This window comes from Tardiphaga sp., assembly GCF_044336785.1.
GTDB lineage: Bacteria > Pseudomonadota > Alphaproteobacteria > Rhizobiales > Xanthobacteraceae > Tardiphaga.
The window spans coordinates 1-53,790 of sequence record NZ_JBIIOT010000013.1 but is presented as its reverse complement, the minus strand read 5'-3'; the positions used below and the strand labels follow the sequence as shown (position 1 = coordinate 53,790).

61 protein-coding genes and 1 pseudogene (1 of these 62 only partly in view) are annotated in these 53,790 nt (G+C 62.4%); 28 read left to right on the top strand and 34 right to left on the bottom strand.

Features of this window, described 5'->3' with window-relative positions; translation table 11 throughout:
• From mutL to ACIQ2A_RS06305, 11 genes are all read right to left on the bottom strand, one after another.
• On the bottom strand, positions 1-65 hold the beginning of the coding sequence (mutL, locus tag ACIQ2A_RS06355) for a DNA mismatch repair endonuclease MutL (protein ID WP_398476960.1). Its footprint begins 1,756 nt before the window's first position; 65 of the gene's 1,821 nt are visible here — the first part of the coding sequence; it begins with the start codon at positions 63-65; the stop codon falls past the left edge of the window.
• A 216-nt stretch (positions 66-281) separates the two neighbouring features.
• Positions 282-677 carry a VOC family protein gene (locus tag ACIQ2A_RS06350; RefSeq protein WP_398476958.1) on the bottom strand — a complete coding sequence of 132 codons (396 nt, stop codon included), beginning with the start codon at positions 675-677 and terminating at the stop codon, positions 282-284.
• Between the two features lie 34 nt (positions 678-711).
• A complete protein-coding gene (gene arfB / locus ACIQ2A_RS06345; protein ID WP_398477015.1) occupies positions 712-1,128 on the bottom strand; it encodes an alternative ribosome rescue aminoacyl-tRNA hydrolase ArfB in 417 nt (138 codons plus the stop codon).
• 264 nt (positions 1,129-1,392) lie between these two features.
• Positions 1,393-2,298 (bottom strand): ketopantoate reductase family protein, encoded by a 906-nt coding sequence (locus ACIQ2A_RS06340; RefSeq protein WP_398476956.1) that lies wholly within the window; start codon positions 2,296-2,298, stop codon positions 1,393-1,395.
• On the bottom strand, positions 2,298-3,659 hold the full coding sequence (locus ACIQ2A_RS06335; RefSeq protein ID WP_398477013.1) for a M16 family metallopeptidase: 1,362 nt from the start codon (positions 3,657-3,659) through the stop codon (positions 2,298-2,300). Before ACIQ2A_RS06335 ends, ACIQ2A_RS06340 begins: the two co-directional genes overlap by 1 nt.
• A gap of 2 nt (positions 3,660-3,661) precedes the next feature.
• A complete protein-coding gene (locus tag ACIQ2A_RS06330) occupies positions 3,662-5,047 on the bottom strand; it encodes a M16 family metallopeptidase (RefSeq protein WP_398476954.1) in 1,386 nt (461 codons plus the stop codon).
• A gap of 151 nt (positions 5,048-5,198) precedes the next feature.
• Complete coding sequence (locus tag ACIQ2A_RS06325; RefSeq protein WP_398476952.1) at positions 5,199-5,855, bottom strand: hypothetical protein; 657 nt, start codon at positions 5,853-5,855, stop codon at positions 5,199-5,201.
• 162 nt (positions 5,856-6,017) lie between these two features.
• The gene (lspA, locus tag ACIQ2A_RS06320; RefSeq protein ID WP_398476950.1) at positions 6,018-6,515 is read right to left on the bottom strand and encodes a signal peptidase II; all 498 of its coding nucleotides are present in this window, start codon (positions 6,513-6,515) and stop codon (positions 6,018-6,020) included.
• Positions 6,516-6,678: 163 nt separating this feature from the next.
• A complete protein-coding gene (gene ileS, locus ACIQ2A_RS06315) occupies positions 6,679-9,663 on the bottom strand; it encodes an isoleucine--tRNA ligase (RefSeq protein WP_398476948.1) in 2,985 nt (994 codons plus the stop codon).
• A gap of 313 nt (positions 9,664-9,976) precedes the next feature.
• Positions 9,977-10,552 carry a sugar O-acetyltransferase gene (locus tag ACIQ2A_RS06310; RefSeq protein WP_398477011.1) on the bottom strand — a complete coding sequence of 192 codons (576 nt, stop codon included), beginning with the start codon at positions 10,550-10,552 and terminating at the stop codon, positions 9,977-9,979.
• Positions 10,549-11,520 (bottom strand): bifunctional riboflavin kinase/FAD synthetase, encoded by a 972-nt coding sequence (locus ACIQ2A_RS06305; protein WP_398476946.1) that lies wholly within the window; start codon positions 11,518-11,520, stop codon positions 10,549-10,551. The genes ACIQ2A_RS06310 and ACIQ2A_RS06305 overlap by 4 nt, the downstream gene beginning before the upstream one ends.
• A 240-nt stretch (positions 11,521-11,760) precedes the next feature.
• Here ACIQ2A_RS06305 and ACIQ2A_RS06300 point away from each other — a divergent pair, with 240 nt between their 5' ends.
• Entirely contained in the window at positions 11,761-12,156 is a 396-nt protein-coding gene (locus tag ACIQ2A_RS06300) for a response regulator (RefSeq protein ID WP_398467578.1), read from the top strand.
• Between the two features lie 194 nt (positions 12,157-12,350).
• On the opposite strand, the gene ACIQ2A_RS06295 is transcribed toward ACIQ2A_RS06300, so the two are convergent.
• The 4 genes from ACIQ2A_RS06295 to ACIQ2A_RS06280 form a co-directional block, all read right to left on the bottom strand.
• Positions 12,351-13,205: a TIGR01459 family HAD-type hydrolase gene (locus tag ACIQ2A_RS06295; protein ID WP_398476944.1), complete on the bottom strand. Its 855-nt coding sequence runs from the start codon at positions 13,203-13,205 to the stop codon at positions 12,351-12,353.
• Between the two features lie 15 nt (positions 13,206-13,220).
• Positions 13,221-14,678: an EAL domain-containing protein gene (locus tag ACIQ2A_RS06290; RefSeq protein ID WP_398476942.1), complete on the bottom strand. Its 1,458-nt coding sequence runs from the start codon at positions 14,676-14,678 to the stop codon at positions 13,221-13,223.
• Between the two features lie 140 nt (positions 14,679-14,818).
• Complete coding sequence (locus tag ACIQ2A_RS06285; protein WP_398476940.1) at positions 14,819-15,907, bottom strand: YihY/virulence factor BrkB family protein; 1,089 nt, start codon at positions 15,905-15,907, stop codon at positions 14,819-14,821.
• A complete protein-coding gene (locus ACIQ2A_RS06280; protein ID WP_398476938.1) occupies positions 15,907-16,500 on the bottom strand; it encodes a phage holin family protein in 594 nt (197 codons plus the stop codon). The genes ACIQ2A_RS06285 and ACIQ2A_RS06280 overlap by 1 nt, the downstream gene beginning before the upstream one ends.
• 148 nt (positions 16,501-16,648) lie before the next feature.
• On the opposite strand from ACIQ2A_RS06280, the gene hisS reads away from it, so the two are divergent.
• On the top strand, positions 16,649-18,163 hold the full coding sequence (gene hisS, locus ACIQ2A_RS06275) for a histidine--tRNA ligase (RefSeq protein WP_398476936.1): 1,515 nt from the start codon (positions 16,649-16,651) through the stop codon (positions 18,161-18,163).
• 146 nt (positions 18,164-18,309) lie between these two features.
• The gene (locus ACIQ2A_RS06270) at positions 18,310-18,525 is read left to right on the top strand and encodes a tautomerase family protein (protein WP_233024874.1); all 216 of its coding nucleotides are present in this window, start codon (positions 18,310-18,312) and stop codon (positions 18,523-18,525) included.
• Between the two features lie 173 nt (positions 18,526-18,698).
• On the opposite strand, the gene ACIQ2A_RS06265 is transcribed toward ACIQ2A_RS06270, so the two are convergent.
• From ACIQ2A_RS06265 to ACIQ2A_RS06255, 3 genes are all read right to left on the bottom strand, one after another.
• A complete protein-coding gene (locus ACIQ2A_RS06265) occupies positions 18,699-19,490 on the bottom strand; it encodes an acyl-CoA thioesterase (RefSeq protein WP_398476933.1) in 792 nt (263 codons plus the stop codon).
• Between the two features lie 218 nt (positions 19,491-19,708).
• The gene (locus tag ACIQ2A_RS06260) at positions 19,709-20,233 is read right to left on the bottom strand and encodes a DUF3617 domain-containing protein (RefSeq protein WP_398476931.1); all 525 of its coding nucleotides are present in this window, start codon (positions 20,231-20,233) and stop codon (positions 19,709-19,711) included.
• Between the two features lie 202 nt (positions 20,234-20,435).
• Positions 20,436-20,738 (bottom strand): hypothetical protein, encoded by a 303-nt coding sequence (locus ACIQ2A_RS06255; RefSeq protein WP_398476928.1) that lies wholly within the window; start codon positions 20,736-20,738, stop codon positions 20,436-20,438.
• Between the two features lie 170 nt (positions 20,739-20,908).
• Between ACIQ2A_RS06255 and ACIQ2A_RS06250 the strand changes: the two genes are divergently transcribed.
• The 4 genes from ACIQ2A_RS06250 (at position 20,909) to ACIQ2A_RS06235 (ending at position 23,650) form a co-directional block, all read left to right on the top strand.
• Positions 20,909-21,373, top strand: coding sequence for a hypothetical protein (locus tag ACIQ2A_RS06250; protein WP_398476926.1), 465 nt, complete (start codon positions 20,909-20,911; stop codon positions 21,371-21,373).
• A 116-nt stretch (positions 21,374-21,489) separates the two neighbouring features.
• The gene (locus ACIQ2A_RS06245; RefSeq protein ID WP_398476924.1) at positions 21,490-22,176 is read left to right on the top strand and encodes a ribonuclease T; all 687 of its coding nucleotides are present in this window, start codon (positions 21,490-21,492) and stop codon (positions 22,174-22,176) included.
• A gap of 150 nt (positions 22,177-22,326) precedes the next feature.
• The gene (locus tag ACIQ2A_RS06240) at positions 22,327-23,187 is read left to right on the top strand and encodes a 23S rRNA (adenine(2030)-N(6))-methyltransferase RlmJ (RefSeq protein WP_398477009.1); all 861 of its coding nucleotides are present in this window, start codon (positions 22,327-22,329) and stop codon (positions 23,185-23,187) included.
• A 247-nt stretch (positions 23,188-23,434) separates the two neighbouring features.
• Entirely contained in the window at positions 23,435-23,650 is a 216-nt protein-coding gene (locus tag ACIQ2A_RS06235) for a cold-shock protein (protein WP_398476922.1), read from the top strand.
• A 220-nt stretch (positions 23,651-23,870) separates the two neighbouring features.
• Here ACIQ2A_RS06235 and ACIQ2A_RS06230 read toward each other — a convergent pair whose 3' ends face one another.
• On the bottom strand, positions 23,871-24,500 hold the full coding sequence (locus tag ACIQ2A_RS06230; protein WP_398476920.1) for an outer membrane protein: 630 nt from the start codon (positions 24,498-24,500) through the stop codon (positions 23,871-23,873).
• Positions 24,501-24,905: 405 nt separating this feature from the next.
• Between ACIQ2A_RS06230 and uvrC the strand changes: the two are divergent.
• From uvrC to ACIQ2A_RS06200, 6 genes and pseudogenes are all read left to right on the top strand, one after another.
• Positions 24,906-26,852: pseudogene (gene uvrC, locus ACIQ2A_RS06225) on the top strand (excinuclease ABC subunit UvrC); the annotation flags it as partial.
• 110 nt (positions 26,853-26,962) lie between these two features.
• Positions 26,963-27,574, top strand: a complete 612-nt coding sequence (gene pgsA, locus ACIQ2A_RS06220) for a CDP-diacylglycerol--glycerol-3-phosphate 3-phosphatidyltransferase (protein ID WP_398476918.1) — start codon at positions 26,963-26,965, stop codon at positions 27,572-27,574.
• A complete protein-coding gene (gene moaD, locus ACIQ2A_RS06215; RefSeq protein WP_398476916.1) occupies positions 27,571-27,822 on the top strand; it encodes a molybdopterin converting factor subunit 1 in 252 nt (83 codons plus the stop codon). Before pgsA ends, moaD begins: the two co-directional genes overlap by 4 nt.
• A gap of 13 nt (positions 27,823-27,835) precedes the next feature.
• Positions 27,836-28,297 carry a molybdenum cofactor biosynthesis protein MoaE gene (locus ACIQ2A_RS06210; protein WP_398476914.1) on the top strand — a complete coding sequence of 154 codons (462 nt, stop codon included), beginning with the start codon at positions 27,836-27,838 and terminating at the stop codon, positions 28,295-28,297.
• Positions 28,297-29,346 carry a 50S ribosomal protein L3 N(5)-glutamine methyltransferase gene (gene prmB, locus ACIQ2A_RS06205; RefSeq protein WP_398476912.1) on the top strand — a complete coding sequence of 350 codons (1,050 nt, stop codon included), beginning with the start codon at positions 28,297-28,299 and terminating at the stop codon, positions 29,344-29,346. The genes ACIQ2A_RS06210 and prmB overlap by 1 nt, the downstream gene beginning before the upstream one ends.
• Positions 29,347-29,514: 168 nt before the next feature.
• Complete coding sequence (locus ACIQ2A_RS06200; protein WP_398476910.1) at positions 29,515-30,912, top strand: MATE family efflux transporter; 1,398 nt, start codon at positions 29,515-29,517, stop codon at positions 30,910-30,912.
• A 160-nt stretch (positions 30,913-31,072) separates the two neighbouring features.
• Here the strand turns inward: ACIQ2A_RS06200 and ACIQ2A_RS06195 are convergent, their stop codons facing one another.
• Positions 31,073-32,185 carry a branched-chain amino acid aminotransferase gene (locus ACIQ2A_RS06195; RefSeq protein WP_398476907.1) on the bottom strand — a complete coding sequence of 371 codons (1,113 nt, stop codon included), beginning with the start codon at positions 32,183-32,185 and terminating at the stop codon, positions 31,073-31,075.
• A gap of 241 nt (positions 32,186-32,426) precedes the next feature.
• Between ACIQ2A_RS06195 and ACIQ2A_RS06190 the strand changes: the two genes are divergently transcribed.
• The 3 genes from ACIQ2A_RS06190 to ACIQ2A_RS06180 are packed head-to-tail and all read left to right on the top strand — an operon-like array spanning position 32,427 to position 35,072.
• Complete coding sequence (locus ACIQ2A_RS06190; protein ID WP_398476905.1) at positions 32,427-32,963, top strand: MarR family winged helix-turn-helix transcriptional regulator; 537 nt, start codon at positions 32,427-32,429, stop codon at positions 32,961-32,963.
• Positions 32,960-33,682, top strand: a complete 723-nt coding sequence (locus ACIQ2A_RS06185) for a response regulator (protein ID WP_398476903.1) — start codon at positions 32,960-32,962, stop codon at positions 33,680-33,682. The genes ACIQ2A_RS06190 and ACIQ2A_RS06185 overlap by 4 nt, the downstream gene beginning before the upstream one ends.
• Position 33,683: 1 nt before the next feature.
• Positions 33,684-35,072, top strand: a complete 1,389-nt coding sequence (locus ACIQ2A_RS06180) for an ATP-binding protein (protein WP_398476901.1) — start codon at positions 33,684-33,686, stop codon at positions 35,070-35,072.
• Positions 35,073-35,213: 141 nt separating this feature from the next.
• Here the strand turns inward: ACIQ2A_RS06180 and proC are convergent, their stop codons facing one another.
• The 3 genes from proC to ACIQ2A_RS06165 all read right to left on the bottom strand — a co-directional run bounded on the left by proC (position 35,214) and on the right by ACIQ2A_RS06165 (position 37,038).
• Positions 35,214-36,041 carry a pyrroline-5-carboxylate reductase gene (proC, locus tag ACIQ2A_RS06175; RefSeq protein WP_398476899.1) on the bottom strand — a complete coding sequence of 276 codons (828 nt, stop codon included), beginning with the start codon at positions 36,039-36,041 and terminating at the stop codon, positions 35,214-35,216.
• Positions 36,042-36,109: 68 nt separating this feature from the next.
• On the bottom strand, positions 36,110-36,541 hold the full coding sequence (locus ACIQ2A_RS06170; RefSeq protein ID WP_398476897.1) for a GNAT family N-acetyltransferase: 432 nt from the start codon (positions 36,539-36,541) through the stop codon (positions 36,110-36,112).
• Positions 36,538-37,038, bottom strand: a complete 501-nt coding sequence (locus ACIQ2A_RS06165) for a YbjN domain-containing protein (protein ID WP_398476895.1) — start codon at positions 37,036-37,038, stop codon at positions 36,538-36,540. The genes ACIQ2A_RS06170 and ACIQ2A_RS06165 overlap by 4 nt, the downstream gene beginning before the upstream one ends.
• 367 nt (positions 37,039-37,405) lie before the next feature.
• Here ACIQ2A_RS06165 and ACIQ2A_RS06160 point away from each other — a divergent pair, with 367 nt between their 5' ends.
• Complete coding sequence (locus ACIQ2A_RS06160) at positions 37,406-37,909, top strand: 6,7-dimethyl-8-ribityllumazine synthase (protein ID WP_398476893.1); 504 nt, start codon at positions 37,406-37,408, stop codon at positions 37,907-37,909.
• Between the two features lie 159 nt (positions 37,910-38,068).
• Here ACIQ2A_RS06160 and ACIQ2A_RS06155 read toward each other — a convergent pair whose 3' ends face one another.
• From ACIQ2A_RS06155 to lgt, 5 genes are all read right to left on the bottom strand, one after another.
• The gene (locus ACIQ2A_RS06155; protein WP_398476891.1) at positions 38,069-39,022 is read right to left on the bottom strand and encodes a ribose-phosphate pyrophosphokinase; all 954 of its coding nucleotides are present in this window, start codon (positions 39,020-39,022) and stop codon (positions 38,069-38,071) included.
• A gap of 166 nt (positions 39,023-39,188) precedes the next feature.
• Positions 39,189-39,797, bottom strand: coding sequence for a hypothetical protein (locus tag ACIQ2A_RS06150; protein ID WP_398476889.1), 609 nt, complete (start codon positions 39,795-39,797; stop codon positions 39,189-39,191).
• Positions 39,798-39,984: 187 nt separating this feature from the next.
• Positions 39,985-40,755, bottom strand: coding sequence for a peptidoglycan editing factor PgeF (gene pgeF / locus ACIQ2A_RS06145; RefSeq protein WP_398476887.1), 771 nt, complete (start codon positions 40,753-40,755; stop codon positions 39,985-39,987).
• The gene (locus tag ACIQ2A_RS06140; protein WP_398476885.1) at positions 40,752-41,873 is read right to left on the bottom strand and encodes a class I SAM-dependent methyltransferase; all 1,122 of its coding nucleotides are present in this window, start codon (positions 41,871-41,873) and stop codon (positions 40,752-40,754) included. Before ACIQ2A_RS06140 ends, pgeF begins: the two co-directional genes overlap by 4 nt.
• Positions 41,870-42,715, bottom strand: a complete 846-nt coding sequence (gene lgt / locus ACIQ2A_RS06135) for a prolipoprotein diacylglyceryl transferase (RefSeq protein WP_398476883.1) — start codon at positions 42,713-42,715, stop codon at positions 41,870-41,872. Before lgt ends, ACIQ2A_RS06140 begins: the two co-directional genes overlap by 4 nt.
• A 177-nt stretch (positions 42,716-42,892) precedes the next feature.
• Here lgt and ACIQ2A_RS06130 point away from each other — a divergent pair, with 177 nt between their 5' ends.
• The 6 genes from ACIQ2A_RS06130 (at position 42,893) to ychF (ending at position 46,390) form a co-directional block, all read left to right on the top strand.
• Positions 42,893-43,144 (top strand): accessory factor UbiK family protein, encoded by a 252-nt coding sequence (locus tag ACIQ2A_RS06130; protein ID WP_398476881.1) that lies wholly within the window; start codon positions 42,893-42,895, stop codon positions 43,142-43,144.
• A gap of 41 nt (positions 43,145-43,185) precedes the next feature.
• Positions 43,186-43,503 carry a BrnT family toxin gene (locus ACIQ2A_RS06125; RefSeq protein WP_398476879.1) on the top strand — a complete coding sequence of 106 codons (318 nt, stop codon included), beginning with the start codon at positions 43,186-43,188 and terminating at the stop codon, positions 43,501-43,503.
• The gene (locus ACIQ2A_RS06120) at positions 43,457-43,774 is read left to right on the top strand and encodes a BrnA antitoxin family protein (protein WP_398476877.1); all 318 of its coding nucleotides are present in this window, start codon (positions 43,457-43,459) and stop codon (positions 43,772-43,774) included. The genes ACIQ2A_RS06125 and ACIQ2A_RS06120 overlap by 47 nt, the downstream gene beginning before the upstream one ends.
• Before the next feature lie 156 nt (positions 43,775-43,930).
• Positions 43,931-44,638: a 50S ribosomal protein L25/general stress protein Ctc gene (locus ACIQ2A_RS06115; protein WP_398476875.1), complete on the top strand. Its 708-nt coding sequence runs from the start codon at positions 43,931-43,933 to the stop codon at positions 44,636-44,638.
• 21 nt (positions 44,639-44,659) lie between these two features.
• The gene (gene pth / locus ACIQ2A_RS06110) at positions 44,660-45,283 is read left to right on the top strand and encodes an aminoacyl-tRNA hydrolase (protein ID WP_398476873.1); all 624 of its coding nucleotides are present in this window, start codon (positions 44,660-44,662) and stop codon (positions 45,281-45,283) included.
• Positions 45,284-45,292: 9 nt separating this feature from the next.
• Complete coding sequence (gene ychF / locus ACIQ2A_RS06105; protein ID WP_398476871.1) at positions 45,293-46,390, top strand: redox-regulated ATPase YchF; 1,098 nt, start codon at positions 45,293-45,295, stop codon at positions 46,388-46,390.
• Between the two features lie 177 nt (positions 46,391-46,567).
• Here ychF and ACIQ2A_RS06100 read toward each other — a convergent pair whose 3' ends face one another.
• Positions 46,568-46,867 (bottom strand): DUF4282 domain-containing protein, encoded by a 300-nt coding sequence (locus ACIQ2A_RS06100; protein ID WP_398476869.1) that lies wholly within the window; start codon positions 46,865-46,867, stop codon positions 46,568-46,570.
• 159 nt (positions 46,868-47,026) lie between these two features.
• Between ACIQ2A_RS06100 and ACIQ2A_RS06095 the strand changes: the two genes are divergently transcribed.
• The 3 genes from ACIQ2A_RS06095 (at position 47,027) to ACIQ2A_RS06085 (ending at position 48,263) form a co-directional block, all read left to right on the top strand.
• Positions 47,027-47,485 carry a MaoC family dehydratase gene (locus ACIQ2A_RS06095; RefSeq protein ID WP_398476866.1) on the top strand — a complete coding sequence of 153 codons (459 nt, stop codon included), beginning with the start codon at positions 47,027-47,029 and terminating at the stop codon, positions 47,483-47,485.
• Position 47,486: 1 nt separating this feature from the next.
• Positions 47,487-47,969, top strand: coding sequence for a MaoC family dehydratase (locus tag ACIQ2A_RS06090; RefSeq protein WP_398476864.1), 483 nt, complete (start codon positions 47,487-47,489; stop codon positions 47,967-47,969).
• A gap of 150 nt (positions 47,970-48,119) precedes the next feature.
• Positions 48,120-48,263, top strand: coding sequence for a hypothetical protein (locus ACIQ2A_RS06085; protein WP_398476862.1), 144 nt, complete (start codon positions 48,120-48,122; stop codon positions 48,261-48,263).
• A gap of 365 nt (positions 48,264-48,628) precedes the next feature.
• On the opposite strand, the gene ACIQ2A_RS06080 is transcribed toward ACIQ2A_RS06085, so the two are convergent.
• The 4 genes from ACIQ2A_RS06080 to ACIQ2A_RS06065 form a co-directional block, all read right to left on the bottom strand.
• Positions 48,629-49,078, bottom strand: coding sequence for a hypothetical protein (locus ACIQ2A_RS06080; RefSeq protein WP_398476860.1), 450 nt, complete (start codon positions 49,076-49,078; stop codon positions 48,629-48,631).
• 158 nt (positions 49,079-49,236) lie between these two features.
• The gene (locus ACIQ2A_RS06075; protein ID WP_398476858.1) at positions 49,237-50,142 is read right to left on the bottom strand and encodes a hypothetical protein; all 906 of its coding nucleotides are present in this window, start codon (positions 50,140-50,142) and stop codon (positions 49,237-49,239) included.
• Between the two features lie 85 nt (positions 50,143-50,227).
• Positions 50,228-50,674: a nuclear transport factor 2 family protein gene (locus tag ACIQ2A_RS06070; protein ID WP_398476856.1), complete on the bottom strand. Its 447-nt coding sequence runs from the start codon at positions 50,672-50,674 to the stop codon at positions 50,228-50,230.
• A gap of 174 nt (positions 50,675-50,848) precedes the next feature.
• The gene (locus ACIQ2A_RS06065; RefSeq protein WP_398476854.1) at positions 50,849-51,124 is read right to left on the bottom strand and encodes a hypothetical protein; all 276 of its coding nucleotides are present in this window, start codon (positions 51,122-51,124) and stop codon (positions 50,849-50,851) included.
• 150 nt (positions 51,125-51,274) lie between these two features.
• Here ACIQ2A_RS06065 and ACIQ2A_RS06060 point away from each other — a divergent pair, with 150 nt between their 5' ends.
• The gene (locus ACIQ2A_RS06060; protein WP_398476852.1) at positions 51,275-51,454 is read left to right on the top strand and encodes a hypothetical protein; all 180 of its coding nucleotides are present in this window, start codon (positions 51,275-51,277) and stop codon (positions 51,452-51,454) included.
• Between the two features lie 34 nt (positions 51,455-51,488).
• Positions 51,489-51,794 carry a (2Fe-2S) ferredoxin domain-containing protein gene (locus ACIQ2A_RS06055; protein ID WP_398476850.1) on the top strand — a complete coding sequence of 102 codons (306 nt, stop codon included), beginning with the start codon at positions 51,489-51,491 and terminating at the stop codon, positions 51,792-51,794.
• 130 nt (positions 51,795-51,924) lie between these two features.
• On the opposite strand, the gene ACIQ2A_RS06050 is transcribed toward ACIQ2A_RS06055, so the two are convergent.
• A complete protein-coding gene (locus ACIQ2A_RS06050) occupies positions 51,925-53,244 on the bottom strand; it encodes a dicarboxylate/amino acid:cation symporter (protein WP_398476848.1) in 1,320 nt (439 codons plus the stop codon).
• Between the last annotated feature and the right edge of the window lie 546 nt (positions 53,245-53,790).

Below are 53,790 nucleotides of genomic sequence, written 5' to 3'. Positions count from 1 at the left end.
CGCTCGACCACCTCGCCGGCGGCGATGCGGTTGACGATGGTTTCTGGCAATTGGCGAACGGGCATGGGTCTCGGCGCGCGGTGGATAGTCGAGGATATGTAGGGAACCTAGGGTGCCATTCTAAGCCCCGTAAGGCCGTGTGTCCCGATCGGATCGAAGCTGTCCCCGGCTGGATGAGCCGATCCGCAGGGCGGATGAGCCAAAGGCGTCATCCGCCGGCCGAATTCATGGTTGAAGCTCTGCGGCGGATGACGCTGCGCTCATCCGCCCTTCGGCTTCACTCACGCGAATCGGCCGCCTCTTTCGATGACCTCGATCTTGTAGCCGTCGGGGTCGGTGGCGAAGAAGAAGCGTGCCAGCGGCTTGCCGTCATGCTTGAGTTCGCGCAGCGGGCCGGGAGCCAGCTTTTGCTGTTCGAAGCGCGCATGTTCCGCGGCCAGATCGTCCACCACGACGGCGAGATGGCCGTAGCCGTCGCCCAGCGTATAGGGCTCGGTGCGGCCTTTGTTGATGGTCAGCTCCAGCTCGAACGGTGAGGAGGGGTGGCGCAGATAGATCAGCGTGAAGTCGTCGAAGGCCAGCCGTTCCGCAATCTCAAGTCCGAAAGCGCGCTTGTAGAAATCAAGTGAACGGGCTTCATCGATCACGCGAATCATGGAGTGAACGGGGTTGGCCATGGGGCAGTCCTTGTAGTCGTGGTGGCAGGTGGAATCAGTCGGTGAAGCGGCCACTGCGCCCGGCCTTGACGTCGCCACGGCGCTTCTTGCCTTCCAGGCGGCGTTTCTTCGAACCGAGCGTCGGCTTGGTCGGCCGCCGCGGCGGCTCGCGATAGGCGGCTTCCTTGATCAGCTCCACCAACCGTTCGATGGCATCGGCCTTGTTGCGCTCCTGGGTGCGAAAGCGCTGGGCGTGCATGACGATCACGCCGTCCTTGGTCATGCGCTGGCCGGCGAGGGTGCGCAGGCGGATCTCCATGTCCTCGGGGATCGTCAGCTTCTTGCTGTCGAAGCGCAATTGCGCGGCGGTGGAGACCTTGTTGACGTTCTGTCCGCCGGGGCCTGACGCGCGCACATAGACGATCTCGATATCGTCTTCCTCAATGGCGATGGCGCGGGTGATCCGGAGCAGCATGCTGGGTTCGTAGCATATCAATTGCTCGTCGTCCCGGCGAGCGCCTGGACCATCGCATATGGCGTTTGAGCGATGGGGGATAGTGCTCGGCCTGCATGGTTCGAGACGCCCGCTTTGCGGGCTCCTCACCATGAGGATCTTCTACAGAGCCACGCTCGGCCCTCATCCTGAGGAGCGGCCGCTTGGCCGCGTCTCGAAGGATGGCTGCGGTGCGGTATGCTCCTCGCGATTCATATGCGGTAGCCCTGCGGCGAACGGAGCCTAGCGCCCCTGCCGCGACCCCGAGCGCTCCACCAGCTTCACCATCACCTGCAGCGCATGATTGGTCGGCGTGGGAATGCCGTGTTCGATCCCCTTGCGGACAATGAAGCCGTTGAGGAAGTCGATTTCCGAGGGCTTGCCACGGCCGAGATCCTGCGAGGTCGAGGATTGCTGGGCCGGCATCGACGCAGGGAGGCCGAGGGTCTTGTCGAGCAGGTCGCCCGGCAGCGACACGCCACACGCTTTCGCCACCGCAAGGCATTCGGTGACGGCATTGGTCACGATCTGGCTGGCGCCCTCGACCTTGACCATCTCGCCATAGGCGATGCCCGCAACCGCCGATAGTGCGTTATAGGCGCAGTTGTTGATGAGCTTCGACCATTGCACCGCATCGATATCATCGGCCACGGTGGTTGGCACATGGGCTTCGGAAAGGAGCCTGGCCAGTTCAGCGCTGTGCGGCCCGGCGCCGATGATCAGCTCGCCACGGCCATTGTGTTTCACATGACCCGGCCCGGGCATCTCGGTCGCGACATAGACGGCTGCAGCGATCACCGGCTGGCTCAAGATCTTGCGCAGGCGCTCGGGATTATCGACGCCGTTCTGCAGGCTGAGCACGATCGAGTCGGGTTTGAGTATCGACTTGAGCGTCCTTGCGGTTTCGTCGGTGTCGCCGGATTTTACAGCGAACAACACCAGATCAGGCGGCGTCAGCTCTGCGATCTCCGTCACGGCCTTCGCCGGGATGAAGCCGGTGAAAGCCGCGCTTTCGAAGCGGAGGCCATGCGCATTGATGGCCTCTACATGGGCGCGACGTCCGACCAAAGTGAGGTCATGGCCCGCGCGCAGCAGCATGGCACCGTAATAGCAACCGACGGCGCCGGCACCGATGACTGCGACCTGCATTAGTTCGCTTTCGGCGCCGGAGCCACCGGCGCTGCTGCCGCCTGCGGCGCGCGGCCAACGACGACGCTGAGCAAGCCATCGGCCCAGAGCCGCTTGGCTGCCGCCTTGGCCTGATCCAGCGTCACTGCATCGACGATCGAATTACGCTTCTCGATATAATCGATCGGCAAGCGGTCGAGCTGATACTGCAGCAATGCGCTGGCGAGCTTCGACGAGGTATCGAGTGCCAGCATCTGAGAGCCTTTCAGATAGGATTTGGCTTCGTCCAGCTCCTTCTGGCTCGGGCCTTCGTCGGCGAGCCGCTTCACCTCGGCAGTCACCGTGTCGATGGTCTCGGTGGCGCGGTCGGCGCGGGTGGCGGTATTGCCGATCCACAGGCCGGAGCGCTGCATCCAGATCAGCGAACTCGAGACGCCATAAGCGAGGCCGCGCTTCTCGCGCACTTCGTGATACAGCCGCGAGGACAGCGTGCCGCCGCCGAGGATGTGATTGACGATATAGGCGGCCATGAAGGTGGGATCGTCACGCTTGAGGCCGGGGGTGCCGAACGTGATCACGGTCTGCGGCACGTCGAGCGTGACGAATTCTTTCTTCGGCGGCTTGGTGACGGTGACGTCGGGTATCGTCACAAGGTCGGCCTTGGCAGGCAGCGCGCCAAACGTCTTGTCGAGGAGCTTGGCGAGCGCGTCCGGATCGATGTCGCCGACGACGGCGATCTTCAGCGTATCCTTGGCAACGATGCGGTTCTTGTAGGCCTTGATGTCATCGACGGAGATCTTCGGCACGTCGACCAGATTGCCGTTGGACGACCGGCTGTAGGGATGATCGCCGAACGCCACTTCCAGGAATTTGCGCGTCGCCAGCGCATTCGGGTTCGTGGTTTCGCGGCGCAGGCCGGAGAGGATCTGCGTGCGGATGCGCTCGATATCGGGCGCATCGAAACGCGGCGAGGTCAGAGCGAGACGGGCGAGATCGAAGGCTTCGTCGCGATTCTCCTTCAGCATGCGCAGCGAGCCGCGCAGATAATCGCGCTGGGCGTTGAAGCTCAGCTCGATGGCGCGGCGCTCCATGCGTTCGCGGAACGCTGCGGAATCCAGATCCCCGGCGCCTTCATCCATCAGGCTGGCGACCATGTTGGCGGTGCCGGACCTGTCTTTCGGATCCTGCGCCGCGCCACCGCCAAAGGCATATTCCATGGCGATGACGGGGACGGTGGCATCCTGCACGAACTGCGCTTCGATGCCGCCCGGGGTGACCAGCCGCTGCACCTTGGCTGCGGCGAATGAGGGCGTTGTCATCAGCGCGACAAGCGAGACGGCGGTGGCGACGGCGATGCCGAGACGGCGTGCGTTAAAGATCATGCTCACGACCGCTTCTCCTCGCGCTTCGCCGTAGTATCTTTGATCAGGTAGCCGGTAACCGAGCGCTTCTTGTCGAGCCAGGTCTGTGCTGCGGCGCGGACCTGTTCGGCGGTCACCGCCTTGATGCGGTCGGGCCAGCTGCGAATGTCCTCGACGCTGAGTCCGGTGGTGAGTGCTGCGCCATACCAGCGCGCCAGTGCGGCCTGGCTGTCCTGCGCGTAAACCGCTTCGGCGACGAGCTGCGTCTTGACGCGTTCGAGATCGGCGGCCGGCACCGGATTGGCGGCGACGTCGGCGATGACGGCATCGATGACCTTCTCGATGTCAGCGAATTCAGTGCCGGGCTTCGGCGAAGCCGAGATCATGAACTGCGCGCTGTCGAGGGCGGTGCCCTGATAGCCTGCACCGGCATTGACCGCGAGCTGCTTGTCGATGACGAGCGCACGATAGAGGTACGAATTCGGACCGCCGCCGATCAGTTGCGCCAGCACGTCGAGCGCCTGGCTTTCGCCGGCCGCGGCGGTGGTGGCCGAAGGGACAAAATAAGTGCGGCGCAGGTTGGTCTGCTCGACGCGCGGATCGGCGAGCGTCACCGTACGCGGTGCAGCGGGTGTCGGCTCTTGCGGGCGGATGCGGCGCTCGGGGATCGCGGGCTGCGCCGGGATCACACCATAGGTACGCTCCACCATCGGGCGGATTTCCTGCGGATCGACATCACCGGCGATGATCAGCGTCGCGTTGTTCGGGGCATAAAAGCGCTTGTAGAAAGCGAGCGCATCCTCGCGGTCGAGCTTCTCGATCTCCTGATGCCAGCCGATGATCGGGCGGCCATAGGGATGATTGAGATAGAGCGCGGCCATGATCTGTTCGCTCAGCCGTGCCTCGGGGCTGTTAGCGACGCGCATATTGTATTCTTCCAGCACAACGTCGCGCTCGGGCAGCACGTTCTCGTCTTTCAGCACAAGGCCGGTCATGCGATCAGCCTCGAATTCCATCATGCGGCCGAGCTGGTCCTTGGTGACGCGCTGATAGTAGCCGGTGTAGTCGGTGGAAGTGAAGGCGTTCTCCTCGCCGCCGACGCGCTGCACGGTCTGCGAGAATTCGCCGGCCGGATGTTTGGCCGTACCCTTGAACATCAGATGTTCGAGGAAATGCGCGAGGCCGGATTTACCGGGCGTCTCATCCGCAGATCCGACCTTGTACCAGATCATCTGCGTGACCACCGGCGTGCGGTGATCCTCGATGACCACGACCTGCATGCCATTGTTGAGCTTGAAGGTGGTGGGCGGCTTCGGGCTGTCGGTCTGCGCTTGCGCTGCGAAACTGCCGGCGAGCAACAGAGCGGCGACGGTGGCAGAGCGCGCGGCACGGGCGAATGATGTTGTCATGGCTGGGCTAGCTGCTCCTTGGCGCAGGCGAGCGATCGCGCCGGCTGCAGTTGCAGCCGGCGCGATGCGATAAAACGGTCTTTGAAAAATGGCGAAGCGCGATGTGCGCTGCAAGTTAAGTCGCGGTAACGTGGCAACCGCGGCGCCGCGGTCAATACTTACCCGTCATCGGGTTGATATTGTATTCGTTGCGCATGACTTCCTTCGGGCCGGTGCCATAGGCATAGCCCTGCGCCGGGGTCTGGTAGCCGACCGGTGGCTGGGTCAGCGAATCGCGCGTCGGTTCGCCTTCGAACTTGGCGACCTCGCCCTTGTTGCCGCCGAACATGTTCTTGAACATGCCGCTGGAGACACCAAGCTGCGACGGGCTCAGCACGATGTTCTTGTTGGGATCGCCGGGATGCGAATTATCGACGCCCGAGGACGACACCCGCGCGCGCTTCGGCGCCATTTCGGACGGCGTGAGCGGACGCGAGGCTTCCAGCACTTCTTCCGGCCGACCACGCTGGGAAGCAGCGGCGGCTTCGCGCGCGCGCTTGACGTCCGGGTCCTTCGGCCAGTTGGCAACATTGGAGGTCTTGCTCGTAGCAGCCGGCTGCGGCAGGTCGATGCGCGGCGGAACCACCAGCGGCGAGCGCTCGCGATAGTCGATGCCGGAATTTTCCATATTGGTGCCGCCAAGGCCGGTCATGATCGACTTGATGGCCTTTTCCTCGAAGGTCAGGTTGTCATCGTCATCGTCGGCGGCATGGGCAATCGTCGCGGACATCGCAAGGCCGAGGCTGAGCGCGACTGTGGCCAGTCGCAAAGAGCGCTTTAGAGCGCCCGATGAAAGGTGCAGAGCCCAACCGGTCCCGGTCTCGCGCATCGTGTTCATCCTGTTCAAATCTCTGGCGGCAAATCTGTGCCAAAACGCCCAAACTGGCGCAGTTCCACCCGCATCGCCCATGGCCTCGCGTATCGGCTGGGATCAGGGCGCTTTTACGGCGGGTGCGCCGAAGAAGGAGTCATACAGCAAGGCCGCCACACCGGCAACGATGGCGACATCGGCAAGGTTAAACACGTACCAGTTGTAGGTCTTGCCGCCGAATTCGGCGTGGAGCAGCGCAAAATCGACCACGGCGCCATAGGCGAAGCGATCGATGGCATTGCCGATGGCGCCGCCGATGATCAGGCCGAGTGCAATTGTCGCAACGCGCGTCTGCGCGCGGACCATCCAGACGGTGAGGGCGATCACGGCCACGATCTTGAAGCCGATCAGGAGGATTTGGCCGGTCGGCCCGGAATCCGAAAACCAGCCGTAGCTGATGCCCGTGTTCCAGGCGAGGATCAGGTCGAAAAAGGGGAGTACCTTCACAAGTCCACGCCGGCCAAGATCGAAGCCGTGGAGCAGCCACAGCTTCGACGCCTGATCGAGGATCAGGGTGGTAACGGCAACGATCAGGCCGGAACGGGCGGCGGGGGTCATTGGGGCACCGTCCGCTGATCCAAACGCGATGTCGTCCCCGCGAAAGCGGGGACCCATAGCCTCGGTCGGGAGTGTTTGGCTGAGTCGAAGGGCATGGCGACCTTAGAGCGCATCATGGAGTCGGAGGGTATGGGTCCCCGCCTTCGCGGGGACGACAACTGAGTTATCCGACTCCCAGCGCCTTCCATTCCCGCAACGCCTGCGCGTCGCGCGGGGTCACGTCCGGATACTCCTTGTCCTCACCGACGGTCGGCAGGATCTTCCAGGACCGCGCACACTTCGTACCGACGGCCTTCTCCACCACTACGGCAACGCCGGGGACGTCGCTCAGCGTAAATGCGCCGGCCGGTGCATCGCCATTGGTCAGCATCGCATTGGACGTGATGCAGATCTCGGCGAGATCGATATCGGCGAACAGCATGAAGACCGCCTTATCGCTGACATGCACCAGCGGCGACGCTTCCAGCGACGAACCGATATTCTTCGCGGCGCGTTCGACTTCGAGCGCGCCGGTGACGACACGGCGAACGTCGCGGATCGTCTCCCACTTCGTCGCAAGTGCGTCATCCCTGAACTGCGCGAGCCCTTCCGGAAACACCGTCAGATGCACCGACGGCTCCGCATCCGGCCGATACATCCGCCAGGCTTCGTCCATGGTGAAGGAGAGGATCGGCGCCAGCCACTTCAGGATCGCGTCGCAGATGGTGTCGATCGCCGTCAGCGCCGCCTTGCGCGCGAGCGAGGACGGCGCGTCGCAATACAGCGTATCCTTGCGGATATCGAAATAGAACGCCGACAGTTCGGTGTTCATGAAAGTCGCGAGCGAGGCCACCACGGTCTTGTAGTCGAAGTCCTTATAGGCCTGCTGCACCTTGGCATCGATCTCGGCGAGCTGATGCAGCATCAGCCGCTCAAGCTCCGGCATGTCCTTGAACGCGACGGCATCGGTCTTGTCATAGTGATGCAGCGTGCCGAGCATCCAGCGCACGCTGTTGCGCAGCTTGCGATAGGTCTCGATGGTGTTCTTGATGATCTCCGGGCCGATGCGCTGGTCGTCGGCATAGTCCGTGGCGCAGACCCACAGGCGCAGGATGTCGGCGCCGGAATCCTTGATCACCTTCTGCGGCTCGATGGTGTTGCCGAGCGACTTCGACATCTTGCGCCCGTTCTCGTCGAGCGTGAAACCGTGGGTGAGCACGACGTCATAGGGCGCGCGGCCGCGCGTGCCGCAGCTCTCCAGTAGCGACGAGTGGAACCAGCCGCGATGCTGGTCCGAGCCTTCGAGATACATCACGGTGTCGGTGCCGCCATCGACCTTGCGCTTGATGCCGGCAAGACCCGGGAAGTGCACGGGGTCTTCCAGCACGAACGCATGCGTCGAGCCTGAGTCGAACCAGACGTCGCAGATATCGTCGACTTTCTTCCACGCTTCATTTGCCAGCGAGCCGAGGAAGCGCTCGCGGGCGCCCTCCGCATACCAGGCGTCAGCGCCTTCCTTCTCGAACGCGTCGGCGATGCGCTTGTTGACGTCGGCGTCCTGCAGGATCTCGGCCGAACCATCGCCGGTCTCGCGCACGAACACGGCGATCGGCACGCCCCAGGCGCGCTGGCGCGAGATCACCCAGTCGGGCCGCCCCGAGATCATGCCGGTGATGCGGTTCTGGCCGGCGGCCGGCACCCATTGCGTGACCTTGATGGCGTCGAGCGAGCGGGCGCGCAGCGTGTCGCCAGCTTTCGCCTTGCCGTCATCGACGATGTCCTTGTCCATCGCGATGAACCATTGCGGCGTGTTGCGATAGATCACCGGCTTCTTCGAGCGCCAGGAATGCGGATACTGGTGCTTGAGACGTGCACGCGCCACCAGCGCGTTGCGCGCGATCAGTTCCTTGATCACGGCCTCGTTGGCGTCGCCCTTCTCGCCCTTGTCGTTCAGCACGCGGGTGCCGGTGAAGCCCGGCGCCTGCTCGGTGAGCGCGCCGTTCTCATCGACGGTGTAGGGGATCGTGGTGGCGATACCGCGTTCGGTGAGCTGGCGGCCATTCACCATCCAGATGTCGAAGTCGTCGCGGCCATGGCTGGGTGCGGTATGCACGAAGCCGGTGCCGGCATCGTCGGTGACATGATCGCCGTTGAGCAGCGGCACGATGAACTCATAGCCGCCGGCAAAACCCTTCAGCGGATGACGGCATTCGAGATCCTCGAGGATGTCGGAAGACAGCTCGCTGCTCTTCTTGAACGAGGTCACGCGCGCCTGCTTGAACACGCTCTCCGCCAGCGCATCGGCGAGGATCAGCAGATCGCCGGTCTTCAACCAGTTGTCCTCGGGCGCGTCGGTCACCTCATAGAGGCCGTAAGAGATCTTGGAGGAGAACGAGATCGCGCGGTTCGCAGGCAGCGTCCATGGCGTGGTGGTCCAGATGACGACCGATGCCTTGGCGAGGCGACCGAACTCGGCGGCGACCGGGAATTTCACCCACACCGCATCCGACGTGTAGTCCTCGTACTCGACCTCGGCCTCGGCCAGCGCGGTCTTCTCGACCACGCTCCACATCACAGGCTTGGAGCCGCGATACAACGTGCCATTGGCGGCAAATTTCATCAGTTCGCGCGCGATCTGCGCTTCGGCGAAGAAGTCCATGGTGGCGTAGCGGCCGGCCCAGTCGCCGACGATGCCGAGGCGCTTGAATTCCTCGCGCTGGATGTCGAGCCACTTGCCCGCATAGGCGCGGCATTCCTGGCGGAACGCGATCATCGCCGCGCCGTCCTTGAAGTTCGGCTTGGTCTTGCCCTTGGAGCGGTAGTTTTCTTCCTCGATCTTCCACTCGATCGGCAGGCCGTGGCAGTCCCAGCCCGGCACGTAGTTGGAATCGAAGCCCAGCATCTGCTGGCTCTTGGTCACCACATCCTTGAGGATCTTGTTAAGTGCGTGCCCGATATGGATGTTGCCGTTGGCATAGGGCGGGCCGTCATGCAGCACGAATTTCGGCTTGCCCTTCGCGGTCTCGCGGAGCTTGCCGTAGAGGTCGATTTCCTTCCAGCGCTCCAGCATCTTGGGCTCGCTGGTCGGCAGACCGGCACGCATCGGGAACTCGGTCTGCGGCAGATACAGGGTCTTGGAATAGTCGTTGGTCGCGGGCTTATCGGACATGAGATGGGACTCGGGGGCTCTGGCTAGCTCGAATGGCGCGGAAACGCGTCGGGAACGCGATGAAACAGGTCAGTCCCGGTCTTGCGCCGAGCAAAGCTCAGGCGGAAGCCGGGCCGATAATGCTTATGATGGGGCGCCGTGCAGACATCGGCCATTCCATAGCAGGGGGAACAGGGATCGCAAAGGGGCGTCTCGGAACTCGCTTACCGTAGCCGTCACCCTGAGGTGCCGGCGCGAAGCGGAGGCCTCGAAGGGCGGCGGCGGGCACTCCCGAGCCTGTGTCCATCCTTCGAGGCTCGCAAGGGCTCGCACCTCAGGATGAGGCCGGAGATTTAGGCGGCAAAGTTTTGGCCGGATTACCCACCACGGTGGCTCCCTCTGGAACATCCCGGGTCACGACCGCCCCGGCACCAATCAGTGCCCCATCGCCGATCGTCACTCCCGGCAGGATGATCGCCCCACCGCCGATCCAGACATCGGCTCCGATGTGCACCGGCCGGCCGAATTCCAGCATCGTCCGCCTTGTGGCGGCGTCGCGCGGGTGATCCGCCGCCAGGATCTGGACGCCCGGCCCGATCTGGGTGCGGTCGCCGATGGTCACGCTCATGATATCGAGAATGACGCAGTTGAAATTCATGAACACGCCGTCGCCGACGCTGATATTGTAGCCGTAATCGATAAAGAATGGCGGCCGGATCGCGACGTCCTTGCCGACTTGCTTGAACTGCTCGACCAGCAGCGCGTGCCGCTCGGCATTGGTCGCATTCATGGTCGCATTGTAGCGCGCCATCCAGGCCTTGGCGGCGGCCTCGTCCGCGGCGATTTCGGCATTGCCGGCGGGATTGTAGAGTTCGCCGGCAAGCATCTTCTGTTTTTCGGTTTTGGTCAGGTCACGTCTCCCAGCTTCGGAAACGCATCCGGCGCAGCTGCCAAGGCAGCGCGCGCGTTCGCGCTGTCATTGTTCATCTGAACAATCAGCGCGTCGACTCCGTCGAATTTAAGTTCATCCCTGATGAAGGCGATGAACGCGACATCGAGCGTCTGCCCATACAGATCGCCTTTGAAGTCGAACAGGAACACTTCCAGCAGCGGCGCGCCGTTGTCGAAAGTCGGGCGGCGACCGAATGACGCCACGCCGTCAAAGCGCTCGCTGCCGCGGCCGACGCGCACGGCATAGATCCCGTGGCGAAGCCCACAATTGGCCGGCAGGCGGATATTGGCGGTGGGATAGCCGAGGTCGCGGCCGAGCTTCTTGCCGTGGATCACTTCGCCGGTGATGAACCACGGTCCCTGCAACATCTCGGTTGCCTCAGCGATCTGGCCCTCGGCAAGCGCCATGCGGATGGCGGTGGACGACACCGGCCGTTCGTCGATGTCCACATGGGGCTGGATATCGACCTCGATGCCCAAACGCGGCATCTCGGTGGCGAGCAGGCTCGGGGAACCAGTGCGGCCCTTGCCGAAATGGAAATCGTAGCCGACCGCGATGCCGCTGATACCGAGGCGCGCAATGAGATCTTGGTGAATGAAATCATGCGCCGTGGTACCGGCACGGCCCTTGTCAAATGTCATCACCACGGCTCCGGCAAGGCCGGTTCCGGCTAGCAGCCGTAGCTTCGCAGCCTCGTCCGACAGCCGGAATTGCGGCGTGTTCGGGCTGAAAAACAGCCGCGGATGCGGCTCAAAGGTTACCGCCAGCGCGCGGGTCTTGTGCAGTTCCGCCATGCGGAGCGCCGCACCGATCACGGCGCGGTGGCCAAGATGCACGCCGTCGAAATTACCCATCGCCACCACGCATCCCCTCGGGATGTCGCTCGCGGAGGTGGTGTCGCGGATCACGGTAAAGCCAGACGTCATGATTGGATTCGTTGATGGTTTTCGATGCGTGCCGGACCGTGACGCGGCGATGGCAGGGGAGTCAAGCCAGAGGCAAGCTCCGCCGCGTATCGGTATTCCATTCGAATTTGACGGATTTACCGCCGCCTCCCGGTTAACGGGAAATTTAACCGATGCTGCTAAATCTCAACCCGGATCGGTTTGCCGTTCGGCGAACATCATTTTTTGCAATGCGCGTATCGTGCCTGAGGGGGACTGAAGATGGCGGTTGATTTGTCGATGTCGGTGCTGGTGGTGGATGATTACAACACCATGATCCGCATCATTCGCAATCTTCTGAAGCAGCTTGGCTTCGAACATATCGACGACGCCAGCGACGGGTCGATGGCGCTCGAGAAGATGCGCCAGAAGAAGTATGGCCTCGTGATCTCTGACTGGAACATGGAGCCGATGACCGGCTACGACCTGCTCAAGGAAGTCCGTGCCGACCCCAACCTGTCGCAGACCCCGTTCATCATGATCACGGCGGAATCGAAAACCGAAAACGTGATCGCCGCCAAGAAGGCCGGCGTGAACAACTACATCGTCAAGCCGTTCAACGCGGCGACGCTGAAGACCAAGATCGAAGCCGTGTTCCCGGACGCCGTGCCGGCGTAAGAACCGGTTTCAGTCGAGAGAGTTTTGCGATGCCCGGCCGATGTGCCGGGCACTTTGCGTTTAAAGAGCTAGATCCGCTTGTCATCCCCGCGAAAGCGGGGATCCAGTACACGCAGGCCTTTCAAAAGAAACGCTGACGTTCGTGTTTACTGGATCGCCCGGTCAAGCCGGGCGATGACAAAATGAGCCTTTGATCACCACTTCAACTCCCGCATCAGCGCCTTCGGCGGATGCCCGAACAGCTCTTTCACCTCGGCCGCATTCATCTGCTCCACGCCGTCAAAATCCCCGGCATGGATGCCGCGGGTGACGAACAGCAGGTCGATGCCGTAGCCATGCGCGCCGGCGAGGTCCGTGCGCACGCTGTCGCCGATCGCCAGCACGCGGCCGAGCTCCGTGTCCTTGCCGCGGCTCGCCTTGGCCAGCGCCATCGCCCGGTCATAGATCGGCCGGTGCGGCTTGCCGTAGAAGATCACCTCGCCGCCCATCTCGCGATAGAGCTCGGCCACGGCACCGGCGCAGTAGATCAGCCGGTCGCCGCGCTCGACGATGATGTCCGGATTGGCGCACACCATGGTGAGCTTTTTCGACAGCGCCTGCTGCATCATGTCGCGGTAGTCTTCGGCGGTTTCGGTCTCGTCGTCGAACAGGCCGCTGCAGACGATGTAGTCGCTCTCCGTGAGCGGCACGAGCTTCACATCCAGGCCGCGATGGATCGACGAGTCGCGATCGGGGCCGATCAGGTGCATGGCCTGGCCCGGCCGGTCGGCGACGAAGTTGCGGGTCAGGTCGCCGGACGAGACGATGGCGTCATAGCAGTCGTCGGGCACGCCCAGCTTGCGCAGCTGCCGCTGCACCGAATCCGCCGGGCGCGGCGCATTGGTGATCAGCACAACGGTGCCGCCCTGGCCGCGGAACGTATGCAGCGCTGCGCAGGCATCCGGGAACGACTCCAGCCCGTTGTGGACGACGCCCCAGATGTCGCTGAGAACGACATCAACCTGGCCGGTGAGGTCGCGCAGACGCTCGGCGAAACGCAAAGTGGTCATGGATGAAGGTGCCGATCAGTTCGGACCGGTGGCGCGGCGGGCCAAGGCAGCGAGGCCGCCATTGCGCGGCGGTTCGCCCCGTGGGGCGGCGCTGGCTGGCCGTGCCGGGCTTACGGTTCCCGTGGGAGCCTTGGCAGGCGAAGTTGCCGCGGCTCCGTTAGCAGCCGGGGTTTCCGGGCGCAACGGTCGCGGGGCTGCGAACAGGAAGCCCTGGCCGAAGCGGACGTCGAAATCGAGCAGGTCCACCACGGCGCGCTCGCCCTCGATGCGGTCGGCGATGAGGTCGATGCCGAAGCGGCCGAGCAGATCGGAGAGATCGCCGGCATGGATATCGGACAGCGAGGCCTGTTTCGGATCCAGCAGCAGCGCCGCCGGCACCTTGATGAAGCGGACGCCGCGCTCGGCCAGTTCGCGCGGCTCGATGCGCAGGTCGGTCACATGATCGATGGAGAAGCGGTAGCCGCGCTGGGACAAAGCGGCGAGGTGCTCGCTTTCCACCGCGCCGAGATGGCGGAACGTGCTGTGCTTGAATTCGAGGATGAAGGAGGGCGCCAGCGCGCGATTGGCATCGAGGAAATCGATGAACTGCGCGAAGGCCACCGGGTCCGTCAATGTGGACTTGGCCACATTGCAGAATACGCCGACATCCTTGTTGCGCACCATCAGGCGGCGCAGCACCTGCATGCTGCGCAGGAGCACGCTGTGGTCGATCTCCTGCATCAGGCCGGCGGCTTCCGCGGGGCCGATGAAATCGTCGGCGACGATGATCAGGTCCTGCTCGTCGCGCAGCCGCGAAATGGCCTCGTAGAAGCGCACCTTGCGCTGCGGCAGCGTCACCACGGGCTGCAGATAGATGTCGATACGGTTCTCGTTGATGGCGCGGCGGATGGTGTTCGCGAACTGGATGTCGTCCTGCGATGGCGAGGTCACGGCCGGCTTGGCCGCAGGCGTCACTGTATCTTCGGCAACCTCGACCGCGAGCGGCATGGGGGGCGGCGTATTGATCACCTTCACCGGCGGATTCGGTGGCGCGATGGCTGTCGGCATCGGTTCTGGTGCCGGCGGGATCGCGGTCAGCATGTCTTCATGGGTGGCGACCGAATGGGCGAGCTGCCGCATCATCGAGCCGAGTTCGCCGATCTCGCCCATCACCCCCTGGATGCGGTCCTGATGGGCCGTATTCGACGTGTTCAGCTTGGCTTCGAGCGCGGCAAGACGGCGGCCATATTCGGCGACCTGGCGGGCGAGGTCGGTGGTGCCGCGGGAGAGGTCGGAGATCTGGCCCGAGGCCTCTGCGCGGTCTTTGATGCGCAGCGACACGGCATTGTAGAGGATCATGATGGTGAGCGCGGCGAGGCTGGCGATCGCCGCCTCCTGGCCGGAGACCTTCGCGACCATATGCAGCACGGCGCCGAGCGAAGCCGCGATCAGCACCATGCAGATGCCGACGAATATCGTAGAGATGCGAATCATGACGCGCGCGGCACCCTGGTCCAAATGTCCTTGTGCGGCAGGCGCGCTCGATGGCCGCCGCTAAATATTGGACCAGCTTACCATTATTGCTGATTCGGACACGAGGCCCCGCCGCCATGCCGCGGGTGCTTTTGCACCGCTTAAGTGCTGGCCCGGCCCAGCGTATCCGCCATGGTGGCGCCGCGGGCACCCATCGGGCGGCCGGGGCCGACGGTGGTGTCGGTGGCGGTCTGATGCTCGATCTCGGCATTCAGCTCCGCCCCGCACAGCACGATGATGGCCGACATCCACATCCACATCATCAAACCAATGGCCGCGCCGAGCGAGCCGTAGGTGGCGTCGTAATTGCCGAAACTGGACAGGTACCAGGACAGCAGCAGCGAGCCGGCGAGCCACAGCACGGCGGCGGCGATGGTGCCGGTGCCCAGCCATTCCCACCGCGCGCCGGGCCGGCTGGGCCCGAACCGGTAGAGCAGGCCGAGGGCAAGGATCACCACCAGCAATAGCAGCGGCCAGCGTGCCAGGCTCACCAGCAGCTTGCTGTCCTGCGCGAGGCCGATGCTGTCCATCGCCAGCGGGAAAGCGACCACGGCGCTGACCATCAGCAGCAGGGCTGCGATGCCGCCGGCGGTGAAGGCGAGCGACAGCGCATTCAGCTTGATGAAACTGCGTTTTTCGCGCTCGTCATAGACGACGTTGAGCGCATCGATGACAGCCTTTACCCCGGCATTGGCGCTCCACAGCGCCAGCGCGATACCGAGCAGGAAGGTGAAACCGAGGCTGGCCGGCCCCTTGGCCAATACGCGCGCGATCTGGTCCTGCACGATCTGGAACGAGCCGGCGGGCAGCACCATGGCCAGGGTCTGCAGGTTGTCCGAAATGGTCGAGGTGTCGGCGAACAGGCCATAGCAGGAGACCAGCGCGGTGATGGCGGGGAAGACGGCCAGCAGGCCGTAGAACACGACGCCTGCGGCGATGGCGAGCAGGCGGTCCTCGTTGATCTGCTCATAGGTACGCCGCAGGATGTCTGTCCAGCCGGCGCGGGGGATTTCGAGGGGGGTGGTGGAATCCCGGCCGCGACCGGGTTGCGCGAGCTCGACAGGAGCGGGCGGCGGTTGGCGATCGCGGCGCGATCGTCGTGGCGCCGTCAGGCTCTGCACAGCCAGCACCGTGGCCGTGGTGGCGGCGACCAGCCACAGGCTTTCGGCATCGATCCGGCGACGGCGCATCAGTTCTCTGCTTTGGCCTGCTTGCGCGGCGGGGTGATGTCCTTGGCGAGCTGGTGACGGCGGGTCAGCGCCCAGCCTGCCAGTGTCGCGGCCAGAAGGAGCCCTGCCTTGACCGGGCCATTACCGCCGGCCGTGGCCACGCGTGAGCGCGGCTGGGTGCTCGGCTTGAATTCGGCAGGCTGGTTCGCCCGCTGCGCAGGTGACCCAGATGACCGTGCGGGGGTCGCATGGACGGCCACGCGCAGCCGGCTGCCCAGCGTGGGAAACTGCCGCGCCGGCTTTTTCAGCCGGGCGGCGGCTAATCCGGCGAAGATCGCAGCGAGCAGGAGCAACAATCCTCCCGTGACGCCAAAGGCCGGAAACAGCCCGTATTTGATCTCCACCCAGCGAAACAGCGCGGCAGCGCCCACCAGCAGCGTGGCGATCAGGAAAATCCCGGCCGCCGCATAGAGCCCGGCCGCGGTGGCATAGGACACGGCCATGCTCGTGCCCTGTTCGCTCCGGTCGCGCAGATAGGACGATGTCGCGCGTTTGACCTGATCGAGCTTGAGCGTCAGGCCGGTACGGGCAAGCGCGCTGACGAGCGGTGACATGGGGATGGCCTCGTTGCTGGCCCGGCCGATGCAGCCGGTATCCAAAAAGGAACTAGGACCAAAAAGGATGGTTCCGCCGCCTGCATGGCTGCCAATGCGGTGCATGCCGGTTCTTGCCGGTTCCTGCCCGCGCTGGTACCACCCGCGCATGCGAGACACTTCTGAAAAATCGGCCAAACCCAAAAAACCGCAAAAACTCCGCGCGCGCCTGCCGCGTGGCCTTGGCGACCGTGGCCCGGCAGACATCGCCGCCACGCGCCGCATGACCGACACCATCCGCGAGGTCTATGAGCGCTACGGCTTCGAGCCGGTCGAGACGCCGACCATGGAATTCACCGACGCGCTCGGCAAATTCCTGCCCGATCAGGACCGGCCGAATGAGGGCGTGTTCTCGTTCCAGGACGATGACGAGCAGTGGATCTCGCTGCGCTACGATCTGACGGCGCCGCTCGCGCGCTATGTCGCCGAGCACTGGGACGCGCTGCCAAAACCGTATCGCAGCTACCGCGCGGGTTACGTCTATCGCAACGAGAAGCCGGGTCCCGGTCGCTTCCGTCAGTTCATGCAGTTCGACGCCGATACGGTGGGCTCCGGCTCGCCGGCAGCCGATGCCGAGATGTGCATGATGGCCGCCGACACGATGGAAGCTTTGGGCATTCCACGCGGCTCTTACGTGGTGCGCGTGAACAATCGCAAAGTGCTCGACGGCGTGATGGAGAGCATCGGTCTTGGCGGTGACGATCAGGCCGGCCGTCGTCTTACGGTGCTGCGCGCCATCGACAAGATGGACAAGTTTCCCGTCGACGAGATCAAGAAGCTGCTCGGCCCCGGTCGTTGGGATGGCGGTGAGGAAGGCAAGGGCGACTTTACGAAGGGCGCCGGGCTTTCAGCAGACGATTCCGAAACGGTGCTGCGCAGTCTCGACGCGACGAGTGCGCCGACCGCAAAGCTCGATAGCTCCGAAGCCTACAAGCAGGGCCGGGCTGAACTCGACGAGATCGCGAAGCTGATCACCGCAGCCGGCTATGGCGAAGATCGCATCAAGATCGATCCCTCGGTTGTACGCGGTCTCGAATATTATACCGGCCCCGTCTACGAAGTTGAGCTCACGCTCGAGACCAAGGACGAGAAAGGGCGCCCGGTGCGCTTCGGCTCGGTCGGTGGCGGTGGTCGCTATGATGGCCTCGTCTCGCGCTTCCGCGGCGAGCCGGTGCCGGCGACAGGCTTCTCCATCGGCGTCTCGCGCCTGCAGGCCGCGCTGACACTGCTCGGCAAGATCGACACCAGGCAGCAGCCCGGTCCCGTTGTCGTCACCGTGTTCGGCGGCGAGATCGCGGATTATCAGGCGATGGTCGCAAAACTGCGCAATGCCGGCATCCGCGCCGAGCTGTATCTCGGCAATCCCAAGCATGCGCTTGGTCAGCAGATGAAATATGCCGACAAGCGCAACTCACCGCTCGCGATCATCCAGGGTTCGGATGAGCGCGCCGCGGGCAAGCTGCAGATCAAGGACCTGATCGCCGGCGCCGGTCTCACCGAGATCAAGGATCGCGAGGAATATCTTGCGAAACAGGCCGAGGCGCAGATCGAGATCGCGGAAACGGATCTGGTCAGCGCCGTTCAGATGCTGCTTGCCAAGCACGGCGTGAGCTGGAGCGCGTAGGGAGGATGAGGCGACTTGTCCGCCATAGCTCGAAGAGCGACGGCGGAAGCCGTCATCCGCCGGCCGAGCTTGTGGGACGAAGGGCGGCGGATTACGCTTCACTCATCCGCCCTACGATGAGCGTGAAATGAAAAAGGGAGACACCAATGCCTGAGATCACCGTGAGCATGGCCGCCGGCCGCACCGACGAGCAGAAGAAGGGCATGATGCTCGACATCACCCAGGCGCTGGTGAAGAATCTCGGCGTCGCCGCCGATGCCGTCACCATCCAGATCAACGAAGCGCCGCTGCATCACAAGATGAAGGGCGGCAAGACGTTTGTGGAACGCGCCGCAGAAGCTGCAGCAGCGGCGAAGAAGTAGTTTTGGTCGTTGCGCTCTTGTGTGAGCGCCCGCATTCATCTCGAAATGTCATCCCTGCGAAAGCAGGGATCCAGTAGACACCAGCGTCTCGGCTTGAAGCGCTGGTGCTGGTGTTTACTGGATCGCCCGGTCAAGCCGGGCGACGACAGGTTGAGTGTCGTCGCTCGCCCCCATCACCCGAACACAGCGACATTCTGCCGGCTCGCCATGATCGGCGTGCCGCTGCGATTCCACAGCGTCATCGCCTGGCTCGAATAGCCACTCGCGATCTGCTCGGCCACGTTGTGGATCAGCCACCAGCCATCGTCAGTCGCGATTTCGTCCGTCAGCATGTCGATCGCCCAGGTCATGGTGGAGATCGGCGACGGCGTTTTTGATCGCGCGGAGGCGGCCGGTGGTGGCGCATCGGCGAGCGCCAGCAATGCCACCAGCGATGGCGCGATGCCCGCCTCCTTGTGGCGCAGCCAGAGCGACATCTGCGGATCGTCGCTGCCGCTGAAGGGCGGCGAGCCCGAGACGAAACGCCCATCGATATGCTGCGCGAAGCTCAGGCTGGCCGGCGCGTTGCGGAAGAAGTTCGGGCAGGTGTCGGGATCCTTCAGCTCCGGCGTGCCAATGGCCACATGCCTGAATGCGGACTCGCGCGCGGCGCCAAAACAGAACATCGCGCGCGTCGCGAGGCCGGCTTCACCAATGAGATCGACGCTCGCGAACAAGGTCGATTTGCCCCGACGCAACACGCTGGCCTTGAGCTGCAATGCGCCCGCGGCCGGGCCGATAAATGCAATCTGCGCCGAGCGCAGCGGCGGCACAGCACCGAATTCATTGACTGCGGCCTGCATGCAGAGCGCAGAAGCGAGTCCGCCATAAACGGTGCGGCCCTGCAGCCAGTCGTCGCTGACGCTGACGGTCCAGCCGTCGCCGGCGCGCGCCATGCCGGCCATCAATGCGGTAAATTCAGTCATGCGTCGTTTCCCCGACCGTTCCTTGTTGGATGATTGCCATCATCTATAGCGGGGAATGCGGGGAGGGGGAATATGGCAGAGGTCGTAGGGCGGATGAGCGAAGCGTCATCCGCCGTTCTTCGCCACATACAGTCGGCCGGCGGATGACGGCTTCCGCCGTCGCTCTTCGAGCTATGGCGGACAAGTCGCCTCATCCGCCCTACAAATCCGCAAGCCGCTTACTTCGGCTGCCCCGCGCGCATCTTCTGCATGTCCGAAATGTTCATCTTCATGCCGCCGGGCATCACGATATCGCCGGGCTTCTGGTCGGCCTTGCAGGCGCTGATCCATTTGGCCTGGATCGTGGTCACCATGTCCGGCGGCAGGTTGCCGCCGGTGGATTTGGCGGTGGTCTTCACCGTATAGGCAGAATTGAAATCACCGGTGGCGTCGATATGGCTGGTCACGGTGGCGTCGCCGATCGTGCAGACGCTGTCGCCGATATAGCTGTTGCCGGACTTCGTCATCTCCTGCCTGGAGCATTTCGCCGCGTCCGACGACATCCTGTTTATCTGCCGATCGACCGTCTCATCGGTGCATTGCTGCATCACCATCGGCGGTGTCACGGTCTTCGACACGCCGGTGATCTGCGTGGTCAATTCCCACAAGCCCGCTTTGCGGATCGGCATTTGAACGCTGTCGGCGAATGCCGGCGCGGTGCTGCACAAGAGGGTGAGAGCGATCAGGCTTGCGCGCTGAGTCATGGGATGCCTCCGATATCCTGTTGCGATGACGCATGGGACCGGCTTTACGGCATCCGATTATGTCTTTTGTGTTATCGCGCGTTTGTACGCGTTGTACTTGCAGGACTTATAGGATGGGTTGAGCGTCAGCGATACCCATCACCGCAAGCGTCTGGCAGCGATGGGTATCGCTTCGCTCAACCCATCCTACAGCCGCGGAGTTTTAATACTTCACGCTGAGCGGACGCTCGTTTGCGCCATAGGGCACCCAGCGGCAGGAGAACGAGACGTAGCCGCCATATTCGTTCTGCGCGCCGAGGAATTTCACAACCTTGCCGTAACGCGCACAGTGGTCGATGGCGAGCGCACGAATGTCGGTCTGGTTGATCAGCGAGGTGGAGATGATGCCGCCGGTGTCGTTGCCCTTGAAGGAAGGCACCCATTGGGCCGAAGCACTGCTAACGGCCGCGCCGCTCATCGCTGCAGTCACGCCCATCGCCCAAATCGCCAGCCGAATCGTCCGCATCACCGTCTCCTTATTCTCGAAGCGGCACCTTAGAGCCCCAAGGCGACGGTGGAAAGAACGCGCGGCATGATCTGACGGAGTTGTGCGCAGGGTGTTGCCGCGGTGCACTTGACCCCGCACGGCCTTCGCGGCACGGTCCCGGAACCTTTTATCCAGCCGGCGGATTCCCCATGCGCACCCTCAACTCGATCCTGAAGAAAGCTGCTTTCGCCGCTGTCGCCGGCATGGCGTTGTTCAGCGCCGCGCCGAGCGCGCAGGCTGCCAACCTGCTCGAGATGAATTTCGGCCTGTTCGGACCGAATTACGAAGGCAAGGTCGGCTCCTGCGAATCCGCACTGTGGAAGATCACCTACCAGTTCAAGGACAAGGAAGCGGATTTCTGGAATTCCTCGCTGCAATTCACCGGCTTCAGCCATGTGCGCGAGACCGCCTTCCGTCCGTGGGCCTCCGATAACATTCCGCGTCGTTTCTGCAGCGCCGATGCCACCTTCACCGATGGCAAGCAGCGCCAGGTGCATTATTCGATCATCGAGGACGGCGGCTTTGCCGGCTATGGCGATGGCGTCGAATGGTGTGTCACCGGCCTCGATCGCGACTGGGCCTATAACCCGAAGTGCCGCGCGGCGAAGTTCTGAGATTTCGTATTTGGCCCGGATGGCGCGGCCGTCCGGGCTATTTCTTTCGCACTATTGTTCTTGAATTGTTCTTGAGGCCTGACTAGGCTCGCGCCAGTACAGGGGTGGGGCGCGTCATGGTTCAGGCATTTCGGTCGGTCGTTTCGCTCGGCATTTTTCTGCTGATCGCACTGGTGGGCAGCAACGCGTCGGCGCAAGATCGGCGGCAAAATGCCCCCGGCGAATTCGACTTCTATGTCCTGTCGCTGTCCTGGTCGCCGTCCTTTTGCGAAGCGGCGCAGGAGCGCGGGAATTCCGGTCGCAATCAGCAGATGCAGTGCGGCGGGCGGCCCTATGCTTTCGTGGTGCATGGCCTCTGGCCGCAATATGACCGCGGCTTCCCGAACTATTGCGAGCGCCCGGCGCCGAGGTTGCCGCGCAATATCATGACCTCGATGCTGGACCTGATGCCGGCGCCGGGCCTGATCTTCAACGAATGGGACAAGCACGGCACCTGTTCCGGCCTCGGCCCACGCGCCTATTTTGAAACCACGCGCAAGGCGCGTGCGGGCGTGAAAATCCCGGATGAGTTCATCGACCTGCAACAGGCCAAGACCATCGCGCCCGAGGCGGTGGAAGAGGCCTTCATCAAGGTCAATCCCGGCCTCAGCCATTCCGCCATCGCCATCACTTGCGAGCGCAATCGCCTGCAGGAGGTGAGGATCTGCATGAGCAAGGATCTCCAGTTCCGCGCCTGCGAGGAAACCGACCGCCGCGCCTGCCGCCGCGACAAGGTGGTGATGCCGCCGGTCAGGGGCGGGTAGGTCTTTTCCTGTCGTTGCCCGGCTTGACCGGGCAACCCAGTAAACACCGGCAGAAGTGCTTGAGCCGCGCATTCGGTGTCTACTGGATCCCCCGCCTTCGCGGGGGATGACAAGTTGAGGGTTGGCGTGACATGGCGTACTCCATCTCCCATGAATTATCGCCACGCCTTCCATGCCGGCAATTTTGCCGACGTCATCAAGCATCTCGTGCTGGTCCGCATCCTGACCCATTTGCAGGAGAAGGCGACGCCGTTCCGGATCATCGACACCCATGCGGGCGCCGGCCGCTATGACCTCACCGGCGATGAGGCGACGCGCACGGTCGAATGGAGCACCGGCATCGCCCGCATGATGCAGTCGAGCTTCTCCGAGGCGGCCGAGAAACTGATTGCGCCCTATCTGGACATCGTCCGCTCCTTCAATCCCGACAGCGATCTCACCACCTATCCCGGCTCGCCGCTGATCGCCCGCGCCTTGATGCGCCCGCAGGATCGGATGGTGTGCTGCGAACTGGAGCCAACCGCGCGCAAGCAGCTCATCTCGGCGCTGCGCCATGACGAGCAGGCGCGCGTGGTCGATATCGATGGCTGGGTCGGCCTGCCCGCTTACGTGCCGCCGAATGAGCGCCGCGGCCTGGTGCTGATCGATCCGCCGTTCGAGGCGAAGGACGAGTTTTCGCGGTTGGCGACGGTGTTTGCGCAGGCTTATGCGAAATGGGCGACCGGCATTTACATGCTGTGGTATCCCGCCAAGAGTCGCCGCGGCACCGACGATCTCGCGCGCAGCGTTGCCGCGACCATTGCGTCATCGGCAACACCGGGCAAATGCCTCCGCCTCGAATTCAGTATCGCGCCGCAAACCGCCGATGGCCCGCTGACCTCCACCGGATTGCTGATCGTCAATCCGCCGTGGAAACTACAGGACGAGCTGCGGGTGATCCTGCCGCAGCTGGAAAGGCCGCTCGGCGTCGGCGGCGTGGCGCGCTTCCGGCTCGAAAACGTCAAGGCCTAGCAGCGTCCTCAACTACCCAAACGACAACTCTCAGGCCGCGTTTCCAAAAACGGTAGTCACCTCAATGGAACCGTACTAAGCTGGTTGCATGACTGGCTTTACGTTCCGCTTCCGCGAATGGTTGCGGCGGAGTGACGTGGCCCAAAAGACCATAATAAGAAACGGCCAAGTTTTCTGAGGGGTGAATGTCCGGTCGGTCGCGGTGCAAGTGCACCGCGGCGGAGCAATGCGGGGAGGGAGTTTCCCGATGGGCATGAGTGGTACGGTCAAGTTCTTCAATGGCGAGCGCGGCTATGGCTTCATCAAGCCGGATGATGGTGGACGCGATGTGTTCGTCCACATCACCGCCGTCGAGCGCGCGGGATTGAAGGATCTGACTGAGGGACAGCGGATCACATTCGAGGTCGAACCCGACAAGAAGGGCAAGGGCCCGAAAGCGGTCGATCTGGTGATTACAGGGTGAGGCGCGCAGCGCGTAGGATGGGTTGAGCGTAGGCGCGCAGCGCCGGAGCGACAACCCATCGGCGGAGACAGCCACATCGTAAGGCAGATGGGTTTTCGCTTCGCTCAACCCATCCTACGGTCGCGTGACGGCAAGAAAAATCCCGGCCGCAGAGCGGCCGGGAGTAGGTCGTCATGGTTTCTTCTAACTTGGAGCTTGCGCTCTGATCCGTGCGTTCGGATCAGAAGTGATAGTTCACGCCGATGCGGACGGTGCCGAAGGACAGAGCATTGTCCGTGGGCAGGGTACCGGTGAGCGTGTAGGTGTTCTTGGACAGATCGACATAGAGATATTCGATCTTGGCGGTCCAGTTCTGATAGATGCCGACTTCGGCGCCGACACCGGCGGTCCAGCCGACCGAGGTCTGCGACTGCTGCAGGCCGTTGGCTTCTGCCTCCAGGCTGCCGAATGCGAGACCAGCGGTGCCGTACAGCAGCACATTGTTGAAAGCATAACCGAGGCGGCCGCGCACGGTGCCGAACCACGGATTGGAGAATTTGTAGGTCGCGAAACGGTCATCGGCGCCGGTGGCAGAAATGTCGCCTTCGAGACCGAACACGATCGCGCCGCTCTGCATGTTGTAACCGGCGGTCGCGCCACCGACGATGCCCTTCGGCTTGGTCGGGCTGTTGGAGACGCTGCCCCATTCATAGCCAAGGGTGGCACCCAGATACGGGCCAGCCCAGCTATAGGCGTTCAGCGGCTGCTGCACGGTATACGGCGCGCGCGACCGGTAAGGCAGGTCCGCCGCTTGTGCCGCCGTCGTGCCAGCCACCATGACCGCGACTGCCGCGAACGCAAACTTGCTCATCTCAACTCTCCAACACGCGTTACTGCCGTACCCCAGCGGTGCGCTGCACAAAGGCTTAGGGTTACGAAATTCCATCATTTATCGAGACGATTTATCGAGAGTTTTAGATTAAGCGGGTCTTAACGCGTGTGGCCGGCGCTGTATTGGCGTTAAAAAAGTCTTACTTGGGGCAATCTGCGTGGTCGCAAGACTGCCGCAAGTCTGCCCCCGTGCTGCCGCACCAAATGCCGCCGGATGCTGGCAGCAGGCCGCCGTAACGCTTAGATTGGCGGCATGATTCAAGACCCCACCGATCCCCTGACGGCGCCGGATGAGGCGGTGACCGAGCCCGGTTCCGCGCCTGCCGACAGGCTGCAGGTCCAGTCCGGCCTGCAGGCGCCGCCGGATGTGGAAGCCGATCCGGCAGAGGATGAGGACGAGGCAGCACTTCCCGACGAAGCCGAGGAAATCGCTGAAGAAATCGTCGAAGGCACGCTGGCTGTCGGCCGCGCGGCCATCGAGCAGGCGGTGCGCCTGGCGCCGACTTCGCCGGGCGTCTACCGCATGCTCAATGCGGCCCATGACGTGCTTTACGTGGGCAAGGCCAAGAACGTCAAAAAGCGCCTGTCGTCCTATGCGCGCCCGACCGGTCAGGTGATGCGCATCGCGCGGATGATTGCCGCGACGTCGGTGGTGGAGATCATTTCGACCGCGACGGAAACCGAGGCGCTGCTGCTCGAAGCAAACCTCATCAAGCAGCTTCGTCCGCGCTTCAATGTGCAGCTCCGCGACGACAAGTCGTTCCCTTATATCCTGATCACCGGAGATCACTGGGCGCCACAGATCGTCAAGCATCGTGGCGCGCAGTCGCGGCCCGGCCGCTATTTTGGTCCGTTCGCCTCGGTCGGCGCGGTGAACCGCACCATCACCGCCTTGCAGCGCGCGTTCCTCGTGCGCTCATGCACGGACTCGTTTTTCGAGAGCCGCACGCGGCCGTGCCTGCTCTACCAAATCCGCCGCTGCTCTGGCCCTTGCACCAATGAAGTCGATTTCCCCGGCTATACCGAGCTGGTGCGCGAGGCGACGGACTTCCTGTCCGGCAAGAGCCGCGCGGTGAAGAAGCTGCTCGCCGACGAGATGGAGAAGGCGTCGGAGGACCTCGCCTTCGAGACCGCGGCGCTCTATCGCGACCGTCTCGCCGCGCTTTCGGCCATCCAGTCACAGCAGGGCATCAATCCGCGCACGGTGGAAGAGGCGGATGTGTTCGCCATCCATCAGGAGGGCGGCTATTCCTGCGTGGAAGTGTTCTTCTTCCGCACCGGCCAGAACTGGGGCAATCGCGCCTATTTCCCGAAGGCCGAAAAGTCCTTCACGGCGGAGGAAGTACTCGGCTCATTCCTGGCGCAGTTCTATGAGGACAAGCCGCCGCCGAAAATGGTGCTGCTGTCCCATGTCATCGAGGAAAGCGATCTGCTCGCCAGCGCGCTCAGCGTCAAGGCCGGGTTCAAGGTCGAGGTGATCACGCCGCAGCGCGGCGAGAAGAAGGAGCTGATCGTCCATGCGCAGACCAATGCGCGCGAAGCGCTCGGCCGCAAGCTCGCCGATACCGCGACGCAGACGCGCCTGCTCGAAGGACTGGTGACGTCGCTTCAACTACCGAAAGTGCCGCAGCGTATCGAGGTCTACGACAACAGCCACATCCAGGGCACCAATGCCGTGGGCGCAATGATCGTCGCCGGGCCGGATGGTTTCATCAAGAATCAGTATCGCAAGTTCAACATCAAGTCGGCCGAGACCACGCCGGGCGATGACTTCGCGATGATGAAGGAGGTGCTGCAGCGCCGGTTCAAGCGCCTGCTCACGCCGCCCGCGGAAGGCGAGGCGCCGAAGCGCAAGGATGACGATGTGCCGCTGTGGCCCGACCTTGTCATCATCGACGGTGGCCGCGGCCAGCTCAATGCGGTCAAGGAAATTTTCGACGAGCTGAAGCTGACAGATGTCACTTTGATGTCAGTGGCCAAGGGGCCGGATCGCAATGCCGGCCGTGAGACGCTGTTTTTGCCCGGCCGCGAGGCCATCAAGCTGGAGCCGCGCGATCCCGTCCTTTATTTCATCCAGCGGCTGCGCGACGAGGCGCACCGTTTCGTGATCGGTTCGCACCGCACCCTGCGCAAGAAGGACATCAGAGAGGCCGGCCTGCAGGAAATTCCGGGCATCGGCCCGACCCGCAAACGGGCGCTGCTTCATCATTTCGGCACGCTGAAAGAGATCGAGCGGGCGTCCGTCGGCGATCTCGGCAAGGTTCCGGGCATTTCGACCGAGAATGCGCGCAAGATTTTCGACTTTTTCCACCCCCAGCCGGGCGCCCGATAAGCATGGCGCTCTCCAGGACGTGGCATCTCGTACGCCCTGTTTTGAGGTAAACTCGCCTGCACCGCTTCGCACCGGTTGACCTTCGGGCACCGGCAGTATTGGTAAGACGCATGACAGTGACCACACGACGGGCCGCGACCAAGGCGATGACCCTGCCGAACATCCTGACCTATTCCCGGATTGCCGCCGTCCCGGTGGTGGTCGGCTGTATCTATTGGCAGTCGTCGATGGATGGGCCGCTCTGGCTGCGCTGGGTAGCTGTCGCCATTTTCATTGCGGCTGCAATCACCGATTTCCTCGATGGCTATTATGCCCGGATCTGGAATCAGCAGTCGTCCTTTGGCCGCATGCTGGATCCGATTGCCGACAAGCTGCTGGTGGCATCCTGCCTCTTGATGCTGGCCTCCGACGCCACCATCAATCGCTGGACGCTATGGGCGGCCATTGTGATCCTGTGTCGCGAGATTCTCGTCTCGGGTCTGCGCGAATATCTCGCAGGCCTGCGCGTCAGCGTCCCCGTGACGCAGCTAGCGAAATGGAAAACCGCGGCACAGCTTGTGGCGATCGGCTTCCTGCTCGCCGGCGAGGCGGGCGATGTGCTGTTCGGCTATGTGACCTTTACGGGCATCGTGCTGCTGTGGATCTCGGCGATCGTCACGCTCTATACCGGATATGACTATTTCCGCGCCGGCGTCCGCCACCTCTTCGAGGAGGATGCATGAAGCTGATGTATTTCGCCTGGGTCCGCGAGCGGATCGGCAAGGCCGAAGAAGTGATCGAGCCGCCGGCCACGGTAAGCACGGTCGGCGATCTGATCGCCTGGCTGTCGTCGCGCGGCGAGGAATATGCCCATGCCTTCGAGACGCCGAAGGTGATCCGTGCGGCGATCGACCATACCCATGTGCAGCCGGGCACGGCGATCGCCGGCGCGCGCGAGATTGCGTTCTTTCCGCCGATGACCGGCGGCTGATGCCGATGTCGTCATGACCGACAACGTCACCATCCGCATCCAGACCGCCGATTTCGACGTCAACAGCGAGATCGCTTCACTTACGGCCAGCCGCACCGATATCGGCGCGGTCGTGACGTTCAGCGGCATCTGCCGCGGCGGCGGCAGCGATGCGACAACGGCGCTGACGCTGGAACATTATCCGGGCATGGCCGAAGCCGAGATTGGCCGCCATGCGGCGGAGGCGATGACGCGCTGGCCGCTGACAGGCGTCACCGTCATCCATCGCACCGGTCGCATCCTGCCGGGCGAAAATATCATGGTGGTGCTGACCGCTTCGGCGCATCGCCAGGCGGCGTTTCAGGCCGCTGAGTTTCTGATGGACTACCTCAAGGCGCATGCTCCGTTCTGGAAGCGCGAGGAAACCGCCGGTGGCAGCGACTGGGTCGCTGCGAAAACCGACGATGACGACGCTGCGGCGCGCTGGGACAAATGATGGCTAGGAAGACTGTGAAGACCGTTGCGAAGAAGGCGAGCAAAACGCCTGCGAAGAAGACGACGGCAAAGGCCAAGACGAACGCCAAGGCTTCGGTGAAGAAGCTCGCTGCCGCAACGTTGCCAAAGATCGGCGCAAGCGAGCTGGTGACGCTGCTGGATTATGTGCGCTACGCCACCAGCCGCTTCATCGAGGCTAAGCTGGCTTTCGCGCATGGCACCACCGATCCCGTGTCGGAAGCAGCCTTCATCGTGTGCGAACTACTGCATCTGCATCCCGACCAGTTCGAGAGCTTTGCCATGGCGCGGGTGACCGTCGCCGAGGGCAAAAAGATCCTCGACGTGATCCATCGCCGCGTGACGACGCGGAAGCCGGCAGCTTACCTCGTCAACAAGATCTATATGCGCGGCCTGCCGTTCTATGTGGATGAGCGAACCATCGTGCCACGCTCTTTCATCGGCGAATTGCTCGATACGCATTTTGCCGGCGATGACGGCGAAGGCGCTTCGCTGATCGACGATCCCATGGAGGTCGAGAGCGTGCTCGATCTCTGCACCGGCTCTGGCTGCATCGCGATTCTGGCTGCGCAGTCATTCCCGAATGCCCAGGTCGATGCCGTCGATCTGTCGCCTGCAGCGCTCGCCGTCGCGATGCGCAATGTCATCGATTACGGGCTCGATGAGCGTCTGACGCTCTACAAGGGCGATCTGTTCGAGCCACTTGGCGACACGACCTATGACCTGATCATCACCAACCCGCCTTATGTCGATGCGCAGGGTATGGCCGATCTACCGGATGAGTGTCTGGCCGAGCCGTCGATGGCCTTCGATGGCGGCTTCGATGGTTTGGATATCGTGAGAAAAATCATCGATCAGGCCGGCAATCATCTCAATCCGCATGGCGGCTTGCTGTGCGAGGTCGGCCGCGGGCGCGACAATGTCGACGCAGCGTTTCCGGATCTGCCGCTGATCTGGCTGGATACCGAAGACTCCGAAGGCGAGGTGTTCTGGATTTCTGCTGCTGCACTGCAGGGACGGGGCGGGGTCTAACATCGCGCTTGCGGCGCCCCTCACCCGCCGCGAAGACGCGGCGACCTCTCCCCGGTGGGGAGAGGTGAAAGCGACGGCGCTTCTTCTTACCTCTCCCCACCGGGGAGAGGTCGGATCGCTTTTTTGCGATCCGGGCGAGGGGGCTCTTCATTCAAGGTTTTTACAGCCATGCTGCCCGCCGAGCAGAACACATCAACACGTCACCTCTGGCTCGCCGAACTCCGCGCCACGCTTGCGCTTGGTTGGCCGCTGGTGCTGACCAATCTTGCGCAGATCGCGTTGACCACCATCGACGTGATCGTGCTCGGCCGCGTCAGCGCGGACGCCCTTGCAGCATCCGCGCTTGGCGTGAACGTCTATTTCGCGATCCTGATTTTCGCGATCGGCATTGTCACTGCGACCTCGCCGATGATGGCCGAAGCGATCGGACGCAAACTGCATGCGGTGCGCGATGTGCGCCGCACATTCCGGCAGGGCCTATGGTCTGCCGTGATCATCTCGATCCCGGCCTGGATCGTGTTGTGGCACACCGAGGATATTCTGCTGCTGTTCGGCCAGCAGGCGCAGGCGGCTGCCGATGCGCAGAGCTTCATGCGCATGCTGCAATGGGGTTTTCTGCCGGCGCTCGGCTTCATCGTGCTGCGCTCCTTCGTGGCCGCTGTGCAGCGGCCGCTATGGGCGCTGCTGGTGACAGCGGTCGCGATCCTGTTCAATGCCGCGGCAAATTGGGTGCTGGTGTTCGGTCATCTCGGCTTTCCCGCAATGGGACTGGCAGGCTCGGGGCTTGCGACCACGCTGTCGAACACGTTCCTGTTCGTCATCTTCGTCGCGGTGGTGCTGTGGCATCCGAAGTTTCGGCGCTATCGCCTGTTCGGCAATTTTTGGCGCGTCGACTGGCCGCGCCTTGCAAAATTGTGGCAGATCGGCCTGCCCATCGGCGCCACGCTCGCTTTCGAGATCACCGTGTTCAACGCTGCGGTGTTCCTGATGGGACAGTTCGGAACGGCAGCAATTGCAGCGCATGCGATTGCGATTCAGATCGCGTCGATCTCCTTCATGGTGCCCATGGGATTAAGCCAGGCGGCCACCGTGCGTGTCGGCCTTGCCAGGGGCGCTGCCGATCGCGATGGCATCACGCGCGCTGGCTGGACGGCTTTCGTGCTGGCGGTCGGCTTCATGGCCTCGATGAGTTTGCTGCTGCTGGCGGTGCCGCGTGTGCTGATCGGCGCCTTTATCGATCTTGGCAATCCCGCCAATGCCGTCGTCATCGACACGGCGATGTCGTTCCTGTTTTGCGCGGCGGTGTTCCAGATCGCCGATGGCGCGCAGTCGGTGGGCGCCGGCATGCTGCGTGGCTTGCAGGATACGCGCGTGCCGATGATCATCGCCGGATTGGGCTATTGGGGCTTTGGCATGGGGTTGAGCTTGTTGTTCGCGTTCAAGCTCGGTTTTGGTGGCGTGGGGATCTGGATCGGGCTTGCGGCGGGGTTGGCAGTGGTCGCGCCGGTGATGCTATGGCGCTGGACACAGCGGGAGCGACTGGGGCTGGTGCCGAAGGGGCTCTGACTGTCATCTCCGCGAAAGCGGGGATCCAGTAAACACCTGCGTCACGGTTCTAGAACTGCTGCCAGTGTCTACTGGGGCACCCGGTCAAGCCGGGTGACGACAAGTGATTGGCAGGAGCGAGCCCATTAAAAAAGCCGCAGCTGCCAGCTGCGGCTTTTTTTTAGAACACCTTGCGGATCCAGTTTTGCGGATCCGGCGCGCGACCGTACTGGATATCCACCAGCTGCTTGCGAAGACCCATGGCGACCTTGCCGGCTTCGCCGCCATTGATCAGGAATTCACCCGACGTGGTGCGCACCTTGCCGATCGGCGAGATCACTGCGGCCGTGCCGCAGGCAAAGGCTTCCTTGAGCTTGCCGCTGGTCGCATCGGCGCGCCACTGCTCGAGCGAATACAGCTCTTCACGCACGGTCACGCCGGCGGCCTTCGCGAGCGCGATGATGGAGTCGCGCGTGATGCCGGGCAGGATGGTGCCGAGCGGCGGCGTCGAGAGCGAGCCATCGTCGAACACGAAGAACACATTCATGCCGCCGAGCTCTTCGATATATTTGCGCTCGACCGCATCGAGGAATACGACCTGATCGCAGCCGTGATCCATGGCCTCAGCCTGCGCACGCAGGCTGGCCGCATAATTGCCGCCGCATTTCACGGCGCCGGTGCCGCCGACCGCTGCGCGGGTGTAGTTCTCCGAGGCATAGATCGAGACCGGGGCCGGGCCGCCCTTGAAGTACGAACCAACCGGCGAGGCAATAACGCCGAAGATGTATTCCGACGATGGCTTCACGCCGAGGAACGTCTCGTTCGCGATCATGAACGGGCGCAGATAGAGGCTGCCTTCACCGCCGGGGATCCAGGCGCGGTCGATGCGGACAAGCTGCTCGACGGCTTCGATGAAGACCGGCTCCGGCAGCGGCGCCATCGCCATGCGGGTGGCTGAATTCCAGAAGCGCTTGGCGTTCGCATCGGGGCGGAACAGGTTCACGCCGCCGTCTTCGCGGACATAGGCCTTCAGGCCCTCGAAGATTTCCTGGGCGTAGTGCAGGACGGCCGCAGCCGGATCGAGCTGGAAGTTCGAACGCGCCTCGATGCGTGCGCTGTGCCAGCCCTTGTCCTGGCTGTAGCGCACCGTTGCCATGTGATCGGTGAATACACGGCCGAAGCCGGGGTCCTTGAGCTTGGCCACGCGCTCCGCCTCGGGAACCGCGTGGTGGCTGTGGTGGATCTCGAAATCCAGCCAGATTGCGCCATCGACCTTGTCGAATGAAACGCCCATGGACCTTACTCCTGCTTGGCACCCGCCGTGCGTCGGCGACCGCGTGTGCTGTTCTACGTCGTGTCCGGATCGGCCGCAAAAGCTGATTTCGCCGGCCGGCCGGTTACCCCATGCTGGGCTATGGCCGTCTGCGGAAGTCCGGTATGGTTCTCAAATCGGACCTATATGGCCCAGTCCGGCAAAGTTATAAAATTTCGTCGGGATGGCCAAGTTTGTAAGATTGAACCCAAGATATGTCAATATGGCTGACGTAAATTTCAATGCTGCCATGTCGCGGCCGGTGGAGGCGCCCGAGCGGGCGGCTGCTGCACCGCTGCGCTGGGACATTATCGAGCTGCTGTTCTTCGCCTATCGCGATTTCGTCGGCGATCCTGACCATGTGCTCGACCAGTTCGGCTTCGGCCGGGCGCATCACCGGGTCGTGCATTTCGTGCACCGCTATCCCGGGCTGAAAGTGGCGGACCTGCTCGATGTCCTGCGCATCACCAAACAGTCGCTCGGGCGGGTGCTGAAGCAATTGCTGGACGAAGGCTATATCGTGCAGAAGTCCGGCGAGGTGGATCGTCGGCAGCGGCTTCTTTTCGCCACCGCCAAAGGCGAAGCTCTGGTGGCGCAGATGGCGGGACTGCAAACTACGCGCATCGAACGTGCATTAAAGGATTTTTCGCCGGGCGACGTCGCAGCGATCAAGCGTTTTCTCGGCGGCATGATCGATCGCGACGATCCGGACAAGGTGCTGCAGGTGATCCTCGGCACGGATAACGGGACCAACAGATGATACTCGCCCAGGCCGCCAAGAAGATTCCGGTGCAGCCGGCGGATGATGCGCCGCATCTGCTGCTGGTGGATGACGATCGCCGCATCCGCGATCTCCTCTCGCGCTTCCTCGCCAGTGAAGGCTATCGCGTCACGACAGCGCCCAGCGCGAAGGAAGCGCGGGCAAAACTGCTCGGGCTGCATTTCGACCTGCTGATTCTTGATGTGATGATGCCCGGCGAGACCGGCTTCGATCTCGCGCGCTTCATCCGCACCTCGTCGCATGTGCCGATCGTGATGCTGACCGCGCGCACGGAGTCGAATGATCGCATCGAAGGCCTGCAGATCGGCGCCGACGACTATGTGTCGAAACCGTTCGAGCCGCGCGAGCTGGCTCTGCGCATCGCCAACATCCTGAAGCGCAGCGCGCCGGTGGTGGTCGAGCGCGCGGAGCAGCTGCAATTCGGGCCTTACATCTATCACCTCGCCCGCGGCGAGTTGCGGCAGGGCGAGGAGATCATCCATCTCACCGACCGCGAGCGCGACATGCTGCGGGTTCTTGCCGAGACGCCGGGCGAGACAGTGCCGCGCGGCGCACTGACCGGCGATGGCACGGTGAATGAGCGCGCGGTGGACGTGCAGATCAATCGCCTGCGTCGCAAGATCGAGGTCGATCCGGCCAATCCGCTGTTCCTGCAGGCCGTGCGCGGGATCGGCTATCGTCTGGTGGCGTCGCCATAGCATGAGCAGCTTCGACACTGGCATGACCGTGTTGCGCTCCGCCTCCGAGCGGATGGCGTCGGCCAATCGTGTGATGGGCCGGCGCTTCAATGAGCTGATGCCGAAGGGCCTCTATGCCCGTGCGCTGCTGATCATGATCGTACCGATGGTGATCCTGCAGTCGGTGGTGGCCTTCGTGTTCATGGAGCGCCACTGGAATACGGTGACGCGGCGACTGTCGGCTGTCGTAGTGCAGGACATTGCGGCGCTGATCGATGTCTACAAGACCTATCCGCAGGACAAGGATCGCACCCAGATCAAGGCGATCGCGCAGCAGCGCCTCGGTCTCGTGGTGGATTTCCTGCCGCTCGGCGACATGCCGCCGCCAGGGCCAAAGCCATTCTTCTCGCTGCTGGATCAGACGCTGTCGGTGCAGATCGGACGGCAGATCCCGCGGCCATTCTGGATCGATACGGTCGGCCGATCGAATCTTGTCGAGATCCGCATTCAGCTCGACGATGCCGTGATGCGCATCTTCGCGCAGCGCAGTGCCGCCTATGCGTCGAATTCCGAAATCTTCCTGTTCTGGATGGTTGGCACGTCATCGATCCTGCTGATCGTCGCCATCCTGTTCCTGCGCAATCAGATCCGGCCGATCCTGAAACTCGCCGATGCGGCCGAAAGCTTCGGCAAGGGCCGCGAGGTGCCGAACTTCCGGCCGCGTGGTGCGCGCGAGGTGCGGCGCGCGGCGAACTCCTTCATCGAGATGAAAGCGCGCATCGAACGCGCCATGGAGCAGCGCACGGCGATGCTCGCCGGTGTGTCGCACGATCTGCGCACGATCCTGACGCGCTTCAAGCTCGAACTGGCGCTGCTCGAAGACGGGCCGGAAGTGGAGGGTATGCGCAAGGACATCGACGAGATGCAGGCGATGCTCGAGGCCTATCTCGCCTTCGCGCGCGGCGACAGTGGCGAGCCGTCGCAGCCCACCGACATGTCCTCGGCGCTTGAAGAGCTGCGCAGCGACGCCGAGCGCAACGGCCACAAGGCGACGGTGACATTCCATGGCTTGCCGATCGTCACCGTGCGGCCGGCGGCGTTCAAGCGTTGTCTCGGCAATCTCGTCAACAATGCCGCACGCCATGCCCATGACATTGCCATCACCGGTCACCGCGATCATCGCTATCTGACAGTGACGGTGGATGATGACGGGCCGGGTATCCCGATGAACATGCGCGAAGAGGTGTTCAAGCCCTTCCTGCGGCTCGACGATGCGCGCAATCAGGACGAGGGCGGTACGGGGCTTGGCTTGGCCATCGCACGCGACATCGCGCGCTCCCATGGCGGGGATATCACGCTGGCGGATAGTCCGATGGGTGGGCTGAGAGCTGTGGTACGGGTGCCGGTGTAACTATTGGGTCGTCCCCGCGAAGGCGGGGACACCGGAGGCGTAGTCCAGGTTCGAGAAGAGCCAATCTGGCGTTGCCTTGATCTCAGACGTCCGTGTGTATGGGTCCCCGCCTTCGCGGGGACGACACGAAGTGTGTTGCGCTTACTTCGCGAGCTCTCGCGACCTCGCAGCTGCCGCTGCAATCGCCTTTGTCAGCAGTGGTTCGAAACCATCCTCTGCCATCAGCACACCAAGCGCGGCCGCCGTCGTGCCGCCCGGCGAGGTCACGTTCTTGCGCAGGGTTGCCGCATCGAGGTCGGACTGGCGCAGCAATTCGCCCGAGCCGGAGACCGTCTCGCGCGCGAGTTTCATCGCGAGCTCGGGCGGCAATCCGGCCGCGATGCCGGCGCGGGCCATTTCTTCCGCCAGCAGGAATACATAGGCCGGTCCGGAGCCGGACACGGCGGTCACCGCGTCGATCAGGCTTTCATCCTCGACCCATTCAACTGAGCCCGTAGCACGCAGCAGCGCGTCGGTGAGATCGCCCTGGCCCGACGTGACGTCGCTTGCCGCAACAGCGACAGTGATACCGCGCCCAATCGCAGCCGGGGTGTTCGGCATCGCGCGCACGATCTTGCCGCCGCAGGCCTTCGCGATGCCGGCGATGGTGGTGCCTGCCATGATCGAGACGACCAGCGAGTCGCCGACGATGGCACGTAGCGTCGGGCCAACTTCGGCGAACATCTGCGGCTTCACGGCGAGGATGAGGGCGGCGACCTTGCCGATCTCGTGAACGTCCGGGTTGAGACGCACGCCCTTGGCGGTTAGCGCCTTGATCTCATCCGAGAGATAGGGATCAAGCACGACGACACGCGTGGGATCCAGCCCGCCAGCGAGCCAGCCCATCAACATTGCGCCGCCCATCTTGCCTGCGCCGGCGAGGATGATGTGGCCGTCGAGGGAGTGGAGGGCGGATGAATTGGTCGTCATGGTTGAGTCCCGGCTGTCTTGGAGGCGCGGGACATTAGCATCGGGTGCCTTGGGCGCAATGCAGCCGGTCAGGCCAAACTCTTTTTCAGAAAATACCTTGGCCCGCCCTGCGGATAGTCCGGCAGTTCGCCGAACACTTCATAGCCCTGCTTTTCGTAGAAGCTGCGAGCCTGAAACCAGTAGGTATCGAGCCAGAGCCCGGTGCAACCGCGCTGTCGCGCGATGTCTTCCGCAAGCTTCAAGACCTTGGTGCCGATGTCCTGACCGCGGAATTTTTCAGGCACCACGAACAGTTCGACGAAGCACCAGTCATAGGCGGTCTTGCCCCAGATGCCGCCGGCGGGCTCGCCGGTCTCGGGATCGTGGATCAGGATCGACAGCGGTTGATAGTTGCTCGGCCCAACCGACTTTTCGTTATAGGCAAGCAGCGCATTCCAGACCGCGAGGCGCTCGGTGTCGCCGGGCGCGTCTGGAACAGTGATCTGTGGCGTCGCGCTCACGCTTCGCCTGCAGTATCGAACATCGCGGCGCTCATCGCTTGCTCGGCAGTCTTGCCGGCCCAGACGACGAACTGCATTGCGGGGTAATAGCGTTCGCAGGCATGGATCGCGGACACGAGCATGGACTCGCATTGCGCTGTCGTGGCGGTCATGCCGTCCGGCAGCGGGATCGCCTGCCGGTACATGATCATGCCGGATGCCGTCCAGATATCAAAATGGCCGACCCACATCTGCTCGTTCACGGCAGCGATCAGGCGCTGCACTTCGCTGCGACGTGCGGCTGGAATCTTCATGTCGAAAGCGCAAGCCAGATGGAGCGCTTCGATTTCGCCCATCCAGGTGAAGGAGAGTTGATAGTCGGTCCAGTCGCCCTTGGAGACGATCGTGACTTCGTCTTCGCCCGAGCGCTCGAACGCCCAGTTGTGATCGGCAGCAATGTCCTCCACGACCGCGAGCGGATTGGCGCGTGAATCGATGGTGCCTTCGAGAAGTGACATGCGGTCGCGACCTTGCCTTGGGAGTCTGTGATGCAAACGACTGGCCGGGTACGCGAAATGTCGGAATGCCGTTGCGGGGCTTTAGACTTAAATCGTCCAGAACTTGCGAGACCGAAGTGATGTGATTTGCGGAATCCGCGCAACGCCGCCCTGACTCAGTCCACAGACAATGGCTCTTTCATCCACAGGTCATCACGTCGCAACGAGAACAAACCGGAATCGGATTCCCGGAATGCGAGTCCGGCGGAATCCGATGCGCGCAGGGAGAGTCCGGCGACGCGGTTCGGCCTCAATTATTAACGGCCGCCCGCCCTTGCTGGCGTCCAGGTGCTTCGGCATAGTTTGGCAACACACGGAAACAGCCATCATGACCGAAGCGTCCCAGACCGTCAGCCATCCAGTATTCGCCAAGCCGCAGCGCGTGGCCTTTGTACAATCGTCCTGGCATCGCGACATCGTCTCACCGTGTTGGGAATCCTTTCACGCCGAACTCGCCGCGCGCAACGTTGATGCCTCGCAGATCGACCTGTTCGAGGTGCCGGGCTCGTTCGAGATTCCGCTGCATGTGCAGGTGCTGGCAAAGACCCGGCGCTACACGGCCATCGTGGCTGCTGGGCTCGTCGTCGATCATGGCGTGCACAGCTATGTCGCCGATACGGTGATCCGTGCGTTGATGGATGTGCAGCTCCGGACCGAGATTCCGGTGTTCTCCGCGGTGGTGACGCCGAATGATTTCCGTGAGACGGACGAAGGCGTCGCGTTCTTCCGCAAGCACTTTGCGCAGAAGGGGACCGAGGTCGCCGCAGCGTGCGCGGAGACCCTGTTCAGCCTCGAGCGGCTGCGCGGTCAGGTCGCGGCGGGGATTGTTTAGCTCTCTACCCCTCTCCCCTTGTGGGAGGGGGTGGATCGAACGCGAAGCGTTCGAGACGGGTGAGGGGTAGCCGCAAGCTCCGAGCCCAGCATCGCCCCTCATCCGTCTTCGCTTCGCGAAGCCACCTTCTCCCACAAGGGGAGAAGGAAGATGCGGCGTTTAGTCGAACAGGCTCGACACCGACTCTTCCGCTGCCGTGCGCTCGATGGCTTCGCCGATCAGGCTCGCAATCGAGAGGGTGCGGATGTTCGGTGTGTTGATCACTGCTTCGGTGGGCTGGATCGAATCCGTGATCACGAGCTCCTTCAGCTTCGATCCGCCGATGCGCGCCGCGGCGCCGCCGGAGAGCACGCCGTGGGTGAGGTAGGCGTAGACATCCTTGGCGCCATTGGCGAGCAAAGCGTCGGCCGCGTTCACCAGCGTACCGCCGGAGTCGACGATGTCGTCGATCAGGATGCAGGTATAGCCGGCGACGTCGCCGATCACGTTCATCACTTCGGACTCGCCGGCGCGTTCGCGGCGCTTGTCGACGATTGCCAGTGGCGTGTTGATGCGCTTGGCGAGGCCGCGGGCGCGGACCACGCCGCCGACGTCGGGCGACACCACCATCACCTTGGTGAGATCGAATTTCTCCTTGATGTCACGCACCATCACCGGCGAGGCAAAGAGATTATCGACGGGAATGTCGAAGAAGCCCTGGATCTGGCCGGCATGCAGGTCGAGCGTCATGACGCGATCGACACCCGCATGGGTGATCAGGTTGGCGACCAGCTTGGCCGAGATCGGCGAGCGCGATCCGACTTTGCGGTCCTGTCGGGCATAACCGAAATAGGGGATCACCGCAGTGATGCGGCGGGCTGATGCGCGACGCAGCGCGTCGGTGATGATCAGCAGCTCCATCAGGTGGTCATTGGTCGGGAACGACGTCGACTGCAGCACGAACACGTCGGAGCCGCGGACGTTCTCCTGAACCTCGACGAAAATCTCCATATCGGCGAAGCGCCGGACGCTGGCTTTTGTCAGCGGCAGCTTCAGCCAGTCGGCAATCTCTTTGGCGAGGGCTGGATTGGAATTGCCTGCGACGAGCTTGATGGATCCGTTTTTGCCCGACATCGACGCGTCTCCCCGCGGTTTGGTGGATACAACGTTCAGCATATCGGGTTACCCACAAGAACTAGTCTAGCTGAGCGAGGTGATATCGCGGGGATGTCACAGTTTGCAACCCGCAGATGACGGTTTTCCTGCGCAAAATCGGGTCGCTGCTTAACGCGCGCTAAAATCAGCGCACGTCCGCGAAGGCAGTGGCCTGCGACGGCAACTCATCGGTGCTGGCCATGGCTGGACCGCGTTGCACAGGAGCTGGCTCAGGCGCGCTTTCTCCGGGCGCTGTGCCGTTGATCATACCGCTGAGGCCGGTGAGGCCCGCCTGTGCGATCCGGCGCAAAGCGAGGTCGTCCGCCGTGCCCCAGGCGTCGCGGCTGCCGCCTTTGCCGGTGGCTTCTTCACCGCTGAGGCGGAAGGCGCGGTTCTGGTCGCGGTCATAGACGTCCCAGACCCAGGCAATGGAGGTGTTGTGCCCGCGGACCTGTGCCGACAGATAACTGCGGATACGGAAGGCGGCGCTGTCCTTGCGCGAGACGATGGCCAGGCTGCGCAGCTTGGCTTCGCTGTCGAGGACGCTGACCATGCGCTCGAACACCTGCGGCGGCGGACCGTCGATGGATTCGAAGGCGACGGTCGGGCCGCTGGCGGGCGACATGCTGGCCTGGGCGTTCATCGGGCCGCCGCCGGAATTGCTGACGCAGCCCCCGAGGCCGAGCACGACACCGAGCAGCAGAACTGCCGGCAGCAGCTTCGATCGCGAGGCAGGAACGGCAGGAAATCGCATGCGAGAGCGTCCGACGTGAGGCGGCAGCGCGTCGGCTGCCGGACACAGGAGCGATATCGTTAAAATGCGTTAAGGTCTAGGGCGGGCGCGCCGCAGATCTTACCAAGGTGCATGCACCGATGCCGCGTTTCTTGCAATTTGCCTTAAATTTTAGAGGGTTACGCCAACGGTAGAATGGCGGCTATGGTTAATCGCCGAGCACGATGGCGTGGATCTGGCGGCCGTAGTCGCCTTCCTTGCGATGGACAGTCCGGCGATACGAGAACAGTTGCTCGTTCGGATAGGTGTCGATTCCCGTGTCGTTGATCGCCGTGATGCCGGCGCGTTCAAGCCTCATGCGGATGAAGCCAGCGAGATCGAACATCGAATGGTGCTCTTGCGCCGACGGTATGAAGAAGCGCGCGAAATCCGGATCAGCATCGACGAAGCGGGTGACGAATTCGGCGCCGACTTCATAGCTCGGCTGGCGGATCAGCGGGCCGATGGCAACGGTGATGTCGGGTTTGGTGGCGCCGAGCTTTTCCATCTCGGTAATGGTGTTTTCGAGCACGCCGGTGAAGGCGCCCTTCCAGCCGGCATGTGCTGCGCCGATCACCCGTGCTTTGGGATCGGCAAACAGGATCGGGCCGCAGTCTGCCGTCGTGACGCCAAGCACGATGCCGGGTGTCGCCGTTACCATCGCATCGGCGCGCGGGCGCGTCTCGACCGTCCATGGCGTGGTTGCGACCGCAACGTCGGGCGAATGGATCTGATGCACCGTCAGGAAATGATCGATATCGACCCCCATGGCCTCGGCCATGCGCCGACGATTCTCGGCAACATCGGCTGGGTTGTCATCAGAGCCAAGTCCGCCATTGAGGCCGGCATAGATGCCTTTGGAAACTCCGCCATCGCGGGTGAAAAAGGCATGACGCAGCTCGGGAAGCGCAGCGAGAGCAGGGGAGGTGAAGGTCTTCATGCAGGCATCTCCGGCGTATCGCTGAGTGCCACCAGCGTTTCGATTTTGGGATCGGAAATGCCGATCACCTTGAACATCGAGCCCATGCCGCCGCGGCCGCTATCGATCAGGCGCTTCAACGCGCTCGATACGGTGTCTGACACTTGCGGCGTGGCCTTGGCCATCAGCGTGAGCGCGCGCGTCTCGATGCCGAGGCGTTTGAGGAATTCGCCTTGCGTGACTGGTCCGTGAACGCGCGCGCCGACATCCTCGGCTGCGCGGGCCAGCGCCTGGAAGTCTACATGCGCGGTGATATCCGCATGGCCCGGATTCTTCAGTGGATCGGTGTAGCTGTGTTTTGCGACGGCCTGGAATGTATCGCCGGCATCGCTGCGCACATGGCCGTAATCGATGATAACGGCCGCGCCGCCATGGTCGCGCAATCGGCTGGCAATGGTCATCATCTCGCTGTCCGGCCGCCATTCGAAGATCGCGCCCGTCGGCGCTGCGCGCACCAGAGGTGGTAGGAGCAACTCGAACCGCGGGATCGGCTCGGCGGAAGCGCCGAAGATGAGTTGATTGTCCGCGCCGATATCGACGGTGCGCTCATGCCAGCCGCCGTCGCGCTTGATGGCCTGATGGATCGGCAGCACGTCGAAATATTCATTGGCGAAGATCACGCTCGGGCCGTCCGGCACGGTGGCGAGGCTGTCATGCCAGGTGAGATTCCGCAGCGCCGGTAGCGAGGCCTTTTGCTTCTCGCGCAGCACCGGATTGATTTCGACCAGATGCACATGGAGCGCCTGATACAGATCCGGCAGCACGCGTATGGCGCGCAGGGCATCGGACATCATGGTGCCACGGCCGGGGCCGAGTTCGATCAGGTGCAGTTCCGATGGCGAGTCCATCTCGCGCCAGACCGAGGCTGCCCACAGGCCGAGCAATTCGCCGAACATCTGGCTGACTTCCGGCGACGTCGTGAAGTCGCCCTCACGGCCGAGCGGATCGCGCGCGATGTAGTATCCATGGCGCGGATGCGTCAGACACAGCTCCATGTAGCGCCACACCGGCATCGGTCCGGTGGCGCGGATCAGGCGCTTGATCTCGTCGAGCAGGGGCGAAGTGTCGGTCACGGTCATGCCTTACCCGGAGTGAGTTCAGTGCGGTCCGGCAGGCGCGAGGCGCGCACGATCAGCACGAGGCCAACGACGATCATCGGCACCGACAGCAACTGCCCCATGGTGACCTGGCCAATGACGAAACCGGTCGGTGCGTCGGGTTCGCGGAACAGTTCGCCGAAGATCCGCGCGCAGCCATAGACAATGGTGAAGGCGCCGAGGATCAGGCCCGGGCGTTTCAGCGCATTCATGCGGACCATGACCGCGAGGACGACGAACAGCAACAGGCCTTCGAGGCCGGCTTCATAAAGCTGGCTCGGATGCCGCGGTTGCGGCCCGGCATGCGGGAAGATCACAGCCCATGGCACGCTGTTGTCGGTGACGCGGCCCCAGAGCTCGCCATTGATGAAATTGGCGACGCGGCCAAGAAAAATGCCGATCGGCGCGACTGCGCAAGTGAGGTCGCCGAGCGACAGGATCGAGATGCGCTGCGACCAGGCGAAGGCCATGACGGCGACGACGCAGCCGAGATAGCCGCCATGAAAGGACATGCCGCCATTCCAGAGCTGGAAGATTTCCAGCGGGTGTGCGGCGTAATACGGGAAATTCCAGAACAGGACTTCGCCGGTGCGTCCGCCGATGATGATGCCGAGCGTCACCCAGAGAATGAAATCGTCGAACTGGATCAGCGAGACCGGCGCCGGGCCGCCCCAGAGCTTTTCGCGCTTGATCAGCGCGCGGGCATAGACCCAGCCCAGCACGATGCCGGCGATATAGGCCAGCGCATACCAGCGAATGACGATCGGGCCGATCGCAACGGCAACGGGATCGAAGTTTGGAAATTGGATCGCGAGGAATGGCATGGCGTGGGCTTACGGCTCCCGATCACGGCAGTAAAGCACAAGGCCATGACGAATTAAGGGATATTCGCGTTTGTGACTGTGGAAGCCAAGCGAGGCTTGAAGTAAATGCGCGGGATCGCCATTGTTTGCCGCGCCGCCAGCTGCGGCTCTTGAGTTTATCCGACCGGAGTTCTTGCCATGACCCAGACCAACAATCGGTTATTCGACGAGATCGGCCGCTTGATGAACGAAGCCGCCGGTGCCGCCCAGGGCGTCAAGCGCGAGGTGGATACGGTTGTCCGCACCCAGGCCGAGAAGATTCTCCGCGATCTCGATCTGGTGAAGCGCGAGGAATTCGAGGCGGTGAAGGATATGGCCCGTCTTGCCCGGGAAGAGAACGAGACGCTGAAGGCGCGGATCGCGGCGCTGGAGGCCAAGCTCGGCGGCTAATCGGCGCCTCAAGTCGATAATTTATGTAAATACGCTAATGCTTGACGGAAGTCATTTATGTATTTACGTTTATAGCTGTGAAGGTCACCTTCGACCCGCAAAAGCGCCTGAAAACGCTCCGCGAGCGAGGGATTGATTTCGCGGTCGATGCGGAGAAGGTGTTTACTGGCAACCACCGTACCGTCCGTGACGATAGATTTGACTACGGTGAAAAGCGGTATTCGACAATTGGTTGGCTAGGAAACCGGATGGCGGTGGTGATCTTGACACCGCGTCCCACTGGTCATCACATCATTTCGATGAGGTTTTGCCATGGGCGGGAAATCAAGAAGTTCAGCAAGCGCTTCGGCGAAATCTGAGGCTTCGACATCCGAGCCTTGGGTCGATCCGGATGATGGTCCGGAATGGACCGAGGAAATGTGGCAGCGTGCTGAAATCCGAGAGGGTGACAGGATCATTCGTCCCGGCCGCCCTCCGCTTGATGAACTCCTGAAGAAATCCACCGTCACCATTCGCCTCGATCCCGACGTAGTAGCGTCCTACAAGGCCCTCGGAACCGGTTGGCAGACCAAAATCAACGACGATCTCCGCAAGGCCCGCAAGCTCGGCCCCAAGCGCAAGACCGCCTGATCCCGGCCTTTTTGCCCGACATTTCCTTGTCATTTCGGCCCTTTGGCGCTACAAGCCCGGCACGTCCGCAGCCCCCGCACCCCTGGAGGCTTGCTGCAGCGTGACCAATGAGGCCGCCTAGCGGCCTTTAATTTTTCAAAAACAAGGACTTAGACAATGGCGACCGTGAAGGAATTCAAGGCGACCGCACGTCCGGTGAGCGGCAAGGGGGCCGCACGGGCAGAGCGACGCGCCGGCCGTATCCCGGCTGTGATCTATGGTGACAACAAGCCCCCGCTGGCGATCTCGGTGGACGACAAGGAACTGCGTCTGCGCATTCAGGCCGGCCGCTTCCTGACCACCATTTTCAACATCGATCTCGATGGCCAGAAGCACCGCGTGATTCCGCGCGACTATCACCTCGATCCGGTCAAGGATTTCCCGATCCACGTGGATTTCTTCCGTCTCGGCGAAGGCGCGACCATCCGCGTCAATGTCCCGCTGCACGTGAACGGCGCTGAAACCGCGCCGGGCGTGAAGCGCGGCGGCACGATCAACATTGTCGCTCACACGATCGAACTCGAAGCCGAAGCCGACAGCATTCCGCAGTTTCTGGAAGTTGACGTCTCGACCCTCGATATCGGTTCGTCGCTGCACATCACCGACATCAAGCTGCCGAAGGGCGTGAAGACGCTGGCGCGCGATGCCGACCTCACGCTGGTCACCATCGTGCCGCCGTCGGGTTACGGTGAAGAAGCTCCGGCTGCTGGTGCAGCGCCTGCCGCTGCTGCTCCGGCCGCTGGTGGCAAGGCTCCCGCCGCAGGTGCCAAGGCTCCGGCTGCTGGTGCCAAGGCTCCGGCCGCCGCTCCGGCGAAGAAGAAGTAAGCCAGCGCGGGAGACCGCGTCATGCGCCTCTTTGTTGGTCTCGGAAACCCTGGTGCGAAATACCAGGGCAACCGGCACAATATCGGGTTCATGGTTCTCGACGAGATCGCGCGGCGTCACGGTTTTGCACCGTGGCGCCGTCGCTTTCAGGGCGAGACATCGGAAGGCACGCTCGCTGGCGAGCGCGTCATTCTGCTGAAGCCCATGACTTTCATGAACGAATCCGGTCGCTCCGTGCAGGAGGCAGCCTCGTTCTTCAAGATTTCACTCGGCGACATCGCCGCGTTTCACGACGAACTCGAACTGCCTTTCGCCAAAGTGCGCGTGAAGGTCGGCGGCGGCATTGCCGGGCATAACGGCCTGCGCTCGATCTCCGCCCATGTCGGCAACGACTATCGCCGTGTTCGTCTCGGTATCGGACATCCCGGTGCCAAGGAGCTGGTGCATAATCACGTGCTGGGCGATTTCGCCAAGGCGGAACGCGCGCAGCTTGATGCGTTCAACGATGCGGTGTCCGACCATGTCGGGCTGCTCATCGGCGGCAACGACTCGTCGTTCCAGAACAAGGTGCATCTGACGATGCAAGCCAAGGGTTTCACGTCGAAGGACGACAACGGCTCCGCTGAGAAGCCGTCGAAGAATTAGGACAGGGTCATGGGATTCAAATGCGGGATCGTCGGGCTGCCGAATGTCGGCAAATCGACGCTGTTCAATGCGCTCACCGAAACCGCTGCCGCGCAGGCGGCGAATTATCCGTTCTGCACCATCGAGCCGAATGTCGGTGAAGTCGCGGTGCCGGACAAACGGCTCGACAAGCTGTCCGAGATCGGCAAGTCGCAGCAGATCATCCCGACCCGCCTGACCTTCGTGGACATCGCCGGCCTCGTGAAAGGCGCGTCGAAGGGCGAAGGCCTCGGCAACCAGTTCCTCGCCACCATCCGCGAAGTCGATGCCGTCGCCCATGTGGTGCGCTGCTTCGTCGATGACGACATCACCCATGTGGAAGGCAAGATCGATCCGCTCGCCGATATCGAGATCATCGAGACCGAATTGATGCTCGCCGACCTCGATTCCTGCGAAAAGCGCATCGATAACCTGACCAAGAAGGCCAAGGGCAACGACAAGGACGCCAAGGAGCAGCTCGAGCTCGTGCAGCGCGCATTGGTACTGCTGCGCGACGGCAAGCCGACCCGCTTCCTGGAGCGCAAGCCTGAGGAAGAACGCGCATTCAGCATGCTTGGCCTGCTGACGTCGAAGCCCGTCCTCTATGTCTGCAATGTCGAGGAAGGTTCGGCCGGCGAGGGCAATGAGTATTCCAAGCGCGTGGCCGAACATGCCGCGAAGGAAGGTGCTGTTGCGGTCGCCATCTCGGCCAAGATCGAGTCCGAAATCGCCACGCTGTCACGCGCCGAGCGCGCTGAATTCCTCGAGACCCTCGGTCTTGAAGAAGCCGGCCTCGATCGCCTGATCCGCGCCGGCTACACGCTGCTGCAGCTCATCACCTATTTCACGGTGGGCCCGAAGGAAGCGCGCGCCTGGACCATCACCAAGGGCACCAAGGCGCCGCAGGCGGCAGCGGTCATTCACACCGATTTCGAAAAGGGTTTTATCCGCGCTGAGACCATCGCCTATGACGACTATGTCAGGCTGAATGGCGAAGCTGGCGCCCGCGATGGCGGCAAGCTGCGGCTGGAAGGCAAGGAATATGTCGTCAATGACGGCGACGTGCTGCACTTCCGCTTCAATACGTAAGCTCCTGCCTTACACTCCGCCCTCATGGTGAGGAGGCGCGAAGCGCTGGCTCGAACCATGAGTTGGCCTGGCCCGGAGCTCCGCCATCTCATGGTTCGAGACGCGCGCAAGATGCGCGCTCCTCACCATGAGGGATTGGGCGCGCGGCACGAAACAAGGGCTTCATCGCCGCCGCTACTACAAGCCCCGCTGCTCGCCCTGATCGCGGATCGCGCCCAGGTGTTCATTAATCCGGAACACGATCAGCACGAATTCCGCGCTGATGCGCGCCGCGATAATGCCGACCACCACGCTGGCGAGGCTCGACAGCAGGATGATGAAGCCGCCGAACGGGCTGATCGCCATCGTCGCAAGCCCCGAAAAGATGCCGGAAATGCCGAACAGGATAATCAGGGCAATCACCAGCCAGTAGAAGGTCTTGATGATGGTGGGCGTGATGAAGCGGTCCCACTGGAACAGGTCGCGGAATTCGAACATTTGGAAAATCTCCCCCGGCAGTCAACGTGACGTTCAATGTCGCTGGCGTCCAGAGCCTGTTCCCCTTCCCGTCAGTGACGGGCAAGCCATGCAAGCGACCGGGTTGAGATTGCCGCAAATAACGGCCACAATCAGGCTCCTTTGACGGCATTCCCCAACATGACCCTGACATTCGAAGACTTTCAGCCGGGCCATTTCGGCAGTTTCGGGCCGCGCCTGATCAGCCGCGATGAAATCATCGCCTATGCCAAAGAATACGATCCGCAGCCCATGCATCTCGATGAAGAGGCCGCCAAGGCCTCGATGCTGAAAGGGCTCGCAGGTTCAGGCTGGCATATGTGCTCGCTGATGATGCGCATGATCTATGACGGCTTCCTGCATGACACCACGTCTTTGGGATCGCCGGGTGTCACCGAAATGAAGTGGCTGATGCCGTTTCGGCCCGGCGACGAGCTGACGCTCGATGTCGAGGTGCTGGAAGCACGCGCCTCGCAGTCGCGTCCATCGATGGGCGTCGTGACCTTTCGCTGCAGCACGCGCAACGCGAAGGGACAGACGGTGTCCGACATGACCGTGCCGATCATGATCGGTCGCCGCGCGACTGCGGAGCAGGTGTGACATGCCTTTTCTCGACGACATGAAAATCGGCCTCCGCCGCGAGCTCGGCACCTTCACCTTTACGGCCGAGAATATCAAAACCTTCGCGCGCGAATTCGATCCACAACCGTTCCATCTCGATGAAGAAGCCGGCCGCAATTCCATCTTCGGCGGTCTTGCGGCATCCGGCTGGCATGTTGCATCGGTCTGCATGAAGCTCCTCGTTGCTGCGGGCGATCGTGCGCGTCAGGAAGCCGAAGCGCGGGGCGAGGAATTTGGAACAGGCGGACCCTCGCCCGGTTTCCGCGATCTGCGCTGGCTCAAACCGGTTCTCGCCGGCGATACATTGACCTATTCCAGTGAAGTCGTCTCGGCGCGCGCTACAGCATCGAAGCCTGGTTGGGGTATCGTTCAATCCAAGAATATTGCGGTCAATCAGCGGGGCGAGGAGGTCTACTCTTTCCTCGGCTCGGTATTTCTGCCACAGCGCAGCGACCGCAATTAACCCAATCCAATTTTGTCGGTGGAACCGACCCAACGTTAATGTGTTTTGAACTTTGTGAGCGTGATGTGCGACTCACGCTCAACGAATGCTTAGGCATCTCAGGCTCGCGCGAGCGAGACCGCCTAAGACGAGAGATCACTGGGGACTACAATGGCTGATCGCGCCGGATTGAAATTTGTCGGCTTCATCTTTGCGAGCATCACGCTTGCGGTGATGTTCGGGACCTGCATGGTTGTGAAGGGATATGCCGACGGCGCCTATACGCTGGATAACAGCGTGGCCGTTAGCGAGTAATTGCTTACGAGGCCCTCGCGCCAGATGCGCGAGCGGCAGACGAGATCGCCGAGCGATCAGCCGCGAAAATCAGCGGCTCCAGGCGAAGGCCATCAGGGCTACCGCTACCAAAAGCAAACCTGAAAATCGAACGATGATGGTGCCCATTTTGGGCGCTGACGCGCGTGCCGGAATCGGCGCGGCGGTACTCGGACGAATCGTTTGCACGGATGTCTCCCCAGACCCCAGACAGTTTTTTCTGCCTGTATCCTTGGTCAGGGACAGGTCGTTAAAGTTCAATTGAAATTTTGTCGAAGAATCTGAAATTTCAATGAAAAACGCCGCCCTGGCCAGGGCGGCGCTTGAAATCACTAGCTAATTACCGATCAGTCGTGGCGGAGGTTGTCCGCGGCGCGCTTCCACTGCGCGACATTGTCGGCGATCAGGCGGGTCGATTTCATGGCCGCCTGGCTCAGCTGCGCATAGCCCGAGATCTCGCGCTGGACGCGCTGACCTTCGGCATGAAGCAGATCGCGCAGGCTTTCCAGCTCGCCGATCAGCTTCTCGATCTCGGCCAGCGAGGTGCCGGCGACGCGCTGGATCAGCGAATTGACGCTGTTCACGGTTGCCTCGGTCGAGGAATCGAGCGGAGCCGCTGCATCGGTGGTGGCAGCAGGCGTTTCGGCCGTCGCGCCATTCGCGCCGGGGCGACGCAGATAGGCAATGTCATTGCGGACGAAGTCGCGGATCCCGGCTTCGACTTCGGAGACGGCAGCGAGGTTGCTGTCTTCGGCGGTGGCGGCGGTCTCAGTCTGCTCGGGGCGAGTCGCGTTCATAGGTTTTCTCCTGATCGACGCATGACGCGCGGACTGTCCCCCGCACGGCGTAACAACATTGTCATCTGCGCAGTCGATTCTGACAGGATAGCGGCCAATATGCGGCGAGTGGTCGTTCTTTGCCTGAAATTCGCGGATAAAGTGTACGCAAACTTAAGCTACCAGCTGTGCTTAAAGCCCGCGGTAAGACTCTTGTTCGTCACGCCGGTCGTTGTCTCGCTGAGCGAGCCGGTGACATTGATACCGCCGAACAGCTTCTGCTCGGCGCCGAACTTGCGCAGCCATTTATCGTCGGTGGTCGCCAGCGTCTGGCCGGCAAGGAAACTGGTGCCGGTTTCCGAGATGTTGAAGCGCGCCAGCTGATCCGTCTCATAGCTGCGCGTCGGACGGCCGTTATAGCCGACCATCGGAATGCTGCCCTGCTGGATGACGTTGTAGCCACTCTGCAGCGTCAGCGAATATTGATTGCCGGCGAGCGGCACCGACTTACTGATCGAGGTGCCGAACTTGGTCTGGTCCGAATACGGATCGACGCGCGCTTCGATGGCGGTCTTGTCCCAGATCGAACCGACACCGGGCGCTGTCATTGCCGCCCATGCGGTGCCGTTCGATGTCGCCTGCGTGCCATCGCCGAACTGGTTGCGATAGGAATCCTGCATGCTGGTCGGCCCGCTTTGCCGCGCGACAGTCATGTCGGCGCCGATGCGCGTATCCCAGAATGGCAGCACCGATTGCTTGACCGAGACGGCGGACGCGCCGTTGCTGTCATTGGCCGTCCAGGACGAGCTTTGCTTGCCGACGATCAGCGAGGATTTGCGTTCGCGCAGCGAGCCTTTTGCTGTTGGTGAGTCATTGGCGCCGAGCGAACTCCAGTCGGGTTCCGCCGGATTTTTCTGCGCCATCGGCGAAGTATCGACCGGTTCGATCTCGCCAGGCGGCGGCGCGAGATCGTGGGTTTCGACATCATTGATGCCGGCCCACGGATTTTGCGCGGCAGCCGGCGACGCCAAGGCGCCTGCGCAAACCGTCGCAGCGAAGCAAAGTCGAAAAAAAGGAACCGTCATCGCAGCCATCATGCCCATGCCCAGCAGATCGCGTTGGTCCGCAGATCATACCGTCACGACTGGCAAAATTATGGCATTGCAGCAATCAGCCGCAAATGACGATCACGATCTTCGGCAGATGGATTGCGCGGCCCAATGCCTGCTCGACCAGATCGAATGTATCGACGACAACGCGCATGCTGGTCAGCCGACCGCCGCGGAATTGCGCGAATTGTGCGAGACGCAGGCTGATCGGCCGATTGGTGTCGAGCGCCGTCAGCGAGAAGCGCATCATCGCCGAGCCGGAATCCTCGCTCAGCAACACGTTCTCGCGCTCATAGCGATGCACGCGCACATTCTGCGCGATCTGCCTGCAGACCTCGAGAACGGCAGCCTTGCCGTGCCGCGCGCCGAGAAATGGAAACATGTCGATCGGACCGAACACGGCCCACTCGATATTGTCGTCAATCATGGCGGCGAGATCGTCGAAATGCTGATCGTTGATCGCGCGGTGCAACGCGCGCGACAAACGCCAGAGGCAATGCTCTGTCATTTGATATGGATCCTGGGTGGCTGAAACTCAAAAGCCCGGGCAGCAAAATGGGCCCGGCAAAGTCGTGTAATCAATTGAAGCTTAAAGTAATATAATTTCGCGTGCATTGCAATGAATATTTTTGCAATGCACAAATGCTGATTGACTCATCAATCGCGCCAATTGCTGGCGGCCCTAGCGGGGGAGGGTATCCCGCTCCCGATTCTGGAGATGTTCGACGCTGAGCTCCACGGGACGGGACGCAGCGATACCGAACAAGATGGCCCCGGCGACCGCGCCGAGCAAGGCGCCGATCGGCATGAATGTGAAGAACACCAGCATGGCGCTGTAGCCTTCGAAATTGGTGGTCTTGAAGAATTCGACCCAGGCGACACCGGCACCGATCCCGAGCGCGCCGCCGCCGAGCAGTCCGAGGACTAGGCCCAGCAGGATCAACAAGACAACTTTCATGCAAATTCCCCGACCACTCAAATTGCGTCAAATCAACGCGACTGAAGGTTCAAAGGTTCATCGCTTTTTGGCCGTGGCGATCACGGGAGCCAATGTCGGAACGTGGCTCATCGCGCAGCGTTGATTCCGCGTTCACGAACGGAGGGTCTGATGACCAAACACATCCAGCCGGTGCCGCCAGAGAACCGCAGCGACAAGGGGCCGTGGAACGTGCCGAAGGTGCAACTCGACGACACCAAGGGCCATCGCGACGACGAGAAGCACAATATCCGGGAACAGGCCGCGCACGGCAATCTCGTGCAAAATACATCCAACCGCCGCTCCGGTTGATCGCAATCGGGAGCCGGGCGTCTATATAGACGTGATGGCTCCCAAACCCGTCATTCCCGCAAGGCTGCGCCGCGCGCCGCCGATCCTCGTCTGCAAGAAATGCCTCGGCCGCATCGATGACGGCAAGAAGCTGCGCAAGGCGCTGAAGTCGGATTCGAAAACCCGCAGCCGGAACCAGGATGTGAAACCGCCGCGCGTGGTGATGACGAGCTGTCTTGGCATCTGCCCGAAGCGCGCGGTGGTTGTCGCGAGCGCGGCGACACTGCAGGACGGGAAGTATCTGTTGCTGTCGGAGGCCGATGCCAGCGCAGAGGCGATGTCTGCGCTGATGCCGGATTAATCCGTCGTCCCCGCGAAGGCGGGGACCCATAACCACCGTCAATTAAGTTGAAACAGCAGAGTTACAACGGTCGTGCTTATTTAGATCGACGGCGTGTATGGATCCCCGCTTTCGCGGGGACGACATGAGTTCACGCCGCCGGCTTCACCGGCTCTTCATCCAGCGGCACATGCTCCATTTCCTCGCCGAACGAAATCGGATGCGCCATCGCCTCATGCAGCTTGTGGGCATCGAGTTCGCCCTCCCAGCGGCTGATCACGATGGTCGCCACGCCATTGCCGATCAGGTTGGTCAGTGCGCGGCATTCGCTCATGAACTTGTCGATGCCGACGATGATCGCGAGCGAGGTGATCGGGATGTCGGGAATGATCGACAGCGTAGCTGCCAGCGTCACGAAGCCGGCGCCGGTCACGCCCGAAGCGCCTTTCGAGGTGAGCATGGCGACGCCGAGGATCGCGGCCATCTGGCCATAGGAGAGATCCGTATTGGTCGCCTGCGCCAGGAACAGGATGGCCAGCGTCATATAGATATTGGTGCCGTCGAGATTGAAGCTGTAGCCGGTCGGGATCACCAGGCCGACCACGGGCTTCGATGCACCCAGCGCTTCCATCTTGGTGATCATGCGTGGCAGCACGGTTTCCGACGATGAGGTGCCGAGCACGATCAGCAGCTCATCCTTGATATAGGCGATGAAGCGCAGGATCGAGAAGCCGAAGGCGCGTGCGATGCCGCCCAGCACCAGCAGCACGAACAGCAGCGATGCCGCATAGAACGTCACGATCAGATAGCCGAGATTGACCAGCGCGCCGAGGCCGAACGAGCCGATGGTGAAGGCCATCGCACCGAACGCGCCGATCGGCGCCAGCTGCACGATCATGCCGATGATGCGGAAGAACATTTTTCCGGCGAGGTCGATGCCATGCGCGATGGCTTCGCCGGGCTTGCCCATATGCGAGATCGCAAAGCCCGACAGGATCGCCACCAGCAGCACCTGCAGCAGGTCGCCCTTGGCCAGCGAGTCGAAATAGGAGGTCGGGATGATCGCCATCAGATGGCTGACGAAGCTCTCTTCCTTGGCGCGCGTCACATAGCTTGCCACCGACTTCGCATCGAGCGTGGCGGGATCGATATTGAAGCCCGCGCCGGGCTGCAGGAAATGACCGACCAGCAGGCCGATCAGCAGCGCCACCGACGACACCACTTCGAAATAGAGCAGCGTCTTGCCGCCGATGCGGCCGACCTTGCTCATGTCGCCGATGGAGGCGATGCCATGCACCACGGTGCAGAAGATCGCCGGTGCGATCATCATCTTGATGAGGGCAATGAAGCCATCGCCGAGCGGCTTCAGCGCCTTGCCGGCATTGGGATAGAAGTAACCGAGCGCCACGCCGATGATGATGGCGATGATCACCTGGATATAGAGGATCTTGTACCAGGGTTTTTTGGGCATCGTCGTTTCCATCCCACTAGAGGCGCTTGATGTCAGGCGCGTGCGTGCGGCCCGCTGCCTGCAACACTATCCGGTTTAACTGCGACGGAACATCGCAGCTTGTACAGGCCTATGATAAAAATCAGGCGCAGCCCCGCCATGTGCGATGCGCATGCGGGAGCCAACTGTGCAGGTGTCGCGGTGCCGCAAATGTGAGTTTGTCAGGCAAGGCGTGTCCGAACCTGTAGGATGGGTTGAGCGCAGGTGCGCAGCGCCGAAGCGATAACCCATCGGCGGAGCAACCCGCAGGCGACGGCCGATGGGTTTTCGCTGCGCTCAACCCATCCTACGGGCCGGCGTTTTCCGATCGACCATGTCAAACAGCCACGTCCGTGAAATTTCTTGCGCGCACGCGCCGTCCTTGTCGCGTCCGCGGCGCGAGGTGGACTTTCCCTGGTTTCCCCCTCGAAGAGTGAGGGGAATGACGCGCCAAGAAGCGCAATGTGGGTAGTCCATGCGATGTGCTCGGGCTGAAACGTCAGCCTCCGCCCATCGCAACGCCTCTCG

Bases quoted from the DNA above. Each gene is read 5' to 3' on its own strand.
- moaD (WP_398476916.1), top strand. From the start codon at position 27,571: ATGAAGCTGATGTATTTCGCCTGGGTCCGCGAGCGGATCGGCAAGGCC.
- ACIQ2A_RS06055 (WP_398476850.1), top strand. From the start codon at position 51,489: ATGGCTCCCAAACCCGTCATTCCCGCAAGGCTGCGCCGCGCGCCGCCG.
- ACIQ2A_RS06060 (WP_398476852.1), top strand. From the start codon at position 51,275: ATGACCAAACACATCCAGCCGGTGCCGCCAGAGAACCGCAGCGACAAG.
- ACIQ2A_RS06140 (WP_398476885.1), bottom strand. From the start codon at position 41,873: ATGACCGTGACCGACACTTCGCCCCTGCTCGACGAGATCAAGCGCCTG.
- ACIQ2A_RS06290 (WP_398476942.1), bottom strand. From the start codon at position 14,678: ATGATTCGCATCTCTACGATATTCGTCGGCATCTGCATGGTGCTGATC.
- ACIQ2A_RS06160 (WP_398476893.1), top strand. From the start codon at position 37,406: ATGACCGAAGCGTCCCAGACCGTCAGCCATCCAGTATTCGCCAAGCCG.
- ileS (WP_398476948.1), bottom strand. From the start codon at position 9,663: ATGTCCGATAAGCCCGCGACCAACGACTATTCCAAGACCCTGTATCTG.
- ACIQ2A_RS06120 (WP_398476877.1), top strand. From the start codon at position 43,457: ATGGGCGGGAAATCAAGAAGTTCAGCAAGCGCTTCGGCGAAATCTGAG.
- ACIQ2A_RS06100 (WP_398476869.1), bottom strand. From the start codon at position 46,867: ATGTTCGAATTCCGCGACCTGTTCCAGTGGGACCGCTTCATCACGCCC.
- ACIQ2A_RS06260 (WP_398476931.1), bottom strand. From the start codon at position 20,233: ATGACTCAGCGCGCAAGCCTGATCGCTCTCACCCTCTTGTGCAGCACC.
- pth (WP_398476873.1), top strand. From the start codon at position 44,660: ATGCGCCTCTTTGTTGGTCTCGGAAACCCTGGTGCGAAATACCAGGGC.
- ACIQ2A_RS06080 (WP_398476860.1), bottom strand. From the start codon at position 49,078: ATGAACGCGACTCGCCCCGAGCAGACTGAGACCGCCGCCACCGCCGAA.
- ACIQ2A_RS06230 (WP_398476920.1), bottom strand. From the start codon at position 24,500: ATGAGCAAGTTTGCGTTCGCGGCAGTCGCGGTCATGGTGGCTGGCACG.
- ACIQ2A_RS06280 (WP_398476938.1), bottom strand. From the start codon at position 16,500: ATGTCACCGCTCGTCAGCGCGCTTGCCCGTACCGGCCTGACGCTCAAG.
- ACIQ2A_RS06195 (WP_398476907.1), bottom strand. From the start codon at position 32,185: ATGGGCGTTTCATTCGACAAGGTCGATGGCGCAATCTGGCTGGATTTC.
- ACIQ2A_RS06340 (WP_398476956.1), bottom strand. From the start codon at position 2,298: ATGCAGGTCGCAGTCATCGGTGCCGGCGCCGTCGGTTGCTATTACGGT.
- ACIQ2A_RS06335 (WP_398477013.1), bottom strand. From the start codon at position 3,659: ATGATCTTTAACGCACGCCGTCTCGGCATCGCCGTCGCCACCGCCGTC.
- ACIQ2A_RS06070 (WP_398476856.1), bottom strand. From the start codon at position 50,674: ATGACAGAGCATTGCCTCTGGCGTTTGTCGCGCGCGTTGCACCGCGCG.
- ACIQ2A_RS06295 (WP_398476944.1), bottom strand. From the start codon at position 13,205: ATGACCACTTTGCGTTTCGCCGAGCGTCTGCGCGACCTCACCGGCCAG.
- ACIQ2A_RS06200 (WP_398476910.1), top strand. From the start codon at position 29,515: ATGCTGCCCGCCGAGCAGAACACATCAACACGTCACCTCTGGCTCGCC.
- lgt (WP_398476883.1), bottom strand. From the start codon at position 42,715: ATGCCATTCCTCGCGATCCAATTTCCAAACTTCGATCCCGTTGCCGTT.
- ACIQ2A_RS06150 (WP_398476889.1), bottom strand. From the start codon at position 39,797: ATGCGATTTCCTGCCGTTCCTGCCTCGCGATCGAAGCTGCTGCCGGCA.
- ACIQ2A_RS06235 (WP_398476922.1), top strand. From the start codon at position 23,435: ATGGGCATGAGTGGTACGGTCAAGTTCTTCAATGGCGAGCGCGGCTAT.
- ACIQ2A_RS06085 (WP_398476862.1), top strand. From the start codon at position 48,120: ATGGCTGATCGCGCCGGATTGAAATTTGTCGGCTTCATCTTTGCGAGC.
- ACIQ2A_RS06155 (WP_398476891.1), bottom strand. From the start codon at position 39,022: ATGTCGGGCAAAAACGGATCCATCAAGCTCGTCGCAGGCAATTCCAAT.
- pgeF (WP_398476887.1), bottom strand. From the start codon at position 40,755: ATGAAGACCTTCACCTCCCCTGCTCTCGCTGCGCTTCCCGAGCTGCGT.
- ACIQ2A_RS06330 (WP_398476954.1), bottom strand. From the start codon at position 5,047: ATGACAACATCATTCGCCCGTGCCGCGCGCTCTGCCACCGTCGCCGCT.
- ACIQ2A_RS06250 (WP_398476926.1), top strand. From the start codon at position 20,909: ATGCGCACCCTCAACTCGATCCTGAAGAAAGCTGCTTTCGCCGCTGTC.
- ACIQ2A_RS06255 (WP_398476928.1), bottom strand. From the start codon at position 20,738: ATGCGGACGATTCGGCTGGCGATTTGGGCGATGGGCGTGACTGCAGCG.
- ACIQ2A_RS06050 (WP_398476848.1), bottom strand. From the start codon at position 53,244: ATGCCCAAAAAACCCTGGTACAAGATCCTCTATATCCAGGTGATCATC.
- ACIQ2A_RS06245 (WP_398476924.1), top strand. From the start codon at position 21,490: ATGGTTCAGGCATTTCGGTCGGTCGTTTCGCTCGGCATTTTTCTGCTG.
- ACIQ2A_RS06130 (WP_398476881.1), top strand. From the start codon at position 42,893: ATGACCCAGACCAACAATCGGTTATTCGACGAGATCGGCCGCTTGATG.
- ACIQ2A_RS06265 (WP_398476933.1), bottom strand. From the start codon at position 19,490: ATGACTGAATTTACCGCATTGATGGCCGGCATGGCGCGCGCCGGCGAC.
- prmB (WP_398476912.1), top strand. From the start codon at position 28,297: ATGGCTAGGAAGACTGTGAAGACCGTTGCGAAGAAGGCGAGCAAAACG.
- lspA (WP_398476950.1), bottom strand. From the start codon at position 6,515: ATGACCCCCGCCGCCCGTTCCGGCCTGATCGTTGCCGTTACCACCCTG.
- ACIQ2A_RS06240 (WP_398477009.1), top strand. From the start codon at position 22,327: ATGAATTATCGCCACGCCTTCCATGCCGGCAATTTTGCCGACGTCATC.
- ACIQ2A_RS06300 (WP_398467578.1), top strand. From the start codon at position 11,761: ATGGCGGTTGATTTGTCGATGTCGGTGCTGGTGGTGGATGATTACAAC.
- ACIQ2A_RS06350 (WP_398476958.1), bottom strand. From the start codon at position 677: ATGGCCAACCCCGTTCACTCCATGATTCGCGTGATCGATGAAGCCCGT.
- pgsA (WP_398476918.1), top strand. From the start codon at position 26,963: ATGACAGTGACCACACGACGGGCCGCGACCAAGGCGATGACCCTGCCG.
- hisS (WP_398476936.1), top strand. From the start codon at position 16,649: ATGCGAGACACTTCTGAAAAATCGGCCAAACCCAAAAAACCGCAAAAA.
- ACIQ2A_RS06115 (WP_398476875.1), top strand. From the start codon at position 43,931: ATGGCGACCGTGAAGGAATTCAAGGCGACCGCACGTCCGGTGAGCGGC.
- proC (WP_398476899.1), bottom strand. From the start codon at position 36,041: ATGACGACCAATTCATCCGCCCTCCACTCCCTCGACGGCCACATCATC.
- ACIQ2A_RS06180 (WP_398476901.1), top strand. From the start codon at position 33,684: ATGAGCAGCTTCGACACTGGCATGACCGTGTTGCGCTCCGCCTCCGAG.
- ACIQ2A_RS06075 (WP_398476858.1), bottom strand. From the start codon at position 50,142: ATGACGGTTCCTTTTTTTCGACTTTGCTTCGCTGCGACGGTTTGCGCA.
- ACIQ2A_RS06270 (WP_233024874.1), top strand. From the start codon at position 18,310: ATGCCTGAGATCACCGTGAGCATGGCCGCCGGCCGCACCGACGAGCAG.
- ACIQ2A_RS06065 (WP_398476854.1), bottom strand. From the start codon at position 51,124: ATGAAAGTTGTCTTGTTGATCCTGCTGGGCCTAGTCCTCGGACTGCTC.
- ACIQ2A_RS06190 (WP_398476905.1), top strand. From the start codon at position 32,427: ATGGCTGACGTAAATTTCAATGCTGCCATGTCGCGGCCGGTGGAGGCG.
- ACIQ2A_RS06095 (WP_398476866.1), top strand. From the start codon at position 47,027: ATGACCCTGACATTCGAAGACTTTCAGCCGGGCCATTTCGGCAGTTTC.
- ychF (WP_398476871.1), top strand. From the start codon at position 45,293: ATGGGATTCAAATGCGGGATCGTCGGGCTGCCGAATGTCGGCAAATCG.
- ACIQ2A_RS06305 (WP_398476946.1), bottom strand. From the start codon at position 11,520: ATGACGTCTGGCTTTACCGTGATCCGCGACACCACCTCCGCGAGCGAC.
- ACIQ2A_RS06185 (WP_398476903.1), top strand. From the start codon at position 32,960: ATGATACTCGCCCAGGCCGCCAAGAAGATTCCGGTGCAGCCGGCGGAT.
- ACIQ2A_RS06165 (WP_398476895.1), bottom strand. From the start codon at position 37,038: ATGTCACTTCTCGAAGGCACCATCGATTCACGCGCCAATCCGCTCGCG.
- ACIQ2A_RS06285 (WP_398476940.1), bottom strand. From the start codon at position 15,907: ATGCGCCGTCGCCGGATCGATGCCGAAAGCCTGTGGCTGGTCGCCGCC.
- ACIQ2A_RS06210 (WP_398476914.1), top strand. From the start codon at position 27,836: ATGACCGACAACGTCACCATCCGCATCCAGACCGCCGATTTCGACGTC.
- ACIQ2A_RS06090 (WP_398476864.1), top strand. From the start codon at position 47,487: ATGCCTTTTCTCGACGACATGAAAATCGGCCTCCGCCGCGAGCTCGGC.